Here is a 56,160-nt window from a genome sequence, read left to right as displayed (position 1 = left end):
CGGGTAGATGCTCGGGTCGCTGGTGATGTCTTTGTCCACGAACGGGGTAGCGGCAGCGTTGCCATTCGGGAAGCGCACGGCGTTGGTGATTTCAGCCATGATTTCCGGCTGCATCAGGAAGTCCATGAACTGGTAGGCAGCGTCTTTATGCTCGGCATCTTTCGGGATGGCGACCATGTCGTAGAAGGTGCCGGCACCTTCTTTCGGAATCACGTAGTCCACTTTGACCTTGTCGCCAGCTTCGTGTGCGCGGGCCTTGGACTGCTCCAGGTCACCCGAGTAACCGACGGCCACGCAGATGTTGCCGTTGGCCATGTCGCCGATGTACTTGGACGAGTGGAAGTAGGTGATCGAAGGACGGATCTTGAGGAACAGGTCCTCGGCGGCCTTCAGGTCTTCTTTCTTGGTGCTGTCGGTCGGCAGGCCCAGGTAGTGCAGCGCGGCTGGCAGCATTTCGGTCGGGGCGTCGAGGAAGCTCACGCCGCAGCTCTTGAGCTTGGCGATGTTCTCAGGCTTGAACACCACGTCCCACGAGTCGATCTTGTCCACGCCCAGCGCGGCCTTGACCTTCTCCGGGTTGTAGCCGATGCCGATCGAACCCCACATGTACGGGAAGGCGTGCTTGTTGTCCTTGTCGCTGGCGTCGCCAACGGCTTTGAGCAGGTCGGTGTCGAGGTTCTTCCAGTTCGGCAGCTTGGAGCGGTCCAGTTCTTCGTACACACCGGCCTTGATCTGCTTGGCCAGGAAGTTGTTGGACGGCACCACGATGTCGTAGCCCGACTTGCCGGCCAGCAGCTTGGCTTCGAGGGTTTCGTTGCTGTCGAAGACGTCGTACTTGACCTTGATACCGGTCTGCTTCTCGAACTTGGCGATGGTGTCTGGTGCGATGTAGTCCGACCAGTTGTAGACGTTCAACACCTTGTCTTCAGCCTGAACAGCGGTAGCCATGGCACCCATCAGGGCGGCGGCCAGCAACGTCTTGCCCATTTTATTCATGCGTAATGCTCCAGAATTTTTTATTTAGCCATCTGTTCAGCAGCCAGGACCTACGGTGCAGAGCGCGCGGCGACTGAAACAGCCGCTAGTCTGGCAAGTTACAAGGCTCTGTATCAAGGAAAGCAGGGCCTTGTAACGACTTAATGTCACATCGCTAGCCTAGCAAACTGTCAACGAATCGCTTCGAGCGTCAGGTCCAGGCATTTGCGTGCCTTTTCCACCAGTTCGTCGATCTCTGCATGGCTGATCACCAGCGGCGGCGCAATGATCATGGTGTCACCCACCGCGCGCATGATCAGGCCGTTTTCGAAGCAGAAGGTGCGGCAGATCATGCCCACGCCCTTGCCTTCGTAACGGCTGCGGGTGGCCTTGTCCTTGACCAGCTCAATCGCGCCGAGCAGGCCCAGGCCGCGTACCTCGCCCACCAGAGGGTGGTCCTGCAGTTCACGCAAACGCTTTTGCAAATACGGTGCCGTTTCGCTGCGCGCCTTCTCGACGATTTTCTCGTCACGCAGGATGCGCAGGTTTTCCAGGCCCACGGCGGCCGCTACCGGGTGGCCGGAGTAGGTGAAGCCGTGGTTGAAGTCGCCGCCTTCGCTGAGTACCTGGGCCACGGTGTCACGCACGATCACACCGCCCATTGGGATGTAACCGGAAGTCAGGCCCTTGGCGATTGTCATCAGGTCAGGCTTGAGGTCGTAGTAGTCGGAGCCGAACCACTCGCCGGTACGGCCGAAACCGCAGATCACTTCGTCGGCGACGAACAGGATGTCGTACTTGGCGAGGATCTCCTTCACCTTCGGCCAGTAGGTTTCCGGCGGGATGATCACGCCGCCGGCGCCCTGGATCGGCTCGGCGATGAAGGCGGCGACATTGTCTACGCCGACTTCGAGGATTTTCTGCTCCAGCTGCTCGGCCGCCCACACCCCGAACTCATCCGGGGTCATGTCGCCGCCTTCGCCAAACCAGTAAGGCTGCGGGATATGCACGATGCCCGGGATCGGCAGGCCGCCCTGCTCGTGCATGCCGCTCATGCCGCCCAGGCTGGCACCAGCCACGGTGGAGCCGTGGTAGCCGTTGATGCGGCCGATGATGGTCTGCTTCTGTGGCTTACCTTTCAGCGCCCAGTAATGGCGGACCATGCGCAGCACGGTGTCGTTGCCTTCGGAGCCGGAGCCGGTGAAGAACACATGGGTCATGCCTTGCGGCGCCACGTCGGAGATTGCCTTGGCCAGTTCCAGCGCAGGCGGATGGGCAGTCTGGAAGAACAGGTTGTAGTACGGCAGCTCGCGCATCTGCTTTTCTGCCGCCTGCACCAGTTCTTCACGGCCATAACCCACTGCCACGCACCACAGGCCAGCCATGCCGTCGAGGATCTTGTGCCCCTCGCTATCCCACAAATGCACACCCTGGGCCTTGGTGATGATGCGCGGCCCCTTCTCCTTCAGCTGCTTGTAGTCGCTGAAGGGCGCGAGGTGATGCTCCCCGCTCAGGGTTTGCCATTCACGGGTTTGCGGGTTGTTGACGCTCATGTGCTTCTCCGTTGTTCGACAGCCGCATCCTGCGGCACCAAGTTGATCAGACAGCAAACAGCAGGAACTCACGCTCCCAGGAACTGATGACTCGCTTGAAGTTCTCGTGCTCGGCGCGCTTGGTGGCGACGTAGCCGGTGATGAACTTCTTGCCCAGGTACTGCACCAGCGCGCGGCTGTTTTCCATGCGTTCCAGGGCGTCTTCGATGGTCAGCGGCAGGCGCAGGTTGCGGCGTTCGTAGCCACGGCCCTGTACCGGCGCACTGGCCTCGATGCCTTCGACCATGCCGATGTAGCCACACAGCAGGCTCGCGGCGATGGCCAGGTACGGGTTGGCGTCGGCGCCCGGCAGGCGGTTCTCGACGCGGCGGCTTTGCGGGCCGGCATCCGGTACGCGCAGGCCGACGGTGCGGTTTTCTTCGCCCCACTCCACGTTTACCGGCGCCGAGGTATCAGGCAGGAAGCGGCGGAACGAGTTGACGTTAGGGGCGAACAGCGGCAGCGCCTCGGGGATGAACTTCTGCAGGCCACCAATGTGGTTGAGGAACAGCGCGCTCATGCTGCCATCTTCGTTGCTGAAGATGTTCTTGCCGGTGGCCACGTCGACCACGCTCTGGTGCAGGTGCATGGCACTGCCCGGCTCGCCGGTCATCGGCTTGGCCATGAAAGTAGCGGCCACGTTGTGCTTGAGCGCCGCTTCGCGCATGGTGCGCTTGAACACCAGGATCTGGTCGGCCAGATGCAGCGCGTCGCCGTGACGGAAGTTGATTTCCATCTGCGCCGTGCCGTCTTCGTGAATCAGCGTATCCAGGTCCAGCTGTTGCAGTTCGCACCAGTCGTAGACGTCTTCGAACAGCGGGTCGAATTCGTTGGCGGCTTCGATCGAGAACGACTGACGTCCGGTTTCCGGGCGGCCCGAACGGCCAACCGGTGGCTGCAGCGGGAAGTCCGGGTCTTCGCTGCGCTTGGTCAGGTAGAACTCCATCTCGGGCGCGACGATCGGCTGCCAGCCCTTGTCGGCGTAGAGCTTGAGCACTTTTTTCAGCACGTTGCGCGGCGACAGTTCGACCGGGTTGCCCTTCTTGTCGTAGGTGTCGTGGATCACCTGCGCGGTCGGCTCGATGGCCCACGGCACCAGAAACACGGCCTTCTCGTCAGGGCGGCAGATCATGTCGATATCTGCCGGATCGAGCAGTTCGTAATAGATGTCGTCGTCGACGTAGTCGCCGGTCACGGTCTGCAGCAGCACGCTCTCGGGCAGGCGCATGCCTTTTTCGGCGATGAATTTGTTGGTAGGCGAAATCTTGCCGCGCGTGATGCCGGTCAGGTCACTGATCATGCATTCGACTTCGGTAATCTTGTGCTCTTTCAACCAATCGGTGAGCTGGTCGAGGTTGTTACTCATAAATACCTCAGGAGGTAAGGTGGTCCACGCTCTGATTCTGGATGGAGTACATTGCTAAAGCAAAAACCCCCGCGCAGAGCCACAGTGGATACACTGAAAACAGCTGTGTCCGTAATGAGTTCGAAAGGCAGGAAGACGAAGCGAAGAGCGGCAAGCCGCTACGAGGGCGGGCCCGGGAGCGCCAAACGTCAATTATTGCGGCCAGGGCGGCCACGCCATTGACGAAGCTTGCAAAAACGGCGGATGTACCCGACGGCACTGCGCAGGCAGTGCTTTCAGGTCGCGGCAAGCGGACCATGTGACCCTCGTATTATTGTGTTTTGGGTTGAGACCGAGCTTAGCCTTGTTCATTTTTTTACACAACACCTCCGTAAAAAATAAAACACGGCGTGTCGGAGATAGCCCTTTACGCGGGAAATAGCGGATAATGGCTTGCCCCGATATGCAGCAAATCTGCCGTAGATGTGCCATTTCAGGGCATCATGGGGTTGGCTTGACATCAGTATGGCTTTTCGATTGACTGGTCCTGCAAGCCCCCCTTGATTGATATTTTTAACAACAAAGGTGTTGCATCATGTCGGTACCCCCGCGTGCCGTTCAGCTTAACGAAGCGAACGCGTTCCTTAAGGAACATCCTGAGGTTCTCTACGTTGACCTTCTGATTGCAGATATGAATGGTGTGGTGCGTGGCAAGCGCATAGAGCGCACCAGCCTCCACAAGGTTTACGAGAAAGGCATCAACCTGCCTGCCTCCCTCTTCGCCCTGGACATCAACGGTTCCACCGTCGAAAGCACCGGGCTGGGCCTGGACATCGGCGATGCTGACCGCATCTGCTACCCGATCCCTGGCACCCTCTCCAACGAACCCTGGCAAAAACGCCCGACTGCCCAGCTGCTGATGACCATGCACGAGCTGGAAGGCGAGCCGTTCTTCGCCGACCCGCGTGAAGTGCTGCGCCAGGTGGTGAGCAAGTTCACCGAAATGGGCCTGACCATCTGTGCCGCGTTCGAGCTGGAGTTCTACCTGATCGACCAGGAGAACGTGAACGGCCGCCCGCAGCCGCCGCGCTCGCCAATTTCGGGAAAACGCCCGCAGTCGACCCAGGTGTACCTGATCGACGACCTCGACGAATATGCCGACTGCCTGCAGGACATCCTCGAAGGCGCGAAAGAGCAAGGCATCCCGGCCGACGCCATCGTCAAGGAAAGCGCCCCGGCGCAGTTCGAAGTCAACCTGCACCACGTGGCCGACCCGCTCAAGGCCTGCGACTACGCGGTACTGCTCAAGCGGTTGATCAAGAACATCGCCTACGACCATGAAATGGACACCACCTTCATGGCCAAGCCCTACCCGGGCCAGGCAGGCAACGGCCTGCATGTACACATTTCCGTGCTGGACAAAGATGGCAACAACATCTTCACCAGCGAGGATCCCGAGCAGAACGCCGCGCTACGTCACGCTGTCGGCGGTGTGCTCGAGACCCTGCCCGCGTCCATGGCGTTCCTCTGCCCGAACGTGAACTCGTACCGCCGCTTTGGCGCACAGTTCTACGTACCGAACGCGCCGAGCTGGGGCCTGGACAACCGCACCGTGGCCTTGCGCGTGCCGACCGGCTCGCCGGACGCCGTGCGCATCGAGCACCGCGTGGCCGGTGCCGACGCCAACCCGTACCTGATGATGGCTGCCGTGCTGGCCGGTGTGCACCATGGCCTGACCAACAAGATCGAGCCGGGTGAGCCGATTGAAGGCAACTCGTACGAACAACTGGAGCAGAGCCTGCCGAACAACCTGCGCGATGCCCTGCGCGAGCTGGACGACAGCGAGATCCTGAACAAGTACATCGATCCGAAGTACATCGACATCTTTGTCGCGTGCAAGGAGAGCGAGCTGGAGGAGTTCGAGCACTCCATCTCCGACCTTGAGTACAACTGGTACCTGCACACCGTGTAAACCAAAACGCCGCCCACAAGGGCGGCGTTTTTCATTCCGGACCGCGTCGCCTGCTTCGCGGGTATACCCGCGAAGAGGCCGGCACAGGCTTACAGAGCCTTCTCGAAAATCTTCGAATTACGCTGGTAGTTGTACAACGAAGCCCGCGCCGCCGGCAGCCGCTCAACCCCACTAGGCGCAAACCCGCGCTCACGGAACCAGTGCGCCGTGCGCGTCGTCAGCACGAACAAGGTATTCAACCCCATCTGCCGCGCCCGACTCTCGATACGCTCCAGCAATTCATCCCCACGCCCGCCATGGCGGTACTCCGGGTTCACCGCCAGGCACGCCAGCTCCCCTGCCTCGGAGTCAGCAATCGGGTACAGCGCCGCACAGGCGATAATCATGCCCTCGCGCTCCACCACACTGAACTGCTCGATTTCCCGTTCCAGCACTTCACGCGACCGGCGCACCAGAATGCCCTGCTCTTCCAGCGGGCTGATCAGCTCCAACAAGCCACCCACGTCCTCGATGGTCGCCTCGCGCACCACCTCGAACTGCTCCTGCGACACCAACGTACCGCCACCGCCACGGGTGAACAGCTCGGTCAGCAACGCGCCGTCTTCGGCATAACTGACAATATGGCTACGCGCCACACCGCCCTTGCAGGCCTCGGCGGCGGCATCCAGCAGCTCGCCCTGGTAATCACTGCCCAAACGCTGAAGATGTGGCGCAACCTGCTGTGGGCGCAGCTCGCGCACCAGCTTGCCATCTGCATCCAGCAGCCCCGGCTCTGCGCCGAACAGCAGCAGCTTGTCGGCGCCCAGCTCGATGGCAGCGCGGGTGGCCACGTCTTCGCAGGCCAGGTTGAAGATTTCGCCGGTGGGCGAGTAACCCAGCGGCGACAGCAGCACGATGGAGCGCTCGTCGAGCAGGCGGCTGATGCCCTTGCGGTCGACCCGGCGCACTTCGCCGGTGTGGTGGTAGTCCACGCCTTCGAGCACGCCTATCGGCCGCGCCGTGACCAGGTTGCCGGACGCCACGCGCAAGCGCGAGCCCTGCATGGGCGAAGCGGCGATGTCCATCGACAAGCGTGCCTCGATGGCCAGGCGCAGGGCGCCGACGGCATCGATCACGCAATCCAGGGTGGCGGCATCGGTGATGCGCAGGCCACGGTGGTAGTGCGGGGTCAGGCCGCGATCAGCCAGGCGGCTTTCGATCTGCGGGCGCGAGCCATGCACCAGCACCAGGCGCACGCCAAGACTGTGCAGCAGCACCAGGTCGTGGACGATGTTGCCAAAATTAGGGTGTTCCACCCCATCGCCTGGGAGCATGACCACGAAGGTGCAGTCGCGATGGGCATTGATGTACGGGGAGGCATGACGCAGCCAGTTGACGTAGTCGGGCATGACAGGGCCTGTGGATAAGTGGACGGAGAACGGCGGTACAGGGGCGTTCAGGATCATCGTCGGAACAGGCTTGCGGTCACGCGCGGTCTCCTCTAGGCAGGAACGAATCAGGTCAATGGACGTTTAGTTCAGGCAATAGTGCCGGATCAGGTCACGCAATAGACGCACGGTAGGCTCGATTCGTGACATTTCAAGGTATTCGCCGGGCTGGTGGGCACAGGCGATGTCGCCAGGGCCCAGCACGAGAGTCTGGCAGCCCAGCTGCTGAAGATAAGGCGCTTCGGTGCCGAACGCCACCGCTTCGGCGCGGTGGCCGGTCAGGCGCTCCGCCACTTGCACCAGCTCGGCATCGGCGGCCTGCTCGAACGGCGGTACCTCCGGGAACAGCGGCGCGTAGTCGATGCGCACATCATGGCGCTCGGCCACCGGCACCAGCTTCTCGCGAATGGCGGCGCGCAGTTGCTCCACGTCCATGCCCGGCAACGGCCGCAGGTCGAATTCCAGGGCGCACTGGCCACAGATGCGATTGGGGTTGTCACCCCCGTGGATACAGCCGAAGTTCAGGGTCGGCGTCGGCACGGTGAACTGCGGGTTGCGGTAGGTTTGCTGCCATTGCTGGCGCAGGCCCATCAGTTCGCCCATTACCGCGTGCATGGCCTCCATGGCGCTGCGGCCCAGGCTTGGGTCCGACGAATGGCCGCTGCGTCCGAGGATGTCGATACGGTCCATGAGGATGCCCTTGTGCATGCGGATCGGCCGTAGCCCGGTCGGCTCGCCGATTACCGCCGCGCGGCCCAGCGGCCGGCCGGCCTCGGCCAGGGCGCGGGCACCGGACATGGAGCTTTCTTCGTCGCAAGTGGCCAGAATCAGCAATGGCTGCTTGAAGTCGTGCTCCAGCAGCGGGATGACGGCTTCGATGACCAGGGCAAAGAAGCCCTTCATGTCGCAGCTGCCCAGGCCGACCCAACGGCCATCGACCTCGGTCAGCTTCAGCGGGTCACTGGCCCACAGTTGTTCCTCGTAAGGTACGGTGTCGCTGTGCCCGGCCAGCACCAGGCCGCCCGGGCCGTTGCCACGACTGGCCAGCAGGTTGAACTTGCCGGGGCTGACCTGCTGGATGTCGCACGTGAAACCCAGGTCGCCAAGCCAGCCGGCCAACAGGTCGATGACCTGGCGGTTGGACTGGTCCAGCGCGGGCTGGGTGCAACTGACCGAAGGCGCGGCGATCAAGGCGGCAAACTGGTCTTTCAGCGTCGGCAACGGCATGCGCATACTCCTCGGAAGCGTTACCCATCATAGGACTATCCGCTGTCTGGAATAAACCGTTGGCGGCGGACTGCTGTAGACTCTGCGTCAACCACGCCCCCCTTCGAGTCTGTGATGCACAAAGAAACCGAACTGAAGCTCCGCGCCAGCCGCGAGACCCTTGCCGCCCTGCGCGAGCACCCTCTGCTGAAAAAGCGCAACAAGTCCGGCTGGCAGACCCGCGAACTGCTCAACCAGTACTTCGACACCCCCGAGCGTGAGCTGTCCGCCGCCCGTGTTGCCCTGCGCCTGCGCCGCGACGGCGACGCCGTCATCCAGACCCTCAAGTGCCGCGGCACCAGCGTGGCAGGCCTGTCCGAGCGCAACGAGTACGAGTGGAACCTGGACAAGGTCAAGCTCGACCTGAAAAAGCTGGACGCCACCTGCTGGCCCGAGCAACTGGCCAACCTGGACAAGAAAACCATCAAGCCACTGTTCACCACCGACTTCAGCCGTGAATACGCTGAAATCGCCTGGGGCCGTGGCAAGAGCAAAGTCGTGATCGAGGCTGCGTTGGACCAAGGCTTCGTGATCGCCGGCAAGCGCAAGGAAGAAATCTGCGAGCTGGAGCTGGAACTGCGCGAAGGCGAACCACAAGCCCTGCTGGAGCTGGCCGCCGAGCTGGCCGCCAGCCTGCCCCTGATGCCTTGCGACATCAGCAAGGCCGAGCGTGGCTACCGCCTGCTTGAGCCGGACAGTTACGAGCTGAGCCTGCCGCACACCGAGCTGGACGCCGAAATGGCCGTGGACGATGCCTACGCCGCCCTGGCCTGGCAACTGCTGGGCAGCAGCCAGCGTCTGGCCGAGCAATACCGCCACAACGGCCACTGGCGCCTGCTGCAGGACTGGGTCGAGTGCCTGAGCGAGCTGCGCGCCATCACCGCCAGCCTGGGCCAGGCCGCGCCGCGCGCCACTACCCGCGACCTGCGCAGTAGCCTGGACGCCCTGCTGGAAGACTGGCGCCCGCTGGTGCAGGCCGGCAACGATGACGAAGACATTCGCCGCGCCGCGCCCGAGCAGTTCGCCGAAGAGTTGGAAGACGTGCGCTGGGGCCAGTTCTCGCTGGAAACTTCGCGCTGGCTGCTGGCCCGCGCCTGGACCGCCGAGCGCAAGGGCCGTGGCGAGCGTCAGGGCAAGGCGCAGCTGGCCAGCTGGCTGGGGCACCTGCTGGGCGAAGAAGGCCGCGCGTTGAAGCTGCCGCTGTACACCCAGCGCCCGGAAGACCTGGCCGAGCAATTGCCACGAATCGAACAGCTGCTGGCCTGGCTGCACCATGCCCGCCAGGTGCTCGAAGCGCCGCAGATGGACCGCCTGTATGGCGACCTGAAGAAGCTGCATGAGCTGGCGGTACAACCAATCAGCGATGAACAGGCGGAGCAATCGATCACCGCTGAGTTGCTGGAAGCACGTATCGAGCAAGCTCGGGCGGTGGATCAGAGCCGCGGCTGGAAGCATCTGCTCAAGGCGTGATACCGCGTCGCCTTCTTCGCGGGCTCGCCCGCTCCCACAGGTACAGCGCAGGCCTCAGGCTTGGCGCAATACCTGTGGGAGCGGGCATGCTCGTGAATGCTTCAACGCGACAGTGGCAGGCTGGTGGTGGATTTGATCTCAGACAACGCCACAATCGAATTCACTTCCTGAATACCCGGCACGTTCGACAGTTTTTCGAAGAAGAAGCGCTCGTAAGCCTCGATGTCCGATGTGACGATCCGCAGCAGAAAGTCCACCGACCCCATCAGCACATAACACTCCAGCACCTCCGCAAACCCGCGAATCGCCTCGGTGAATTCGGTGAAGTTGGAGCGCCCGTGCGCATTGAGCTTCACCTCGGCGAAAATCTGCGTGTTCAGGCCGACCTTCTTGCGGTCCAGCAAGGTCACCTGCCCACGAATCACCCCCTCCTCCTTCAACCGCTGAATGCGCCGCCAGCACGGCGATTGCGACAGCCCCACACGCTCGGCGATCTGCGCGCTGGACAGCGAAGCGTCTTCCTGTAGCAACTCAAGAATACGACGGTCGTAGGCATCCAGCTCACTGTGCATCGATGATTCTCCAAATAAGCAATTTTCGAATAGATCTATTCGACTAGTCCCAAAAACAGCCAAATCATAGCGAAAAAATACCGCCCTCAACGTGCAAGAATTTCTCCAACATTCGCGGAGACCAGCATGAACGCACAGCCCCGTACCGACACCTGGGCCGCCAGCAACGCCCACAGCACCGTGCACTACCGCCTGCAAGCGGAAGCCGAGCCCGACAGCCTGTGCCGGGTGCTCAACCTGTTTGCCCTGCAGTTCCTGACGCCGCACAGCGTGCAGGTCAGCCAGCAGGACGACTGGTTGAATATCGAAGTCGGCATTGGCGGGCTGAGCTGGCACCGGGCCGAGGTGATTGCGCAGAAACTGCGTAACCTGGTGTGTGTGGGTGAAGTGAGCCTGACCAACCAGCAACGGGTGGAGCTGGCGGTGGTCTGATAGCCACAGCAAAATCCCGAAACCCTTCAGCTTCGGTGCACCTCCCCCATCCGTCTAGCCTTGGTCAGGACTCCCTCATCAGGCACGGACGCCAACATGCACACTCCCGACAACCCGGCACTCGACCTCAAGCGCGTGCTCGAAGCCCTGCTCGCCGACCAGCACCTGCACGCCAACGACACCCTGCAAGTCCTCGAACACGCCGCCGCCCACCCTGCAAGCCACCCGCTGGAACTGATCGCCGCCTGCGGACGGCAAGACCGCCAACACCCCGGCCAGCTTTTGGACCTGGACCGCCTCTGCCAATGGCTGGCCGGCAAGGTCGGCCAGCCCTACCTGCGCATTGACCCCATGCAGCTCGACCTGCCCCAGGTCGCCGGCCTGATCTCCCCAGCCTTCGCCCAGCGCCACGGCATCCTCATTGTCGCCGCCGACGCGTCCAGCATCACCGTCGCCAGCGCCCAGCCCTACCAGGATGACTGGCAGGCAGACCTGGCCCGCAGCCTAGGCCGGCCAATCCGCCGCGTGCTGGCCAGCCCGGCGCAGATCCGCCAGTCAGGGCAGTCGTTCCAGCGCTTGGCCCAGTCGGTGAAAGGCGCGCAACACCAGCAGTCGGCCAGCCTGGGCGAGCTCGAACAGCTACTGGAGCTGGGCAAGCGTCAATCCGAGGCCAGCGCGGACGACGCGCACATCGTGCATATCGTCGACTGGCTGCTGCAGTACGCCATCGAGCAACGCGCCAGCGATATCCACCTGGAACCTCGCCGCGAACAGGGCCAACTGCGGTACCGCATCGATGGCCTGCTGCATACCGTTTATACCTTTCCCGCCAACGTGACCCTGGCGATGGTCAGCCGCCTGAAACACCTGGGCCGCATGGATGTTGCAGAAAAGCGCCGGCCACAGGACGGTCGCCTGCAAAGCCGGCTGCCGGGTGGCGGCGAGGTGGAGCTGCGGCTGTCTACCCTGCCGACCCCGTTCGGCGAAAAACTGGTACTGCGCCTGTTCGACCCGCACCAGGTGCACGAGGGCTTCGACCGCCTCGGCCTAGAAGGGCCGCAACTGGCCCGCTGGCAAAGCCTGCTGCGCCAGCGCCAGGGCATCATTCTGGTCACCGGCCCCACGGGTTCCGGCAAGACCAGCACGCTGTACGCCAGCCTCAAGCTGCTGGCCACGCCACAAGTCAACCTGTGCACCATCGAAGACCCAATCGAACGCCTGGAACCCGCCTTCAACCAGCTGCAGGTGCAGCCTGCACTGGACCTGGGTTTTGCCAACGGGGTGCGGGCCATGCTGCGCCAGGACCCGGACATCATCATGATCGGCGAAATCCGCGACCGCGAAACCGCGCTGGTGGCAGTGCAGGCAGCGCTGACCGGGCACTTGGTGTTGTCGACCCTGCATACCAACGATGCCTGTTCGGCCATCACCCGCCTGCAAGAGCTGGGTGTAGCCGACTACCTGATCAAGGCGACCCTGGTCGGGGTCATGGCTCAGCGCTTGGTGCGTACGGTGTGCACAGACTGCCAGGCCCATGCATCAGCAACCTGCCGAACTTGCCGTGGCACTGGCTTCCACGGGCGCACAGGGTTGTTCGAACTGCTGCAACCCAGCGAGAAGCTGCGCGCCCTGATTGGACCGAACGCCGACCTGACCCATCTGCGGCGCCAGGCGCTGGCCGATGGACTCATTGACCTGCGCCGTTGCGGGGAGGCCAAAGTGGCTAGCGGGCAAACCCGCCCAGAGGAAGTGCTACTCGTCTGCAACTGACGAAAAGTCCTTTGTATTCAAGGAACTTGCCTCACCGGAAAAGATCCAACGGCGCATCTTCAACCCTCACCCTTCGAGGTGTTTCAACATGCGTCTCAAAACCGCCATCGCCGCCGCTGCCTTGCTTTCTCTGCCTATTGGCTCGGCCATGGCCGATACCTTTTGGCGTAACGTGATGACTTCCGGTGCGACCACGGCATCGAGCTACCTGACCTCGCACGATCACAAGCTGGTAGTAGCGGCACAGGATGATGCCGGCAGCTTCGTGGCCAGCGAAGGCGCCATTCGCGGGCCGTTTCTGGAGGCGGCGTTGAAGCAGGTGCGGGCGGAGAACCCGGGGATGCAGGCTTCTGACATGGAGCTGGCGAATGCCATCCTGGCCAAGAATGCGGTAGCCGAATAACCGCGTCGCTCGCCCCCACAAGGATCGCGCGAGGTTTGAGCCCTGTGCAATTCCTGTGGGAGCGGGCATGCCCGCGAAGAATCCAACACCGAGTTTAGCGATACGCCTCCACCGGCACACACGCACAAAACAGATTCCTGTCCCCATACACGTTGTCGACCCGGTTCACCGCTGGCCAGTACTTGTGCTGGCGCACATGCGCACTGGGCGCCACCGCCTGCGCCAGGGTATAGGGCCGATCCCACACCCCCAACACATCTTCCAATGTATGCGGCGCATGCTTGAGCGGGTTGTTTTCCGCCGGCCAGTTGCCCTCCTGCACCTCGGCAATCTCTGCACGAATCGCCAGCATCGCCTCGACAAACCGGTCCAGCTCGGCCTTCGACTCACTCTCGGTCGGCTCCACCATCAGCGTGCCCGGCACCGGGAATGACATGGTCGGGGCATGGAAGCCATAGTCCATCAGGCGCTTGGCCACATCCTCTTCACTGATGCCGGTCTGCGCTTTCAGCGGCCGCAGGTCGAGGATGCACTCGTGCGCCACGCGCTGGTTGCGCCCGCGATAGAGCACCGGGAAGGCACCGCCCAGCTGGCTGGCCAGGTAATTGGCCGAGAGAATGGCCACCTCGCTGGCATCAGCCAACTGCGGCCCCATCATGGCGATGTACATCCAGCTGATTGGCAGGATGCTCGCGCTGCCCCAAGGGGCGGCGCTGACCGCGCTGTTGTTCGGGTCCAGGCCAGGCACCGGCACCACCGGGTGGCTGGCGACAAACGGCTTGAGGTGCGCGCGAATGCCGATCGGCCCCATGCCCGGGCCACCACCGCCGTGGGGGATGCAGAAGGTTTTGTGCAGGTTCATGTGCGAAACATCGGCCCCAATATCCGCCGGGCGCGCCAAGCCTACCTGGGCATTGAGGTTGGCGCCGTCCATGTACACCTGGCCGCCGTGCTGATGCACCACCTCGCAGATTTCCCGAATGCCTTCTTCGTACACGCCGTGAGTCGATGGGTAAGTGATCATCAGGCACGACAAGCGCTCGCCAGCTGCGTGGGCCTTGGCTTTGAGGTCGGCCAGGTCGACGTTGCCATGGTCGTCGCAATCGACGATCACCACCTCCATGCCGGCCATCTGCGCCGAAGCCGGGTTGGTGCCGTGGGCTGACGAGGGAATCAGGCACAGTGTGCGCTGTGGCTGATGGCGGCTGCGGTGATAGCGGGTAATGGCCATCAGCCCGGCGTATTCACCCTGGGCTCCGGAGTTAGGCTGCATGCAGATGGCATCGAAACCGGTAATCGCGCACAACCAGCTTTCCAGCTCGTCGATCATCGCCTTGTAGCCCGTGGCCTGCCCTGCCGGGGCAAACGGGTGCAACTGCGCAAAACCGGGCCAGGTGATAGGGATCATCTCGCTGGTGGCATTGAGCTTCATGGTGCAGGAACCCAGCGGGATCATCGACTGGTTCAGCGCAAGGTCCTTGTTCTCCAGCTGTTTGAGGTAGCGCAGCATTTCGGTTTCGCTGTGGTGCTGATTGAACACCGGGTGCGCGAGGAAAGGTGTGCGTCGCACCAGGTTGGCAGGGATGCCTTCAGGCAGGGCCAACTGGTCGAGGGCGGCAATTTCCAGGCCGTGATCCACCCCCGCGAAAATGTCGAGCAAGCGCAGCACCGTCTGTTCGTTGCAGGTTTCGTCCAGGCTCACGCCCAAGTGCCCACGGCCGAGGATCCGCAGGTTGATCTGCGCAGCTTCGGCGCTTTCGATGATGGCCGCCTGGGCCCCGCCAACATCCAGGGTAAGGGTATCGAAAAAGTGCTGGTTGAGGCGCTTGATGCCTTTGACCTCAAGCCCTGCCGCCAGGATAAAGGTCAGCCGATGCACACGCTGGGCGATGCGTTGAAGACCTTCCGGGCCGTGGTACACCGCATAGAAGCTGGCAATGTTGGCCAGCAGCACCTGGGCAGTGCAAATGTTGGAATTGGCCTTCTCGCGGCGGATATGTTGCTCGCGGGTTTGCAGGGCCATGCGTAGCGCGGTGTTGCCACGGGCATCGCGCGACACGCCAATGATGCGCCCCGGCATGGCCCGCTTGTAGTCGTCGCGGCAGGCGAAGTAGGCCGCGTGGGGGCCGCCGTAGCCCATCGGCACGCCAAAGCGCTGGGTCGAGCCCAACACCACATCGGCACCCAGCTCGCCGGGCGGTGCCAGCACTACCAGGCTGAGCAGGTCGGCGGCCACGCAGGCCAAGGCCTGCTGGCTGTGCAACTGGTCGATCAACGGGCGCAGGTCGCGCACTTCGCCGTGGGTGTCGGGGTACTGCAACAAAGCACCGAACACCGCGTGTTTGCCAAGGTTATCCACAGCGTCGACGATCAGCTCGAAGCCAAAGCCTTCGGCGCGGGTCTTCAACACTGACAAGGTTTGCGGGTGGCAGTGCTCGTCGGCAAAGAAGGCGTTGCTCTTGTTGCGCGCCACCCGCTTGGCCAGGGCCATGGCTTCGGCGGCGGCGGTCGCTTCGTCAAGCAGCGAGGCATTGGCCAACGCCAACCCGGTGAGGTCGATGACCATTTGCTGGAAGTTCAGCAGCGCCTCCAGGCGGCCTTGGGCGATTTCGGGTTGGTACGGCGTGTAGGCGGTGTACCAGCCGGGGTTTTCCAGCACGTTGCGCAGGATGACCGTAGGGGTGATGGTGCCGTGGTAGCCCATGCCGATCAGGCTGGTCCACACCTGGTTCTGTTCGGCGTAGGCGGCGAGCTTGGCCAAAGCGGCCTGTTCGTCCAACGCTGGCGGCAGGTCGAGGGGGCGGTTGAGGCGGATGTCGGGGGGGACGGTCTGCTCGATCAGCTCACTGCGGGTGGCAATACCCAGGGCGTTGAGCATGGCCTGCTGCTCTGCGGCATCGGGGCCCAAGTGGCGACGCAGGAAAGGGTTGAGCTCTTGCAGTTGATGCAGGGATGGCGACTGTGACATGACGACGCTCTCTTCCTAGACCGGGTCTCATGGAGACTTATAAGTCTAGGAAGGGATCGGGGATGCTGCGGGAAAACTTGTTTGCAGGCCCGGCCTCTTCGCGGCTAAAGCCGCTCCTACAGGGATCGCACCGGCCTTGGCTGCGGCGCAGTTCCTGGGAGCGGCTTTAGCCGCGAAGCAGGCGACGTGGTCCTACTCGCCGATAGCAGCGGCGTAACCAGCAGCATCCAGTAGCTTGTCCAGCTCGGCCGGGTTGCTTGGCTTCAGCTTGAAGATCCACGCACCGTAAGGCTCTTCGTTGAGCAGCTCCGGGCTGTCGGCCAGTTCTTCGTTGACCGCAATCACTTCGCCACCGATCGGGGCGTAGATGTCCGAAGCGGCTTTTACCGACTCGACCACACCAGCAGCGTCGCCTGCAGCGAACACCTTGCCAACTTCGGCCAGCTCGACGAACACCACGTCACCCAGGGCTTGCTGGGCGTGGTCGCTGATGCCCACGGTCACAGTGCCGTCGGCTTCCAGGCGAGCCCACTCGTGGCTTTCGGCAAAACGCAGGTCAGCGGGGATATTGCTCATGTCTTGAATTCCTCGATTGGCTCAGCGGTACGCCCGCCGGTTAAAAATGGTTCAGATCAGGATCTTGCCGTGGCGCACGAAGGTCGGTTTGACGACCCGCACCGGGTACCACTTGCCGCGAATTTCCACCTCGGCCCGGTCGCCGGTGGCCATGGGCACGCGCGCCAAGGCAATGGACTTGCTCAGCGTAGGCGAGAAACTACCACTGGTGATCTCCCCTTCGCCAATCCCGGCTACGCGCACCACCTGGTGGGCACGCAGCACGCCACGCTCTTCCAGCACGAGGCCGACCAGTTTTTCCTGCACGCCGTGCTCGATTTCCGCCAGCAGGCCGCTGCGGCCGATGAAGTCGCGCTCGGCCGGCTCCCAGGCGATGCTCCAACCCAGGTTGGACGTCAGCGGTGTGTGGGTTTCATCGATATCCTGGCCGTACAGGTTCATGCCGGCCTCCAGGCGCAGGGTGTCGCGGGCGCCAAGGCCACTGGGCGCGATGCCAGCGCCGACCAGGTCGTTGAAGAAGGCTACGGCCTGCTCACCCGGGAAGATGATCTCCAGGCCGTCCTCACCGGTATAGCCGGTGCGGGCAATGAACCAGTCGCCTTCGCTGACGCCCTCGAACGGACGCAACTCGCGGATGAGTGCAGCGCGCGCAGGGCTGAGCAGCGCTGCGACTTTTTCGCGGGCATGTGGCCCCTGAATGGCGAGGATGGCCAAGTCGGGCCGGGCCTGGAAGTCCACGGCAAAACCGGCCCGCTGCTGCTGCAACCAGTCGAGCACCTTGGCACGGGTGGCGGCATTGGTGACCAGACGGTAGCCGTTTTCCGTGCGGTAGACGAGCAAGTCGTCGATTACCCCACCCTGCGCGTTCAGCAGCGGGCTGTACAGTGCCTTGCCGACGTCGTCGAGGCGGGCCACGTCGTTGGCCAGCAAGCGCTGCAACCAGGCGGTGGCGTCGCTGCCGTCGACATCGATCACAGTCATGTGGGAAACATCGAAAACGCCGCAGTCACTGCGCACCTGGTGGTGCTCCTCGACCTGCGAGCCATAGTGCAGGGGCATGTCCCAGCCACCGAAATCGACCGTTTTGGCGCCTAGCGCCAGGTGCAGGTCATACAAAAGCGTGCGCTGTCCCATGGGTTTCTCCTTCCGGGCGTGGCGAAGCGGCGGCGGTCGATGACGTTGGTCGTCAGCTCTTGTTGTAAGGACCCGCCGCGCGAATGCCGCGCATTGTAGCCGCAAGGTCGCAAGCTGGCACCCTCAGTGACTGTGACCGGGTCGACGCGCCGAACGGCGGATCAGGCCGATGACCGGCAGCAGACCCACCAGCACCAGCGTCAATGCTGGCAGCGAGGCACGCGCCCACTCGCCCTCGCTGGTCATCTCGAACACCCGAACGGCAAGGGTGTCCCAGCCGAACGGTCGCATCAGCAAGGTGGCCGGCATTTCCTTGAGCACATCGACGAACACCAGCAGCGCGGCACTGAGCGCGCCCGGTACCAGCAACGGTAGATAAACCCTGAAAAACAATCTCGCGCCACCGACGCCCAGGCTGCGGGAGGCCTCGGGCAGCGACGGGCGAATACGTTCCAGGCTGCTCTCCAGCGGCCCGTAGGCCACCGCGATGAAACGCACCAGGTAGGCCAGCAGCAGCGCCGAGAGGCTGCCCAGCAACAGCGGCTTACCGGCCCCGCCCAACCAACTGGACAGCGGGATCACCAGGTGGTTATCGAGGTAACTGAAGGCCAGCATGATCGACACGGCCAGCACCGAGCCTGGCAAGGCATAGCCCAGGTTGGCCAGGCCGACCCCGGCGCGAATGCCACCGGTCGGTGCCTGACGGCGGGCAAAGGCCAGCAGCAGCGCCACGCACACCGTGACCAGCGCCGCCATGCCACCCAGGTACAGGGTGTGCAGCACCAGGCCGACATAACGCTCGTCCAGATCGTGTCGGCCACGCTGCCAGAACCACGCCAGCAGCTGCAGCAGCGGGATGACGAAGGCGCAGGCGAACACCAGCAGGCACCAGCCGCTGGCCAGCAGCGCCTTGACCCCGCGCAGGTGGTACAACGCCTGCCCCCGTGGCCGTTCGTTGCCGCTGCGGCTGGCCCCCCGGGCACGCCGCTCGCCGTACAGCACCAGCATAACGGCCAGCAACAGCAGGCTCGCCAACTGGGCAGCGCTGGACAGGCTGAAGAAGCCGTACCAGGTCTTATAGATGGCGGTGGTGAAGGTGTCGAAGTTGAACACCGCCACCGCGCCGAAGTCGGCCAACGTTTCCATCAGGGCCAGGGCGATGCCGGCACCGATGGCTGGCCGCGCCATGGGCAGGGCCACGCGCCAGAACGCTTGCACCGGTGACAGCCCCAATACCCGTGCCGCTTCCATCAGGCCCTTGCCCTGGGCCAGGAAGGCCGTGCGCGCCAGCAGGTAGACGTAGGGGTAGAACACCAGCACCAGGACGATGATCACCCCGCCAGTGGAGCGCACCCGTGGCAGGCGCATGGGCCCGAATACCTCGCGCAGGGCGCTTTGCACCGGGCCGGCGAAATCCAGCAGGCCGACGAAGACGAACGCCAGCACATAGGCAGGGATGGCGAATGGCAGCATCAACGCCCAGTCCAGCCAGCGCCGGCCGGGGAACTCGCAGAGGCTGGTGAGCCAGGCCAGGCTGACGCCCAGCACGGTGACGCCGATGCCGACGCCCACCACCAGCGTCAGCGTGTTGCTGAGCAGGCGGGCCATCTGGGTGTCGAGCAGGTGCGACCAGATTTGCGTATCGATCGACTGCCAGGACAGCAGCAGCACGCTCAGGGGCAACAGCACCAGGGCGGCGATCAGGGAGACCGGGAGGTACCAGCGGCGTTGGGGGGTGTGGGGCAAGGCTGAAATCTCGGTTGCGATGGCGACCGCTGCGCGGTCGTTCGCGGGACAAGCCCGCTCCCACAGGAGCCGCACAAGGTATCGATCCTGTGAAGTTCCTGTGGGAGCGGGCTTGTCCCGCGAAAGGGCCTCTGAAGGCCCCGGAAGCATAAGGCCTGGCGCTTAGTTGTAGCCAGCGCGATCCATCAAACGAATGGCTTCAGCCTGGCGCTTGCCGGCGATTTCCACCGGAATGGTATCGGCCTTGAAGCTGCCCCAGGCGGCCACTTCCTCCGATGGCTTCACCTTCGGGTTGGCCGGGAATTCCTGGTTGATGTCGGCGAACAGTTTCTGCGCCTCTTCGCCGGTCATCCATTCCACCAGCTTTTTCGCGGCCTCCGGGTGCGGCGCGTGCTTGGTCAGGCCGATACCCGACAGGTTCACATGCACGCCACGGTCTCCCTGGTTGGGCCAGAAGATCTTCACCGGCAGCTTCGGGTTCTGCTTGTGCAGGCGGCCGTAGTAGTAGGTGTTGACCACCCCCACGTCGCACTGGCCGGCCTCGATGGCCTGGATCACCGCGTTGTCGTCGGAGAACACGTCGGTGGACAGGTTGTTGACCCAGCCTTTGACGATTTGCTCGGTCTTAGCCTCGCCATGGGTTTCGATCAGGGTGGCGGTGAGCGACTGGTTGTACACCTTCTTCGCCGTGCGCAGGCACAGACGGCCTTCCCACTGTTTGTCGGCCAGGGCTTCGTAGGTGCTCAGCTCTTCGGGTTTGACCCGCTCGGTGGAGTAGATGATGGTGCGCGCGCGCAGGCTCAGGCCGGTCCAGTCATGAGACGAGGCGCGGTACTGCGACGGGATGTTCTGGTCGATGATGTCGGATTTGATCGGCTGCAGGATGCCCATCTGCTCGGCCTGCCACAGGTTGCCGGCGTCGACGGTCAGCAGCAGGTCGGCCACGCCGTTGTCGCCCTCGGCCTTGATGCGCTGCATCAGCGGGGCTTCCTTGTCGGTGATGAACTTGATCTTGACCCCGGTCTTGGCGGTGTAGGCATCGAACACCGGCTTGATCAGCTCGTCGATGCGCGAGGAGTACACCACCACTTCGTCCGCCGCTTGGGCGGTGCCGCCGAACAGGGTCAGGGCCAGGGCGGCCAGTAGGGGCTTGCGTGGCAACATGTGAAGCACTCCTCGGATCGTTTGAGAGGTGCAAATGGTAGTGAATCCCATTTTCTGGCTCATCTACCTAGCCGTTACCGGATGTTGCAGAGGGGCCGCTTTGCGGCCCCAACAATCTCAAGCCTTGGCCAAATCCGGCAGGTCTCCACTCAAACCCAACGCCTGGCGCACAAACACCGCCTTGGCCTCCGGCATCTTCTCCACCAGCTTCAATCCACTGTTACGCAACCAACGCAACGGCAGCGGATCAGCCTGGAACAACCGCTCGAACCCTTCCATGGCCGCCATCAACGCCAGGTTGTGCGGCATGCGCCGCCGCTCGTAGCGGCTCAACACCTTCACATCTGCCAGCCGTTCACCACGCTCGCAGGCATTGACCAGCACCTCGGCCAGCACCGCAGCATCCAGGAAGCCTAGGTTCACACCCTGCCCGGCCAGCGGGTGAATGGTGTGCGCGGCATCGCCGATCAATGCCAGGCCTTCATCCACATAGCGCTTGGCGTGGCGCTGGCGCAGCGGCACGCACACCCGAGGGTCGGCCTGCAGTACATCACCCAGGCGCCCCTCGAAGGCCCGCTCAAGGGCCTGCAAGAAGGCCGCTTCATCCAGCGCCATCAACTGCTCGGCATGCTCTGGCGTGGTCGACCACACAATCGAGCACCAGTCCTGCTGGCTGTCGCGGGTCAACGGCAGGAACGCCAATGGCCCTTCATCAGTGAAGCGCTGCCAGGCCGTGGCCTGGTGCCCGGCGCTGCAACGCACGCTTGTCACGATGGCATGGTGCAGGTAATCCCACTCGCGGGTTTCGCAGCCGGCCAGGCGCCGCACGGCCGAATTGGCGCCGTCGGCCGCGATCACCAGCGGCGCACGCAGCTGACGGCCATCAGCCAGGGTCAGCAGCCATTCGTCACCCGAGCGTCGAAGTTGCTCCAGACGCGCGTTGGGCAACAGGCCTATGTCACTGTCGTGCAGGCGCTCCAGCAGGCCGTCCTGCACCACCCGGTTCTCGACGATATGGCCGAGCACCTGTGCATGCACACTGGCGGCCGAGAAGTGGATCTGCCCAGTGCCACTGCCGTCCCACACATGCATGTCGGAATACGGTGTGGCACGCCGTTGGGCAATGCCGTCCCAGGCGCCAAGGCGTTCGAGAATACGCTGGCTGGCCGCCGAAAGCGCACTGACACGCGGCTCGAACGGGGCTTGCGCATCGAATGGCTTGACCGTGAGCGGCCCGCCATCGAGCAAGAGAATTTGCAGGCCACTGTGGCGCAATGCCAGGGCCAGGGCGCTGCCGACCATACCGGCACCGACAATCAACAGATCTGCGCGCATTTCCATGCCTTACGCCAGCCTCGCTTGCGGCTTGAGCCGCACGTATAGGGTTTTATCGACCCGCGCCACCAGTTCACCGGCACCATCGCGGATATCGACCTGCAAACGCGGCAGGCACTTCTTGCCAGTGGCGGTCTGCTGGCGAATGTCGTCCAGCAGCGCGTCATCGACGTTGAATTCGGCATACACCGGGCCTTTGCCCGGCGAGATGAAATCGATGCTGGCGGCTTTGTCCCAGACGATGTAGTCGCGGCCCAGCTGCTCGATCAGCAGCAACATGTAGAACGGGTCGACCATCGAATACAGGCTGCCACCGAACTGCGTACCGACATAATTGCGGTTCCAGCGGGTCAGCTTCATCGCCACCTTGACGCTGCGCATGTCCGGGCTGATGTGCTGCACACGGATCCCGGCGCCCAGGTAAGGTGGGTAGAGGTTCAGCAGCCAGCGCAGCATGCGCGCCCGGCGCGCCAGTTTACGCGGGTTGCTCATGCCTGGCCCCGCGGGTCGGGGCGGGTACCCAGGCCCATGGCCTGGCGGGCGAACCAGCTTTTGGCCGGCGGCAGCAGGTCGAGCCCAAGCAGGCCGAGGTTACGCCCGGCGGCCAGCAACGGCTGGTTGCTGCCGAACAGGCGCGTGACCTGGTCGGAAAAGCCGATGGTCATGGCCTGGTCCAGACGCTGGCGCTGGTGATAGGCCTGCAGCGTGGTCAGGTCGCCAGGCTGCTGCGGCCCGGCCAGCAGCGCGTCGGCCAGCGATTGCACATCGCGCAGCGACAGGTTGAAACCCTGGCCGGCAATGGGGTGCAGGCTGTGCGCGGCATTGCCCAGTACCACCAAGTGCGGCCGCACCTGCTCCTGGGCCTCGATCAGCGACAGCGGGTACAGGTGGCGCGCGCCAACCTGGCGCAACGCGCCCAGGCGATAGCCAAACACGCCCTGCAGCTCACGCAGGAAGCTGCGTTCGTCGATGTCGGCCAGGCGCCGTGCATCCATGCCTTGGCGTGTCCACACCAGCGCGCAGCGGTTTTCCGGCAGCGGCAGCAGCGCCATGGGGCCTTCTTCTGTGAAACGCTCGAACGCCTGGCCGCCGTGGGCTTCACCCGGGGTGATGTTGGCGATCAAGGCACTCTGTTGGTAAGGCGTGTGGCGTACGTGAATTCCCAGTTGCTCGCGCAGGCCGGAACGGCCGCCGTCGGCCAGTACCGCCAGGTCGCATTCAAGCTGGGTATCGTCATTCAAGCGCAGGCGGTAACCACCTTCGATCGCCTGCATGGAGGTGACTTCCGCCGGGCAGCGCCAGCTCACCACCTCACTGTCCAGCCCCTGCCACAGGCATTGGCCCAGCCAGGCGTTTTCCACCACGTAGCCCAACGCTGGTACGCCCTCTTCCAGGGCATCCAGGCGAGTGGCGCCAAAGCGGCCACGGTCGGACACGTGAATCTGACGGATCGGCTCTGCACGGTGACCAATGGCCTGCCACAGGCCCAACTGCTGGTAGATCTGCTGGGTGCCGAACGACAACGCCGAAGAACGCGCATCGTAGCTGGGCTGGAAGCTGTCGCCGGGGGCGAACGGTTCGATCAGCAAGATCTTCCAGCCACGCGCCTTGGCCCCGGCTTGCAGGGCCAGAGCCAGGCTTGCACCAACCAGACCACCACCGATGATCGCCAGGTTCACCCGGTTCATGCCGCGTCCTTGCGGGCGGCCTGCATCAGCGCCTCGATCTCGGCAACCGTGCGCGGCACGCCCGAAGTCAGGATTTCACAACCTTGCCTGGTCACCACCACGTCGTCCTCGATCCTTACACCAATGCCGCGCCATTTCCTGGCCACGGCCTGATTGTCGGCGCCAATGTAGATGCCCGGTTCGACGGTCAGCGCCATGCCGGGCTCCAGCACTCGCCACTCGCCCCCCACCTTGTACTCGCCCACATCGTGCACATCCATGCCCAGCCAGTGCCCGGCACGGTGCATGTAGAAGGCGCGGTAGGCCTCACTGTCGATCAGCGCCTGTACCTCACCGGTGAGCAGGCCCAATTCCACCAGGCCTTCGGTAATCACCCGCACGGTCGCCTCATGCGCGTGGTTCCAGTGCTTGCCGGGGGCAATTTCGGCAAAGGCCGCCGCCTGGGCCTTGAGCACCAGCTCGTAGATGGCCTTCTGCTCGGGCGAAAAACGCCCGCTAACCGGGAAGGTACGGGTGATGTCGCTGGCGTAGCAGTCGATTTCGCAGCCAGCATCGATCAGCACCAGGTCGCCATCCTTGAGCGGGGCGTCGTTCTGCTGATAGTGCAGGATGCAGCCATTGCGCCCGGCTGCGACGATCGAGCCATAGGCCGGCATCTTCGCCCCGCCCTTGCGGAATTCGTAATCCAGTTCGGCTTCCAGGCTGTATTCGTGCAGCCCGGCCCGGCAGGCCTGCATGGCCCGCACATGGGCCCGTGCAGAAATGTCTGCCGCCGCGCGCATCACCTTTACTTCCGCCGCCGATTTATACAGACGCATGTCGTGCAGCAGATGATCCAGCGCAACGAACTCGTTCGGCGGCTGCGCGCCCAGGCGGGCCTTGGAGCGGATCACGTTAATCCAGTCCATCAGCCGGCGGTCGAACTCGGCATTGCTGCCCATGGCGCTGTACACCCGCTCGCGGCCTTCGATCAGGCCCGGCAGAATCTCGTCGATGTCGGTGATGGGGAAGGCATCGTCGGCGCCAAAATCGCGCACAGCGCCTTCCTGGCCGGCCCGCAGGCCGTCCCATAGTTCGCGCTCGGGGTTGCGTTCACGGCAAAACAGCACGTACTCGCCGTGCTCACGCCCGGGGATCAACGCAATCACTGCCTCCGGCTCCGGGAAGCCGCTGAGGTACTGGAAATCGCTGTCCTGGCGGTACACGTGCTCGACGTCGCGGTTGCGGATGGCAACTGCGGCGGCGGGCAGGATGGCGATGCTGTTGGGGACCATCTGCGCCATCAGCGCCTTGCGCCGACGGGCATACTCGGCCTTGGGAATGTGGCTCATGGGCAGACTACCCCCGGTTGATCAGTGCAGCGATGGCTTGGGCGCGGGTGCGGCCGGCTTGGCCAGCTCGGAGAACAGCAACAGCGGTGCCACGCGCAGGTATTCCATGACTTCCATGTAGTCGCTCTCGCCGTCTTCGGACTCTTCGAGCGCTTCCTGCACCTGGGAAATAGCCACCAGGTCCTGCAGCACGTCCTTGGCTTCGTCGGACAGGTCCTTGCCACCGGCATTCAGGCCAAAACCGGTGATGAAGCCCTGGCACCACTGGCCCAGCGCGGTGGCGCGGTCGCTCAGTGCGGCGTCGTCGGAAGGCAACAGCAGGACAATGGCCATGTCGTCGCTGGTGAGCTCGCCCTTGACCATTTCCTGCAGGCCGACCAGGGCATTGCGCACGGTATCACCGGGCTCGGTTTCCAGCAGCTGGGCGGCATCTGCCAGCCAGCCGTCGGCGTCAAAGCCGGCACCGGCGCAGCTACGGCCGATCAGCAGGCCGTGCAGCTCGGCCGGGGTAACAGGGTGGCCATTGCTCGAAAGCAGCATGGCGAAGGCGATGTAGGGCGATTGGGTATTGGGCATGGGCAGCTAGGCGCCAGACGGCGCAATGACTAGAATGGAGACCTTGTATCCTAGCACCGGCAGGCGCGCCAAGACCATCGGCACTGGCCGTCGCCGCCCAGGGAGAGGCATCATCGCCAGGTGACTCAACGACGGAGCGAATCGAGTGCAACCCACGCAAGAGAACGACCTGCAGGCACTGATGAGCCGATTCGAGTTGCTGATCGAACGCGTCGAGCAACTAAAACGGCAAAATGCACTCCTAGTAGCGCAGGAAAAATCCTGGCGCGAAGAGCGCGCCCACCTCATCGAAAAGAACGAGATCGCCAAGCGCAAAGTCGAGTCGATGATTTTACGCCTCAAGGCTCTGGAGCAAGACTCATGAGTTCAAGCAATAGCGTCACCGTGCAGATCCTCGACAAAGAATACTCGATCATCTGCCCACCGGAAGAGCGCAACAACCTGGTCAGCGCCGCGCGCTACCTGGACGGCAAAATGCGCGAGATCCGCAGCAGCGGCAAGGTGATTGGCGCCGACCGTATCGCGGTGATGGCAGCCTTGAACATTACCCACGAGATGCTTCACCGCCAGGAAGACCGTAATGAAGCGCCGGCCAGCGGCACCACCCGTGAACAGGTGCGCGACCTGCTGGAGCGGGTCGATCAGGCGCTGTCCGACGACACGGGTACCAAAATCGGCTGACATTGGTATACTGGCGCCACTCCCTGGGGGATGCGCCAGTCGGTTATGTCCCTGAGCCGATACGCACAACCACGGGGGTTGCACGCTGGGGCCGGTGTGCATGTCCGCCCGACGGAAAGCCTTAACGCCCCCTGCAATCTCCACCTTGAACTTTCGGGTTCAAGGGCTACACCGATAGCGGTCTTATCGGGGAGCCTGAATTTTCTTGCCCGCCCCTTCTGGCGGGCAATTCGTTTTGGCCGACAATGTAGGCCATCACTTCTGGGATCGCCCGTGCCATGACCGACACCGCGCCGCTCACCCGCCCCCAGCTCCGTCGCCTGCTTCGCAACGCCCGCCGCGCCCTTACCCCTGCCCAGCAACGCCAGGCCACCCTCGGCCTGTACCGCCAACTGGCGCAACACCCGCTGTTCCGCCGCGCCCGGCACATTGCCTTGTATTTGCCGAACGACGGCGAAATCGACCCCGGCCTGCTGCTGCGCGAAGCTCAGCGCCGCGGCAAGCGCACCTACCTGCCGGTGCTGCATGCCTGGCCACGTACGCGCATGGTGTTCCAGCGTTTCGAGCAGGGCGAAAAGCTCAAGCCCAACCGCTTTCGTATTCCCGAACCCGTCACCGACCGCAAGCGCCAACGGCCGATCTGGGCGCTGGACCTGATCCTGCTGCCGCTGGTCGGTTTCGATGAGGTGGGCGGGCGCTTGGGCATGGGCGGCGGCTTTTATGATCGCAGCCTGGCCTACCAAGGGCGTCGCAAAACCTGGAAGAAGCCTTTGCTGCTGGGGCTGGCGCATGAATGCCAGAAGGTCGAGCGGCTGGCGCAGGCCAGTTGGGATGTACCGCTGCAGGGGACGGTCTCGGACCGTGGCTGGTACCTGGCGCCGCGTTGAGCGGCGCCAGCAAGGGCATCAACGTTGTTGTGGCTGGATGGCGTCGACCGGCATCTGGTAGGCGTTGTCCAGCTTGCGCTCCCAGAACCCTTGCGCATAACCGGTAGTGACCACACCCAGGCCAAAAATGAACACCAGGATCCACAGCAGATCCGGCTTTTTACGTTGATTCATCGAAGAATGCCCCCCAGGCAAACTGTTCAGTGCGCGGCGATTTTCTGGGAATCGCCAGCGCATAGCGCTTTAAACGGGGCGCATTTTCCGACAACCTGCGTCCGCACGCAAACCTTGACGCCAACCGGCTGTCGGTTTCGTGCAACAGGTTATTTCAAACCTTTTCAGGAGCGACATCCATGGCCTATTGGCTGATGAAATCCGAGCCCGACGAGCTCTCCATCGAAGCCCTCGGCCGCTTGGGCGAAGCGCGCTGGGACGGCGTGCGCAACTATCAGGCGCGTAATTTCCTGCGGGCCATGAGCGTGGGTGACGAATTTTTCTTCTACCACTCCAGCTGCCCGCAACCGGGCATCGCCGGCATTGCCAGGATCGTTCGCGCAGCCTACCCCGACCCGACCGCGCTGGACCCGCAAAGCCACTATTACGATGCCAAGGCCACGCCCGAGAAAAACCCGTGGAGCGCGGTGGATGTGGCCCATGTGCAAACCCTGCCTCGGGTGCTGGAGTTGGGCTGGCTGAAACAACAAGCCGGCCTGGCCGAGTTGCCGCTGGTGCAAAAAGGCAGCCGCCTGTCGGTGATGCCGGTAACACCCGAACAATGGGCGGTGATTGTCGCGTTGCGTTGAATGTGCAGCTAAGGTCAAGGGTTTGACCGATATCAACACGCCATACAGGGCCGCGCGCCATGATGTGCTGTGCATGACCGCAAGGATGCAGAACGATGAACCGATATGCCCCCAGAATCTTCGCCACCGCACTGATCGCCCTGCTGGCAACAGCCGGTGGTCTGGGGTACTGGAAATCGCTCCACGACCAGTTGCCCGAAGGCCTGAGCATGGGAAATGGCCGCCTGGAGGCCACAGAAGTGCAAATCGCCAGCAAAATCCCCGGTCGCCTGGCCGAAGTGCTGGTCGACGAAGGCGACAAGGTCACCCGCGGCCAGTTGCTGGCACGTATCGACACCCGCACCATGGAAGCCCAGCGCAGCCAGGCCGAAGCCGAAGTGCTGCGCGCCCGGGAAAACTACGCAGCGGCCCAAGCGTCCGTACAGTTGCGCCAGAGCGAATTGCTGCTGGCCAGCCAGGAACTCAAGCGCGTGCGCGAAATTTTCCAGCGCAAGTACGCCAGCCAGCAGTTGCTCGACCAACAGCAGGCGCGCTTCGACACGGCCAACTCGGCCGTGGTCGCGGCCCGCGCCCAGCTGGCAGCAATCAAGGCCGCCATCGGCGCCGCCGAAGCCCAGGTGGCCCAGCTCACCAGTGAAATCGACGACAGCAGCCTGCGTGCGCCCATCGACGGCATTATCCAGTTGCGCCTGGCCGAACCCGGTGAAGTGCTGGGTGCTGGCGGCCGCGTGCTGATGCTGATCGACCCCAGCGACCAGTACATGAACCTGTACCTCCCAGCTTCCACCAGCGGCCGGCTGACGGTAGGCGACCAGGCGCGGATCGTGCTCGACGCCCTGCCCGAACGCGCCCTTGCGGCGAAAGTGGCTTTCGTTGCGGCCAAGGCCCAGTTCACCCCCAAACAGGTGGAAACCCGCGACGAGCGGCAGAAGCTGGTGTTCCGGGTAAAACTGCGCCTGACCGATCCGGGCACCGTGCCGCAGGCCAAACCGGGCATGCCTGGCGCCGGCTACGTGCGCACGGCTGAGGTGGACTGGCCGGCCAACCTGCAATGAACGCCCCGGCACTGCTGGCCGAGGGTATCAGCCACCGCTATGGCGACCTGACGGCGCTGCATACACTGGGTTTCAGCCTGCCTGCCGGTACCCGCTGCGCACTGATCGGCCCTGACGGCGCGGGCAAATCGACCCTCCTTGGGCTGATCGCCGGCGTGAAGCGCCTGCAACAGGGCGAGTTGCAGGTGCTGGGCGGCTCGATCCGCCAGCGCCGTCATCGGGCGGCGCTGTACCCGAAGGTGGCGTTCATGCCGCAGGGGCTGGGCAACAACCTGTACCCGGAACTGTCGATCAGCGAGAACATCCGCTTTTTCGCCACCCTGTTCGGGCTGGGCCGGCGCGAGTGCGAGCAGCGTATGGCCAACCTGCTGCAAGCCACCGACCTGCAGCGCTTTGCCGAGCGGCCGGCCGGCAAGCTGTCAGGCGGCATGAAGCAGAAGCTGGGCCTGTGCTGCGCGTTGATCCACGAGCCGGACCTGCTGATCCTCGACGAGCCGACCACTGGCGTAGACCCGTTGTCGCGGCGGCGCTTCTGGGAGCTGGTCGAACAGGTACGCGCACAACGCCCCCAATTGACCCTGTTGGTGGCCACCGCCTACATGGAAGAAGCCGAACAATTCGAGCATTGCCTGATGCTCGATGGCGGCCGCCTGCTGGCCGCAGGCCCTAGTCATGAGCTGGCCGCAGCCACCCCCAGTGGCAAGCTGGACGACGCCTTTACCCACTACCAGGGCGCAGGCAAGGCGCAGCATCAACCCCTGACCATCCCGCCGCGTGAGGCCAAGGACGGCCAGATCGCCATTGAGGCCCACGACCTGACCCTGCGCTTTGGCGACTTTACAGCCGTGAACAAGGTCAGCTTCGCCATCGGTCGTGGGGAGATCTTCGGCTTCCTCGGCTCCAACGGCTGCGGCAAGACAACCACCATGAAAGTGCTCACCGGCCTGATGCCGGCCAGCGAGGGCAGCGCCAGCCTGCTGGGGCGCCCGGTGGACGCCAGCGACCTGGCCACGCGCAAGCGGGTCGGTTTCATGTCGCAGAGCTTCTCGCTGTATGGTGAGCTCAGCACCCGGCAAAACCTGGCCTTGCATGCCCGCCTGTTCGACCTGCCCAAAGCCGAAAGCGCCCAGCGCATCGACGAATTGATAGGGCGCTTCGACCTCGCCGCTATCGCCGACCAGCCGTCCGGCGCCCTGCCCCTTGGCCTGCGTCAGCGCCTGTCGTTGGCGGTGGCGGTGCTGCACCGCCCGGAAGTGTTGATCCTCGACGAACCGACCTCTGGCGTCGACCCGGCCGCCCGCGACGACTTCTGGCGCCTGCTGGTAGAACTATCCCGCGAGCAAGGCGTGACCATTTTCCTTTCCACTCACTTCATGAACGAAGCCCAGCGCTGCGACCGCATCTCGCTGATGCATGCCGGGCGGGTACTGGCCTGCGACACACCGGAGGCGTTGCAGCGCCAGTACCACGGCCACACCCTGGAGGACGCATTCGTGCGCTGCCTGGAGCAAGCCCAGGCGCTGGCACCACAAGCCACGGACAACGCTGTGCTGGAGCAGGCCGCCACGGCCGCGCCGCCGCTGCGCCGGGGCTTCAGCCTGCGCCGCCTGCTGGCGGTGGCCAGCCGCGAGGGCAAGGAGCTGCTGCGCGACAAGGTACGCCTGGCCTTCGCCCTGCTGGGTGCGCTGTTCATGATGGTGATCTTCGGCTACGGCATTTCGCTGGATGTGGAAAACCTTGCCTTTGCTGTACACGACCAGGACCAGAGCCCGCAAAGCCGGGCCTACCTTGAGGCCTTCCGTGGCTCACGGTATTTCGCCGAGCAGGCGCCGATCCGCGACAGCCGCGAAATGCACCAGCGCCTGCAACGCTCGGAAATCAAACTGGCGCTGGAGATTCCTCCCGGTTTTGGGCGTGACCTGTATGCCGGACGCCAGCCGGTGGTGGCAGCCTGGCTCGACGGCGGCATGCCGTTCCGTGCAGAAACCAGCCGCAACTACGTGGAAGCCGTGCACCAGGCCAACCTGGAGCAATTGGCAAGGGCCAGCCCACAGCCGCAGGCGCGGCAGGACCTGGTGCGCCTGGAAACGCGTTTTCGCTACAACCAGGACGTGGTCAGCGTGAATGCCATCGGCCCGGGCGTGATGGCACTGATCCTGGCCTTCATCCCGGCCATGCTTACTGCGCTGGGCATCGTCCGCGAGAAAGAGCTGGGCTCCATCACCAACTTCTATGCCACCCCCCTCACGCGCCTGGAGTTCCTGCTGGGCAAGCAGATGCCCTACCTTGCCGTGAGCCTGGTCAACCTGGCGCTGCTGGTGGCGATGAACCGCTGGCTGTTCGCCGTGCCGCTAAAGGGCAGCGTGCTGGCCCTGGCCTGCGGGGGTGTGGCCTACCTGCTGGCCACCACCAGCCTGGGCCTGCTGATCTCGGCGTTCACCCGCACCCAGATCGCGGCCATCCTGGGCACCATGATCATCACCAGCCTGCCAACCATCCAGTTTTCCGGGCTGATCGTGCCACGCTCGTCGCTGGACGGCGCAGCGGCGGTGATGGGCCAGCTGTTCCCGGCGGGCTATTTCCTCGATATCGCGGTCGGCACCTTCACCAAGGCACTGGGCCTGCGCGAACTGTGGCCGCAGTGCCTGATCCTGCTGGGCTTCTTTGCCGCGTTCACCGGCCTGAGCCTGGCCATGCTGAAGAAGCAGGAGGCCTGACATGTCGCGCCTGAACCACACCCTGCGCCTGGGCCTGAAAGAACTGACCAGCCTGCGCCACGACAGCGTCCTGCTGCTGTTCCTGCTGTATGCCTTCAGCGTGGCGATCTACATGCCGGCAGCCGGCTCGGTGATTGGCGTGCACAACGCCAGCGTCGCGGTGGTGGACGAAGACCACAGCCTGCTCTCACGCAAGCTTAGCGAAGCCTTGCAACCGCCCGAGTTCCAGCCCGCCGTGCCGCTGGCACCGGAGCACCTGGACCAGGCCATGGACAGCGGCCAGTACACCTTCGTGATCAATGTGCCGGTGAATTTCCAGAGCGACCTGTTGGCCGGGCGCTCGCCGGAATTGCAGATCAATGTCGATGCCACGGCCATGAGCCAGGCGTTCATGGGCGCGGGCTATATCGGCCGCATCTTCGAGCGTGAACTGCTCGACTACAGCCAACGCGCCAATGTGCAAAGCCCAGTGCTGATCAACCCCAAAGCGCTGTTCAACCCCAACCTGGAGGGCGGTTGGTTTCTGGCGGTGATCCAGATCGTCAACAACATCACCATTCTGGCGATCATCCTGACCGGCACCGCGCTGCTGCGTGAGCGTGAGCACGGCACCCTCGACCACCTGCTGGTGCTGCCGCTGACGGCACTGGAAATCATGCTGGCGAAGATTGGCAGCAACGCGCTGGTAGTGGTGATCTGCACGTGGATTTCGCTGGTGGTGGTGGTGAAAGGTGCGCTGGGCGTGCCGTTGTCCGGCTCGATGGGGCTGTTCCTGGCCGTGACGGCGCTGTACCTGTTCGCCAGTACCGCGCTGGGCATCTTCCTCGCCACCCTGGCGCGCTCGACACCGCAGTTCGGCCTGCTGGCGATCCCGGTGATCATCCCGATGCTGTTGCTGTCAGGCGGCAGCACACCGCTGGACAGCATGCCGCAGTGGTTACAGTGGGTGATGCAGGGCTCGCCGTCGACGCACTTCGTCAGCCTGGGGGCTGCGATCCTGTTCCGGGATGCAGGCTGGGCGGTGGTATGGCCGGATATCCTGGCGCTGGGCCTGATCGGCCTGGTGTTCTTCAGCGTGGCGCTGGCGCGGTTTCGTCGGAGCCTGGCGTCCTGATAACGCAGGCACCGTGGAGGCATCTGTGGGAGCGGACACGCCCGCTCCCACAATTGATCACTGCACGATCAGGTTGTTGAACAGCAAGTCTTCAACAATCGGCTTGCCCTCTTCTGCTTCCAGCACCTGCTGCACCTGCTTCAGCGCCTCCTGACGCAGGTGTTCCTTGGCTTCGACGTTGCTCATGCTGTCCACCGTCTGCTGGGTGAACAGTGCCACCAGCTGGTTGCGGATCAGCGGTTCATGGTGCTGCACCGCCTTGGCGGCTTCATCGCCCGTCACGCGTAGGGCCACATCGGCCTTGTACACACGCAGCCGTGGGCCGCCGTCGAGGGCATAGTTGCCAACAAAGGGCGGGCTCAGGCTGATGTAGGCGACCTTGGGCGCCCCTTCCTTGGCTTCTTCGGCCATGGCCGCAGCCGGCAGCAGCAGCGCCAATACCATCAAGATCCACGCTTTCACGAATTCGCTCCTCAATACAGTTGGCGCCAGCTTACCCAGCACACCGCTCAAACCCAAGCCCGGGCTTATGCCGGCACTTATGCCTGCACATCAGGGCGGGCCATGCTCGTTGACCCGGCAGGTGGCCCTCCTACACTTATCGGCCACTACCCGCAAAGGAATAGCCCCGATGAAAGCTGTGTTGTGCAAAACCCTGGGCCCGGCGCGCAACCTGGTGCTGGAAGACGTGGCCAGCCCGCTGCCGAAGAAGAACGAGATCCTGCTGGATGTGCAGGCCGCCGGGGTCAACTTCCCCGACACCCTGATCATCGAAGGCAAGTACCAGTTCCAGCCGCCGCTGCCATTCTCGCCGGGTGGCGAAGCAGCGGGCGTGGTGGCTGCGGTCGGAGAAAAGGCCGGTGCGTTCAAGGTGGGTGACCGGGTCATGGCGCTGACCGGCTGGGGCGCGTTCGCCGAACAGGTGGCGGTGCCGTTCTACAACGTACTGCCGATCCCGGCGAGCATGGACTTCACCACCGCTGCGGCATTCGGCATGACCTACGGCACCTCCATGCACGCCCTGCGCCAGCGTGGCCAACTGCAAGCAGGTGAAACCCTGCTGGTGTTGGGCGCTTCCGGCGGTGTTGGGCTGGCGGCAGTGGAAATCGGCAAGGCCATGGGTGCACGGGTGATCGCGGCGGCCAGCAGTGCCGAGAAACTGGCCGTGGCCAAGGCGGCCGGGGCGGATGAGCTGATCGACTATAGCCAGGCCAGCCTGCGCGACGAGATCAAGCGGCTGACCGGTGGCCAGGGTGTGGATGTCATCTACGACCCGGTCGGTGGTGAGCTGTTCGAGCAGGCCGTGCGCGGGCTAGCCTGGAATGGCCGGCTGCTGGTGGTGGGCTTTGCCAGCGGGACCATCCCGCAGTTGGCGGCCAACCTGGTGTTGCTCAAGGGCGCGGCAGTGCTGGGGGTGTTCTGGGGGGCGTTTGCACAGCGCCAGCCGGAAGACAATACGGCTAACTTCAAGCAGCTGTTTGCCTGGCATGCCGAGGGCAAGTTGAAACCGCTGGTGTCGCAGACTTATCCACTGGCTGAGGCTGGGGCTGCCATCGAGAAGTTGGGGCAGCGGCAGGCAGTGGGTAAGTTGGTGGTGCAGATGCACTGATTATTCTGGGGCCGCACAGCGGCCCCAAAAGCTCAGACTTCCCGCAGGTTATGACAGCGTCGAAACCGCGCCTCCAGGTTACGATCGGGCATCTGGTGGCTGCGCAAGGCATTCAACGTCTGCTCCACGTAGTCCCGCGTGGTGCCATAACGCCCCTTGGCACTGGCCAGAATCTGGCTGAGCAAGGTATCTGGCAAGTTCCCCGCATAGCACGGCAAATGCCGCTCCAGCACAAAGCCTAAAGCCTGCACCTTGCTACCATCGCCCAGCCGGCAGGTGAGCCAGTGCGGTCGGTATGCCGGGTACGGCATCTCGCGCTGCCACAGGGCCATCAGCGAGTCGTCCAGGTTGCTTTCATCCAGCCGGTAGGCAAAGCCGCTGCAGGAACCGCCACGGTCCAGGCCAAACACCAGCCCGGGAGTTTCCGGGGTACCACGATGTTCGTGCGACCACAGGTACAAGCCCCGGTGATAGCCATGCACCCGCGCGCGCTGGCGTTCTACCGAATTGCATTCCGGCCGCCAGATCAATGAACCATAGGCAAACAACCACACTGGCCCACCCTGATGGCGCGACATGGTCGTCTTCATCGAGTTGAACAACTGGTCGTGAGTATGTTGCTGACCAAAGTCGAGTGCCGGAGGATATGAAACTTCCCAGGACATACTTTCAAGTGCCGACATAAGCTGCCGCCATTATCCCCGTGAACTACGGATGTAGCGAGATTCGATTACGCAGCGGCCCAAGGCCTCTATACCAAGGGCGCTTGCAGTAACCATAGGCCAGAACGGCAGGAATACTCAAGCCCTCGCGTCAGTGTTTCATGCGCGGTTCCGACGACTGGGGAGTACTGTTTCAACAGCGGTGAAAGTTATTAGCCAAGGCGGTAACAATTACCGCCTTATACCCACACTTTCAAACTTCGGTTATTAACCGCGCGGTGCGTAGGCAAACACATCCGCACGCATGCGGTGTGCATCCATGCCGGCTTCGACCAGGGCATCGAGGGTGGCGTAGATCATGTTTGGGGAACCACTGGCATACACATACACGGTGTTGAGGTCGGCAATGTCCTCGCAAACCGCCTCGTGCAACATGCCGCAACGGCCTTCCCAGCCGCACAGGTCGCTGACAACCTGATGCAGGAACAGGTTGGGCAGACGCTGCCATTCATCCCAGTGCTCGATCTGGTAGAAGTCTTCGGGCCTGCGCACGCCCCAGTAAAGGTGCACTGGGTGCTTGAAGCCCTTGGCCCGGCAATGCTCGACCAGGCTGTGCATCTGGCCCATGCCGGTACCCGCGGCGATCAGCACCAGCGGCCCATCCGGCAGCTCGGCCAGATGAGTGTCGCCGAACGGCATTTCGATGCGCGCCAAACCGTCACGCTTGAGTTGCTCGATCAGTTGCAGCGCACTGGGCTCACGCGCCAGCACATGCAGCTCCAGCTCACGACCAGCGTGAGGCGCGGAGGCCAGCGAGAAGGCCGCCTGCTTGCCGCCCTCGCGCTCGATCATCAGGTACTGCCCGGCGTGGTAACGCGGCGGCTTGCCGGCTGGCGCGCGCAAACGCACCCGCCACACGTCGCCACCGACGTCGACGCACTCACTGACGCTGCACGCCAGTTTGCGCACTGGCAGCTCGCCCAGGGCGAGCACACCGTCCCAGAGCAACACACAGTCCTCCAGCGGTTCGGCAATGCAGGTGAACAACTCGCCATGGTCGCGGACTTCGCCGTCCTGCCGTACCCGGCCTTCGACCAACAACGCGGCGCAGACATGGCAATTGCCATTGCGGCAGCTGTTCGGGCAGTCATAGCCCAGCCGCCGCGCTCCATCCAGGATCCGTTCCCCGGGTTCGAGCGCCAGCACCGCCCCGGACGGCTGCAACGTTACCTGCATCAATCTATTCCCAACTGATCCCACAGCTCATCGATACGGCGGGTGACGGCTTCGTCCTTGACGATGACCCGTCCCCATTCGCGTGTAGTCTCGCCCGGCCACTTGTGCGTGGCGTCCAGGCCCATCTTCGACCCCAGCCCCGATACCGGCGACGCGAAGTCCAGGTAGTCGATCGGCGTGTTGTCGATCATCACCGTATCACGCTTGGGGTCCATGCGCGTGGTAATGGCCCAGATCACATCGTTCCAGTCACGGGCGTTGATATCGTCATCGGTCACAATAACGAACTTGGTGTACATGAACTGTCGCAGGAACGACCACACACCCAGCATCACGCGCTTGGCGTGGCCTGGGTACTGCTTCTTCATGGTCACCACCGCCATACGGTACGAGCAGCCTTCCGGCGGCAGGTAGAAGTCGGTGATTTCCGGGAACTGCTTCTGCAGGATCGGCACGAACACTTCGTTCAACGCCACACCGAGGATTGCCGGCTCATCTGGCGGCCGGCCGGTGTAGGTGCTGTGGTAGATCGGTTTCTGCCGGTGAGTGATGCGCTCGACGGTGAACACCGGGAAGCTGTCCACTTCGTTGTAGTAGCCGGTGTGGTCGCCGTACGGGCCTTCCGGGGCCATTTCGCCCGGGTGAATCACACCTTCCAGGATGATTTCGGCGGTGGCCGGCACCTGAAGGTTGCTGCCACGGCATTTGACCAGCTCGGTGCGGTTACCGCGCAGCAGGCCAGCGAAGGCGTACTCGGAGAGGGTGTCCGGTACCGGGGTCACGGCACCAAGGATGGTCGCCGGGTCAGCGCCCAGCGCCACGGCAACCGGGAACGGCTGGCCGGGGTTTTTCTCGCACCACTCGCGGTAGTCCAGGGCGCCACCACGGTGGCTGAGCCAGCGCATGATGACCTTGTTGCGGCCGATGACCTGCTGGCGGTAGATGCCTAGGTTCTGGCGGTCCTTGTTCGGGCCACGGGTAACGGTAAGGCCCCAGGTGATCAGCGGCGCCACGTCGCCGGGCCAGCAGTGCTGGATCGGCAGCGCGCCGAGGTCGACATCGTCACCTTCGACCACCACTTCCTGGCACACCGCGTCCTTGACCACCTTCGGCGCCATGGAGACGACCTTCTTGAAGATCGGCAGCTTGGACCAGGCATCCTTCAGGCCCTTCGGCGGCTCGGGTTCCTTGAGGAACGCCAGCAGCTTGCCGATCTCGCGCAGTTCGTCGACCGACTCGGCGCCCATGCCCATGGCCACGCGCTCTGGCGTACCGAACAGGTTACCGAGTACCGGGATGTCGAAGCCGGTGGGCTTTTCGAACAGCAACGCCGGGCCCTTGGCACGCAAGGTGCGGTCGCAGACCTCGGTCATTTCCAGAACGGGGGAAATCGGAACCTGGATGCGCTTGAGTTCGCCGCGCTGCTCCAGGCCACGGATGAAGTCGCGCAAGTCGCGATACTGCATGCATGAGCCTCGTGTTGGCCGTATCGGTCGGGGGTGCAGAGTGTAGCGCCGATAGGGCCGCAATAGCCAAAGTACAGATAGCAAAAAGCCGGGTTTCCCCGGCTTTTGCGTGGTACGACGATGTTACTTGCGCTTCATCGACAAGAAGAACTCGTCGTTGGTCTTGGTCTGCTTGAGCTTGTCGACCAGGAACTCGATGGCGGCGATTTCGTCCATCGGATGCAGCAGCTTGCGCAGAATCCACATGCGCTGCAGTTCGTCGTCGGCGGTCAGCAACTCTTCGCGGCGGGTACCGGAACGGTTGATGTTGATGGCCGGGAACACGCGCTTCTCGGCGATGCGGCGGTCCAGTGGCAGCTCCATGTTACCGGTGCCCTTGAACTCTTCGTAGATCACTTCGTCCATCTTCGAGCCGGTTTCGACCAGCGCGGTGGCGATAATGGTCAGCGAGCCGCCTTCCTCGATGTTACGCGCAGCACCAAAGAAGCGCTTCGGCTTCTCCAGGGCGTGGGCGTCGACACCACCGGTCAGCACCTTGCCGGAGCTCGGGATCACGGTGTTGTAGGCACGCGCCAGACGGGTGATGGAGTCCAGCAGGATGACCACGTCCTTCTTGTGCTCGACCAGGCGCTTGGCCTTTTCGATCACCATTTCGGCAACCTGCACGTGGCGGGTTGGCGGCTCGTCGAAGGTGGAGGCAACCACTTCGCCGCGCACGGTGCGCTGCATTTCGGTCACTTCTTCCGGGCGCTCGTCGATCAGCAGGACGATCAGGTGGCACTCGGGGTTGTTACGGGTGATGTTGGCCGCGATGTTCTGCAGCATGATCGTCTTGCCCGCTTTTGGCGGAGCAACGATCAGGCCACGCTGGCCTTTGCCGATCGGGGCGCACAGGTCGATGACGCGACCGGTCAGGTCTTCGGTGGAGCCGTTACCGGCCTCCATCTTCAGGCGCTTGTTCGGGAACAGCGGCGTCAGGTTTTCGAACAGGATCTTGTTCTTCGCGTTTTCCGGGCGGTCGAAGTTGATGGTGTCGACCTTCAGCAGGGCGAAGTAACGCTCCCCTTCCTTAGGTGGGCGGATCTTGCCGACGATGGTGTCGCCGGTACGCAGGTTGAAACGGCGGATCTGGCTAGGCGAGACGTAGATATCGTCTGGGCCGGCCAGGTAGGACGCATCAGCCGAACGCAGGAAACCGAAACCATCCTGGAGAATCTCCAGCACGCCGTCACCCGAGATCTCTTCGCCGCTTTTCGCGTGCTTCTTCAGCAGGGCGAAAATCACGTCCTGTTTGCGCGAACGGGCCATGTTTTCGATGCCCATCTGTTCGGCCATTTCCAAAAGATCGGTAATCGGCTTTTGCTTGAGTTCAGTCAGGTTCATAAGGGGAGTGACGTAATCATGTAAGAAGGGAGAATTAAGCTTCTGGCTTAATGAGGCCGCGCCGCTAGATGGCGACAGGATCGCGTACTGATTCGAATTAGGGATGCTTCGGCGACGGCGTGTAGAGGGCACTGGAAAAGCAGTGCGAGGCCGAATGTAACACTTGCTTTTTTCTGCGTCTAGTGCTCTGAAAAAGAAAAGCCCCGCATTTGCGGGGCCTTTTCACATCACAGGTGGGCGTCAAGGAACGCCGCCAGCTGCGATTTGGACAGAGCGCCAACCTTGGTGGCTTCGACGTTGCCGTTCTTGAACAGCATCAGCGTCGGGATACCACGCACGCCGTGCTTGGCCGGGGTTTCCTGGTTCTCGTCGATGTTCAGCTTGGCGACGGTCAGTTTGCCCTCGTAGGTGGCAGCGATGTCGTCCAGAACCGGAGCGATCATCTTGCATGGGCCGCACCATTCAGCCCAGTAGTCGACCAGCACCGGGCCTTGAGCCTGCAGTACGTCGGCGTCGAAGCTGGCGTCGGTGACGTGTTTGATTTTGTCGCTCATGGAAATCTCCAAGGTCGTAAGCAATAAAAAACGTTGCCCATCATAGCCGCCCCTGCCGTCTACAGGAAGCTGCGGACGATTGAGTGTAACTATAGTTGTGCAAGACGCCGCGAATCGAAACTGTCATACAGCCGTCATAGAATCGAATGGCACATTGCCTTGCATCAAGGCCAGCACACCGGCTGCGTGTCACGCGTTGGCGACAGCCTGCTATCGTGGCACGATTGCCGGGTTAACGACCGAGAACAACCAGATCATGCCGCATACCATCGCGAAGAACCTGTCCCTGATCGCTGCCATCGACCTTGGCTCCAACAGTTTCCATATGGTCGTGGCCAAGGCCCACCATACCGAAATCCGCATTCTCGAGCGGCTGGGCGAGAAGGTTCAGCTGGCCGCCGGCATCGGCGAGGACCGCCTGCTTAGCGAAGAAGCCATGGAACGGGGCCTCGAATGCCTCAAGCGCTTCGCACAGCTGATCAACGGCATGCCGGCCGGCGCCGTGCGTATCGTCGGTACCAACGCCCTGCGCGAAGCGCGCAACCGTAATGCATTCATCCAGCGCGCCGAGGCCATTCTCGGCCACCCGGTGGAGGTCATCTCCGGCCGTGAAGAGGCGCGCCTGATCTACCTGGGCGTATCGCACACCCTGGCCGACACCCCTGGCAAACGCCTGGTGGCCGACATTGGCGGCGGCAGTACCGAATTCATCATCGGCCAGCGCTTCGAACCGCTGCTGCGCGAAAGCCTGCAGATGGGCTGCGTCAGCTTCACCCAGCGCTACTTCCGCGACGGCAAGATCACCCCGGCGCGTTATGCACAGGCCTACACCGCTGCACGCCTGGAGCTGATGAGCATCGAACACGCCCTGCACCGCCTGACCTGGGACGAGGCCATCGGCTCGTCCGGCACCATCCGTGCCATCGGCGCCGCCATCAAGGCCGGCGGCCTGGGCAATGGCGAGGTCAACGCTGAAGGCCTGGCCTGGGTCAAACGCAAGCTGTTCAAACTGGGCGAGGTCGACAAGATCGACTTCGACGGCGTCAAACCGGACCGCCGCACCATCTTCCCGGCGGGCCTGGCGATTCTGGAGGCGATCTTCGACGCCCTGGAGCTGCAGCGCATGGACCACTGCGACGGCGCACTGCGCGAAGGTGTGCTGTTCGACCTGCTCGGCCGCCACCACCATGAAGACGTGCGCGAACGTACGTTGAACTCGCTGATGGAGCGCTACCATGTGGACCAAGGCCAGGCCGCGCGCGTCGAGCGCAAGGCGTTGCACGCCTTCGACCAAGTGGCCGACGCCTGGGACCTGAAAGACGGAAACTGGCGCGATCTGCTTGGCTGGGCGGCGAAAGTGCATGAAATAGGCCTGGATATCGCCCACTACCACTACCACAAGCACGGCGCCTACCTGATCGAGCACTCCGACCTGTCGGGCTTTTCCCGCGAGGACCAGCAGATGATGGCCCTGCTGGTGCGCGGCCACCGCCGCAACATCCCCAAGGACAAATTCGCCGAACTGGGTGAAGAAGGCGTCAAGCTGCTACGCCTGTGCGTGCTGCTGCGCTTCGCCATCCTGTTCCACCACATCCGTGGCAACCAGCAGATGCCGAAAGTTCAGCTCAAGGCTGCCGATGACAGCCTCGATGTCGCCTTCCCGGAAGGCTGGCTGGAACAGAACCAGCTGACCCAGGCCGACTTCGCCAACGAGGCAGAGTGGCTGACCCGGGTCGGCTTCGTCCTCAGCGTACGTTGAGGACCGGGTTGCTCAGGCGCTCCAGCAGGGTCGCCTGGGCACTGCGCGGGTTCTGATTGCCGGTTGGCGTGCTGCGCACGTAGCGCCCGTCTGGCTGCAAGGTCCAGGCGTGGGTGTTGTCGGTCAGGTAGCCTTCCAGCTCCTTCTTCACCCGCAGCAACAGCTTCTTGCCTTCCACCGGGAAGCAGGTCTCCACACGCTTGTCGAGGTTGCGCTCCATCCAGTCGGCGCTGGACAGGTAGATCTGCTCTTCGCCGCCATTGAGGAAGTAGAACACCCGTGTGTGCTCCAGGAAGCGGCCGATGATCGAGCGCACCTGGATGTTGTGCGAAACCCCCGGAATGCCTGGGCGCAAGCAGCACATGCCACGCACCACCAGGTCGATCTTCACGCCCGACTGGCTGGCCTTGTACAGTGCCTTGATGACCTTGGCATCGGTCAGCGAGTTGAACTTGGCAATGATGTGCGCCGGCTTGCCTTCGAGGGCAAACTGGGTTTCCCGCGCGATCATGTCGAGCATGCCCTTCTTCAGGGTGAACGGCGCGTGCAGCAGCTTTTTCATGCGCAGGGTCTTGCCCATACCGATCAACTGGCTGAACAGCTTGCCGACGTCTTCGGTGAGGGCGTCGTCAGAGGTCAGCAGGCTGTAGTCGGTGTACAGGCGGGCGTTGCCGGCGTGGTAGTTGCCGGTACCGAGGTGCGCATAACGCACGATCTCGCCCTGCTCGCGGCGCAGGATCAGCATCATCTTGGCGTGGGTCTTGAAGCCGACCACGCCGTAGATCACCACCGCACCGGCCGCTTGCAGGCGGCTGGCCATCTGCAGGTTGGACTCTTCGTCGAAGCGCGCGCGCAATTCGATCACTGCGGTGACCTCCTTGCCGTTACGCGCCGCGTCCACCAGCGCATCGACGATTTCCGAGTTGGCCCCGGAGCGGTACAGGGTCTGGCGCACGGCAAGCACATGCGGGTCCTTGGCGGCTTGGCGCAGCAGGTCGATCACCGGGGTGAAGGACTCGAACGGGTGCATCAGCAGGATGTCCTGCTTGCCGATCACGCTGAAGATGTTGTCGGCGTTCTGCAGCAGTTTGGGAATCGCCGGGGTGAACGGCGTGTATTGCAGCTCCGGGTGGCTGTCCAGACCGGTGATGCTGAACAGGCGGGTGAGGTTGACCGGGCCATTGACCTGGTACAGCTCGCTTTCGCTGAGGCTGAACTGCTTGAGCAGGTAGTCCGACAGGTGTTTCGGGCAGGTGTCTGCCACCTCCAGGCGCACGGCGTCGCCGTAACGGCGCGAGAACAGCTCGCCGCGCAGGGCGCGGGCCAGGTCGTCGACTTCTTCGGAGTCCAGCGCCAGGTCGGCGTTACGGGTCAGGCGGAACTGGTAGCAGCCCTTCACCTTCATGCCCTGGAACAGGTCGTCGGCATGCGCATGGATCATCGACGACAGGAACACGTAGTTGGCGCCTGGGCCACCCACCTCCTCCGGCACGCGGATCACCCGCGGCAGCAGGCGTGGGGCCGGGATGATCGCCAGGCCTGAATCGCGACCGAAGGCGTCAACACCTTCGAGCTCGACGATGAAGTTGAGGCTCTTGTTCACCAGCAGCGGGAACGGGTGAGTCGGATCGAGGCCGATCGGGGTGATGATCGGGGCGATTTCGTCGCGGAAGTAGCGGCGCACCCAGGTCTTGAGCTTGGGCGTCCAGTAACGGCGGCGAATGAAGCGGATCTGGTGTTTTTCCAGCTCTGGCAACAGCACGTCGTTGAGGATCGCGTACTGGCGCTCTACCTCGATATGCACCAGCTCGCTGATGCGCGCCAGCGCCTGGTGCGGCTGCAGGCCGTCGGCGCCAGCCTGCTCACGGGCGAAGTTGATCTGCTTCTTCAGGCCGGCGACGCGGATCTCGAAGAACTCGTCGAGGTTACTGGAGAAGATCAACAGGAACTTGAGGCGTTCGAGCAGCGGGTAGCTCTCGTCCAGCGCCTGTTCCAGCACGCGGATGTTGAACTGCAGCTGCGAGAGTTCGCGATGAATGTACAGGCTGCTGTCGTCCAGGCCAGGGACGGCGATCGCCGGGGCGGGCGCGGGGGCAGGCACCGGGGCCACAGGCTCGGCCACCTGCTCCGCTACCGGCTCGGGCGCAGGCGGCAGGTCTGGCGGGGTCTGCACCATCTCTTCTGGGAGCTCCTGGGCATCCTTGATCGCGACAGGGGTGAGCACTTCGTTATTCATCTGGCGTTCCTGAGGACGTTAACGCCCTATCATCAATTGAGCGGCAAGATAAGCGCCCATTATGACGCCTGTGTTACACACCAGGGCAAGCCATGGCGCGTGGCTTCTGGCATTGTCTGAGTAGGAATTGTTCATGTCGAGACACATTTGGACACTTTCACGAACGCGCGCGAAGGGGTAGGCTGCGCGTTCATTTCGCCAGCACCTCAGAAAATGCTTCAACAATTCCTGCAGGATTTCGGCTACTTCGCCCTTTTTCTAGGCACCTTCTTCGAAGGCGAGACCATCCTGGTGCTTGCGGGATTCCTTGCGTTCCGCGGTTACATGGACATCAACCTGGTGTGCCTGGTGGCCTTCTTCGGCAGCTACGCCGGCGACCAGCTGTGGTATTTCATGGGCCGCCGCCACGGGCGCAGGATCCTGGCGCGCAAGCCGCGTTGGCAGGCCATGGGTGACCGGGCGCTGGACCACATTCGCCGACACCCCGATATCTGGGTGCTGAGCTTCCGCTTCGTTTATGGCCTGCGCACCGTCATGCCGGTGGCCATTGGCCTGTCGGGCTACCCGCCGCGCCGCTACTTGCTGCTGAACGGCATTGGTGCGGCCATCTGGGCAATAGCCTTGGGCGCCGCTGCCTACCACTTCGGCGCCATTCTCGAAGGCCTGCTGGGCAACGTGAAGCGTTACGAGCTATGGGTGCTCGGTGGCCTCCTGGCGCTGGGTGGCCTGCTGTGGCTGCGTCGGCGCTTCCGCACCCTGCGTGCGGAGCGCAAGGCGGCGGGCCAGGCCCAGGCCCAAGAGGCTGAGCAGGCTGTAAACCACGAGCAGGAACCAGGCCAGCGGCGCGACCACCGTTAAGCCCAAAGCGCCGGCCAGGTACAATGCCGGCGCATTCAACAGCAGCCGCGCCAGCTCCAGGCGCGCAGCCCAGCGCCGGTTTTCCAGCAACGCTCCCAATACGAACAGACCAAACGCCATCAGCGACCAGCCGAGCACCAGCGCGGCGGCCGGCACGCGTTCGGCCACGTCCATCAAGTAGCTGCCCAAGGCCACATAAACCACAAACTGCGCCGCCACGTAGGCTTGTTGCGCACGGCCCAAGGCAATCTCGAACTTGCGAAACAACGCCAGGTCCTGCTTGGCCTGCGGGTAGCGCACGGCCACATCGGCCGGGCGCCAGCCGGTGGGCATGAACCAGATGCGCAGCTTGTCCCACAGGCTTGTGGTGCGCCTGGCGTCATGCCAGAGCTGGGCATAGAACTGCAGGTTGGCCCACAGCGGGTTCCAGCTGGCCAGCGGCGTGGTCACCCCGAATACCACCGGCTCAGCCGGGTCTTCCTCCTTGAAGGTGCCGAACAGACGATCCCAGAGAATGAACACGCCGCCGTAGTTGCGATCCAAGTAAACAGGGTTTTGCGCATGGTGGACACGATGGTTGGATGGCGTGATCAGCACCCACTCGAGCCAACCGAGCTTGGGAATGTGCCGGGTATGTACCCAGAACTGGTACAGCAGGTTAAGCGAGGCCACAGTGACGAACACCAGCGGTGGCACACCCAGCAGCGCCAGCGGCAGGTAGAAGATCCACGAGAAAATGAACCCGCTACTGGTCTGGCGCAGTGCGGTGGTCAGGTTGTACTCCTCGCTCTGATGATGCACCGAGTGCGCCGCCCACAGCACATTGCGTTCGTGACCCAGGCGATGCAGCCAGTAGTAGCAGAAGTCGTACAGGACGAAGGCCAGCAACCACACCCACCAGGCATCGGGCGGCAAGCGCAGCAGTGCCAAGTGTTCGAAGGCCAGGGCATAGGTCACCAACCCCACGCCCTTGGTCAGCAACCCGGTGCTGGTCGACAGCGCGCCGGTGCTCAGGCTGTTGATCGAATCGGCCAGGGTGAAGTTGCGCTGGCCGCGCACACGGTCGGCCACCAGCTCCACGGCGATCAGCACGAAGAAGAACGGCACGGCCAGCAGTATCAGGTCCATGGGCGCGGTCTCAAGCGTTATCCCACAAGATTAGGCCGCGCCCGCAGGAAACCCTATGGCGACATCTGCCAAACTAGAGGACATTTAGCGCCTCGACTCAGGAGTAGTGAACATGACAAAAAAAGTAGCGGTGATTCTTTCCGGCTGTGGCGTGTATGACGGCGCCGAGATCCACGAAAGCGTGATCACCCTGCTGCGCCTCGACCAGCGCGGCGCTCAGGTGCAGTGCTTCGCGCCGAACATTGCGCAGATGCATGTGATCAACCACCTGACCGGCGAAGAAATGCCAGAATCACGCAATGTGCTGGTGGAATCGGCGCGCATTGCCCGCGGAGAGGTCAAGGACATCCGGGAAGCCAAGGCCGAAGACTTCGATGCGCTGATCGTGCCTGGCGGTTTTGGTGCAGCGAAAAACCTGTCCAACTTTGCCGTGGAAGGCGCCAACTGCAGCGTCAACCCGGACGTACTGGCCTTGGCCGAAGCCTTTGCCGACGCCTGCAAACCGGTCGGCCTGATCTGCATCTCGCCGGCACTGGCGGCGAAAATCTACGGGCCGGGTGTGGTCTGCACCATCGGTACCGACGCAGGCACGGCGGCGGCCGTGACGAAAATGGGCGGCACTCACGAAGAGTGCGATGTGCACGATATTGTCGAAGATACCCAGCGCAAGCTGGTGACGACACCGGCGTACATGGAGGCCAAATCGATCAGCGAAGCGGCTGGCGGGATCTACAAGCTGGTGGACCGGGTGCTGGAGCTGACGCACGAGGGTGACCAGTAAACCCTTGGGGCTGCAAAGCAGCCCCGCATCAAGTTTTACTCAGCCGGGCAATGATCCGGTCCAGCGCATTGGCAAACGCCTGCTTGTCGCGCTCGCCATAGGCCGCCTGCCCTCCCCCCACCTGGCCTTGCTCACGCAGCTCGGTAAACAGGTTGCGCGCCGCCAGGCGGTCGCCCATGTTGCGCTCGTCGAATTCGCGCCCGCGCGGGTCCAGCGCCGCTACGCCCTTTTTCACCAGACGGTCAGCCAAGGGCACATCACTGCAGATCACCAGCTCGCCCGGCACAGCGTGCTCGACCAGGTAATCGTCGGCTGCGTCCATGCCGCTTGGCACCACGATCAACCGCACGATCGAGAACGCCGGCTTGGCGACGGCCTGGCCCGCCACCATCACCACTTCGAACTTGCGCTTGAGGGCGAACTTGACGATCAGATCCTTGGCCGCCTTGGGACAGGCGTCGGCATCGATCCATACACGCATCGGACTACTCTTCATGAATTCAAGGCCCCCATCATGCCTCAAGCTCAGTGAAAACTGCAGCCGCCCGGCAAGCGCTGTAAAAATGGCGCCAATATTTCAATTGACGCTTATCCGACCCCGCCACTCAGGCTAAACTCGCCACAGCTCCACTGGCCTGCCCGAGTGCGCAATGAACCACCCTCACGAAATCCGCCCAGACCTGGACGAAGGCATCGACCGCAAGGTCCTGGCGACGTTGCGTACGCGCTTCCTGCGGCTGAACCAAGGGCGGCTGCAGCGGGCCATGGAAGGCCTGTCGACGCGCCAGCAACAGGTACTGACGCTGCTGCCGCTGCTGTTCCATGTGAACCACCCGCTGTTGCCGGGTTACGTCTCGGGCAGCACTCCAGCCGGCGTATCGGGCTACGAGCCAGGCGCCGACCTGGTGGTCGAGGCCCAGCGCCTGGCCCGCTCGTTCACCTACAAGGCCCGCCATGGCAACCCGCCACGCCCGATCCACGGCCTGTTCCTGATGGGCAGCCTGGGCTCGCTGGCCCAGGCCGAGCAAAGCGACATGGACCTGTGGGTGTGCCACGCGCCCGGTTTACCCGAGCCGTTGCTGGAAGAGCTGCGCCGCAAATGCCAATTGCTGGAGGACTGGGCCGCAAGCCTGGGCGCCGAGGCGCACTTCTTCCTGATCGACACGCAAGGCTTTGCCCAGGGCCAGCGCGAGGGCCAGCTAGGCTCCGACGACTGCGGCACCACCCAGCACTACCTGCTGCTGGACGAGTTCTACCGCACCACCCTCTGGCTGGCCGGGCGCACACCGCTGTGGTGGCTGGTACCCGTCTACCAGGAACACAACTACCACGCCTACACCCAAACCCTGCTGACCAAGCGTTTCATCCGCAGCCAGGACGCACTCGACCTCGGCAACCTGGCACACATACCGCCAGGCGAGTTCGTCGGCGCCGGCCTGTGGCAGTTGTTCAAGGGTATCGACTCACCCTACAAGTCGCTGCTCAAGCTGCTGCTGACCGAAACCTACGCCAGCGAACACCCCGCTGTGCGCTGCCTGAGCCTGGACTACAAACAAGCCGTATTCGCCAACCAGCTCGACCTCGACGAGCTGGACCCATATGTGATGGTCTACCGCCGCATCGAGCGCTACCTGCTGCAACGTGGCGAGCCTGCGCGCCTGGAACTGGTACGGCGCAGCCTGTATCTGAAGGTGAACAAGAAACTCAGCGACCAAGGCCGCAATCAGGGCTGGCAGCGCCGCCTGTTACAGCGCCTGGCCGACGAGTGGGGCTGGGACGAACATCAGTTGGCCCTGCTGGACAGCCGCAGCCAATGGAAAGTGCAGCAGGTGGCAGCCGAACGCCGCGAACTGGTGGCCGAGCTGAACCATAGCTATCGCTTCCTCAGCGAGTTTGCGCGCACCCAGAACGCAAGCAGCCGCGCCGATCAGCGCGACCTCAATGTGCTGGGCCGGCGTTTGTATGCGGCCTTCGAGCGCCGTGCGGGCAAGGTCGAAGTGATCAACCCCGGTATTGCACCGGACCTTGCCGAAGGCACCCTGACCCTGGTCCAGGCACCCAACCGCAGGGAGCCCGGCAGCTACCACTGGGAGCTGTACACCGGCAACCTGAATACCCATGAAGTTGAACACTTCAACCCGATCAAACGCTGCCGCGAGCTGCTTGAACTGCTGGCCTGGGCACACCGCAACGGCGTGATCGACAGCAGCACGCGCCTGGCACTGCACCCGGGCGTCAGCGACCTCACCGAGTACGAGCTGTTCAACCTGGTGGGCTGCCTGCAGCAGAGTATCCCTCTGCCCTTATCGATCGTCAGCGAAGTGCGCCTGCTGCAACCCAGCGTTGCCGACGAGGTGCTATTGCTGGTCAACGTCGCCGTCGACCCGCTGCGCCACCACCGCGACCTGAACATCCTGATGACCACCGAGCGTACCGACGCCTTGAGCTATGCCGGCGTGCGCGAGAACCTGGTTCTGACCCTGGACCAGGTCACCCTGAACAGCTGGAACGAAGTGCTGGTGCAGCGCTACGAAGGCGAACACGCGCTGGTACGCTGCCTGCGCGACTTCCTCAACAGCCCGGTGCTGCGCGGCCACCGGCCACGGGTGCGGGTGCGTTGCTTCTGTCAGAGCCGCGCCCAGGCCATCGGCCACCGCGTGGAGGAAATATTCGACACCGTGCAGCTATTGCTGGACCAAGGCCTGAACCACCGCTATCTGCTTCAGGTTGCCCAGCACACCCATGTACTGGAGCTGTTACCCGGGCATATCAGCCTGACCACCCTGGCCGAGCACGATGCACTGCTCGGCCACCTGGGCGAAGAGCGCAGTGCCTACAGCCCGCTGTACCTGGATGCCAACGCCCTGCTGGACCATGATCTGCGCCTGGTGCTGGAGCAAGGCCGGCCGGCGTGCATCCAGGTGTTCTACCGCCTGCAAGATGGCTGGGCCGATCTGTACGTGCTGGATGAATACAATGCCCTGTGGCAGCAACGCCTGCCCTTGCACGACGAAGCGCACCTGCTGCTGCCGCTGCAGCGCTTCCTGCGTTCGGTGGTGATGCGCCGCGATGCCCGCTTGCCGCTGGACAGCCAGCGCGCGGCCTCGCTGGACATCCACTACGCACAACTGCTGCCTGCCGGCCCTGGCAAGGCGCGCAGCATCGAGCCATGCCCGGCCCCGGTCGAGGGTAGCGCTCAGCCTTACTACGAGGTGCAGGCCATCATCCAGGCCGGTGTGGCGGGTACGGCACATGTGACGCTGTACTGCGACCAGCAAGAGTTTTCCGAGCTGGAGCATGGCGACCAGCTGTATGCGGTGGTGGCCCGGCAGATCATCGGGCAGCGGCGTGGCGCGGGGCGGTACCGGTGCTACATCACCGACCTGGATTTGTCCGAGCTGCTGGATGACCGGCTGGGGGCGACGCAGGTGTACCTGAGCTACAAGCGGGTGCTGGAGCAGGCGTTGAATGAGGGTTTGGAGCAGGTGTTGGCGGAAGGCGCCTGAAATGCCGGGGCCGCTTTGCGGCCCCTTGACCCTTACAGGTCGAAATCGCCCGCCGCTTCCGGCTGGTATTCCACTTCCAGCAGCTTCAGCTTGAGGGTTTTGCCGCCCGGTGCCGGCCAGTCGATCTGCTCGCCCACCGACAGCCCCAGCAGCGCGCAACCGATCGGCGCCAGGATCGAAACCTTGCCTTCCGGCCCTGCATCCTTCGGGTACACCAGGGTCAGGTGGTAGTCCTTGCCACTGGCTTCCTCACGGCAGTGCACGCGGGAATTCATGGTCACCACGCCTGCCGGCACTTCCTCGTGACCGACCACCTGCTCGGCGCGGTCCAGCTCGTCCTGCAGGGCGAGCACACCCGGCGTACTCTCGTCGAGGCTGTCGATCAGACGCTCCAGACGCTGTACGTCCAATCGGGTGAGGATGAGGGAAGGTTTGGTGCTCATGATCCAGTCAGACTCCTTTGAACAGGCAGTTTTCAATGTGCAGATAAAGCAAAACCCCGCCCAAGGGCGGGGTTTGAGAAGGCTTTGGCGTCACCGACGCAGAACCCGACACTACCACAGCCGGGTAAATACTCAAGCCCCTGCGTTCAGTGTGCCTTAGCCTGCTCGCGCAAGACCTGGGCTTCGCGGCAGATCTGCCGGCGCCGTTCATCATCGGCCGAGCGCCATTCGCGGATGTGCTCGACATGCCGGTGGCAACCGGTGCACACCCGTTGTTCATCCAGCCGACATACGCTGATGCACGGCGATGGCACCGCCGGGCTGACGTTACTATAGAGCGGCTTGGGCGGCCGGGCCTGGGCACCGCTCATGTCAGATCTCGTCGAAGTCCAGCTTCTCGCCGGCCCGCTCCCAGACAATGCGCTCGAGCATTTCGCCCAGCAGTTCTTCGCTCTTCTCGCACACCCACTTCTTGCTCTCTTCGTCGTAGTCGAAGTGGAAGCCACCGGAACGGTCGGCCAGCCACAGCTGACGCAGTGGCTCCTGGCGGCTGAAGATCAGCTGGGCGCCGCCTTCGAACTTGACGGTGAGGACACCGGCGGAGTTCTCCATGTCCAGGTCCAGGCCGCTCTCGTCGAACAGGTCTTCCAGGGCCTGTTGGGTCGCGTCGACCAGATCATGGAAACGCGCTTCACTCAAACTCATTGCAGGAACCTCGAAATTGGCTGCGTTACAGGCAAGCCGGGCAAGATACGGGCGCTTGGCGCCGAATGCAAAGTTTAGCCATTGAAGGCGCCAAGAATAGCCCGCCCGGCGGACCGGCCCTTGCATAGGCAAGCCGCCGGTCGCTCGGTATACTCGGGCGCAATACTGCATTTTTCTAAGGATTTCACCCATGAAGCGCCTGATTTCCTCCTTCGCGGCGCTGGTCGCTGTTGCCTGCCTCGTTTCTGCCTGCGGCCAGAAGGGCCCGCTGTATCTGCCTGAAGACGGCGATAACGGCAAAGCGCACAAAGCACATCAGCACCAGCCAAAAGCCAAGCCGGCCCCGGTACAAGAACAGCAGCCCGAGCTGCAGTCCGAGCCCGAGCAGTCGCCTGCGCAGTAAGGAAACCAGATGAACGCTTTCAACTACCGCGACGGTGAGCTGTTCGCGGAGGGGGTGGCCCTGTCGGCCATCGCCGAACAGTTCGGCACCCCGACCTACGTGTACTCGCGCGCCCACATCGAGGCCCAGTACCGCAGCTACACCGACGCCCTGCAAGGCGCTGAGCACCTGGTGTGCTTCGCGGTCAAGGCCAACTCCAACCTGGGCGTGCTGAACGTACTGGCGCGCCTGGGCGCAGGCTTCGACATCGTCTCCGGCGGTGAGCTGGAGCGCGTGCTGGCCGCTGGCGGGCGCGCTGACCGCGTGGTGTTCTCCGGCGTTGGCAAAACCCGAGAAGACATGCGCCGCGCCCTGGAAGTGGGCGTGCACTGCTTCAACGTCGAATCCACCGACGAGCTGGAGCGCCTGCAAGTGGTGGCCGCCGAGATGGGCAAGGTGGCCCCGGTGTCGCTGCGGGTCAACCCGGACGTCGACGCCGGCACCCACCCGTACATTTCCACCGGCCTTAAAGAAAACAAGTTCGGCATCGCCATTGCCGACGCCGAGGCCATCTATGTGCGCGCCGCGCAGTTGCCGAACCTGGAAGTGGTCGGTGTCGACTGCCACATCGGCTCGCAGCTGACCACCGTAGAGCCGTTCATCGACGCCCTCGACCGCCTGCTGGTGCTGGTCGACCGCCTGGCCGAATGCGGCATCCACCTGCGCCACCTGGACCTGGGCGGCGGTGTGGGCGTGCGCTACCGCGATGAACAACCGCCGCTGGTGGCCGACTACATCAAGGCCATCCGCGAACGCGTAGGCACGCGCGACCTGGCCCTGGTGTTCGAGCCGGGCCGCTACATCGTGGCCAATGCTGGCGTGCTGCTGACCCGCGTGGAATACCTCAAGCACACCGAGCACAAAGATTTCGCCATCATCGATGCAGCCATGAACGACCTGATCCGCCCGGCCCTTTACCAGGCCTGGATGGGTGTCAGCGCGGTCAAGCCACGCGCCGGTGAAGGCCGTGCCTACGACCTGGTCGGCCCGATCTGCGAGACCGGCGACTTCCTGGGCAAGGACCGAGTACTGAACCTGGCCGAAGGTGACCTGCTGGCCGTACAGTCCGCGGGCGCCTATGGTTTTGTCATGAGCTCCAACTACAACACCCGTGGCCGTTGCGCTGAAATCCTGGTCGACGGCGACCAGGCGTTCGAAGTACGCCGCCGCGAGACCATCGCCGAACTGTACGCTGGCGAAAGCCTGCTGCCGGAGTAAGCCCATGCTGCTGCGTTTTACCAAGATGCATGGTCTGGGCAACGACTTCATGGTCCTCGACCTGGTCAGCCAGCACGCGCACATCCAGCCCAAGCACGCCAAGCAATGGGGTGACCGCCACACCGGCATCGGCTTCGATCAGTTGCTGATCGTCGAGGCGCCGAACAACCCGGAAGTGGACTTCCGCTACCGCATCTTCAACGCCGACGGCTCCGAGGTCGAGCAGTGCGGCAATGGTGCCCGTTGCTTCGCCCGCTTCGTGCTGGACAAGCGCCTGACCGCGAAAAAGCGCATTCGGGTGGAAACCAAGAGCGGCATTATCGTGCTGGACGTGCAGAACGACGGCCAGGTGAGTGTCGACATGGGCCCACCGCGCTTCGTCCCTGCCGAAATCCCCTTCATCGCTGACGAGCAGGCGCTGAACTACCCACTGGAAGTCGACGGCCAGCTGCATTCGATTGCTGCCGTGTCCATGGGTAACCCGCATGCGGTGCTGCGCGTCGACGACGTGCATACTGCCCCCGTGCATGAGCTGGGCCCGAAGATCGAAAACCACCCACGCTTCCCGCAGCGGGTGAATGCCGGCTTCATCCAGGTCATCGACCGCCACCGCGCCAACCTGCGCGTGTGGGAGCGCGGCGCGGGCGAAACCCAGGCCTGCGGCACCGGCGCCTGCGCCGCAGCCGTGGCGGCGATCAGCCAAGGCTGGATGGACTCCCCGGTGTCCCTCGACCTGCCCGGCGGCCGCCTGCACATCGAATGGGCCGGCCCCGGCAAGCCCGTGCTGATGACCGGCCCGGCCGTACGCGTCTACGAAGGACAGGTTCGTCTCTAAGCGAGTAAACGCCATGACCGATCAGCCCAAGGTTGTACCCACGCAGTCCGTCGAGCTCGATGCCGAGGCGGTGGTCGCCTACCTGCGCGCCCACCCCACCTTCTTCGCCGAGCACGACGAGCTGCTGATCGAGCAGCGCATCCCGCACCAGCGTGGCGACAGCGTTTCGCTGGTGGAGCGCCAGCTGAAGCTGCTGCGTGACCGCAACATCGAGATGCGCCATCGCCTGTCACAACTGATGGACGTGGCCCGCGACAACGACCGGCTGTTCGACAAGACCCGCCGGCTGATCCTTGACCTGCTCGATGCTGGCAGCCTGGAAGAAGTGGTGATGGCCGTCGAGGACAGCCTGCGCCAGGAGTTCCAGGTGCCCTTCGTCAGCCTGATCCTGTTCGGCGACAACGTCGCGCCGGTCGGGCGCTGGGTCAGCAACACCGAGGCGCAACAAGCCATCGGTGCCCTGCTGGGCGGTGGCAAGACGGTCAGTGGCAACCTGCGCGAGCACGAGCTGGCCTTTCTTTTCGGTGAGGAACAGCGCCGAGAAGTGGGCTCCAGCGCCGTCGCTACCCTTGAGTACCAAGGGCTGCATGGGGTGCTGGCAATCGGCAGCCGCGACCCGCAACACTACAAGAGCAGTGTCGGCACCCTGTTCCTCGGCTACATTGCCGAGGTGCTGGGCCGCGTTGTGCCACGGGTAACCCAAACCCTGCGCCCGGTACGCTGATGAAGCGCCAACTGGAGGCTTATTGCGCACACCTGCGCAACGAGCGCCAGGTGTCGGAGCACACCCTGCTGGGGTACCGTCGCGACCTGAACAAGGTCATGGCCTACTGCGAGGAGCACGGCATTACCGAGTGGCAAACGCTGCAAATCCAGCCGTTGCGCCAGCTGATCGCCCGCCTGCACCACCACGGCCAGTCTTCGCGCAGCCTGGCACGGCTACTTTCGGCAGTACGCGGCCTTTACCGCTACCTCATCCGCGAAGGCCTGTGCCAGCACGATCCGGCTTCCGGCCTGAGCGCGCCCAAAGGTGAGCGACGGCTGCCCAAGGTGCTGGACACCGACCGTGCCCAGCAGCTGCTTGATGGCGGCGTCGACGACGACTTCTTCGCCCGCCGTGACCACGCCATCCTGGAACTGCTCTACTCGTCGGGCCTGCGCCTGTCCGAGCTGACCAACCTCGACCTCGATCACCTCGACATGGCCGCCGGCCTGGTACAGGTGCTGGGAAAAGGCGGCAAGGCACGCGTGCTGCCGGTGGGCCGCAAGGCCCGTGAGGCGTTGCAGGCCTGGTATCGCCTGCGCGGCATCGGTAACCCGCGCGATCGCGCGGTGTTCATCACCCGCCAGGGCAACCGCATCAGCCCCCGTGACGTTCGGCGAAGGGTGAAGGCAGCCGGCGAACGCGAGCTGGGCCAGCACCTGCACCCTCACATGCTTCGCCATTCCTTCGCCAGCCATATACTGGAGTCGTCTCAGGACCTGCGCGCGGTGCAAGAGCTGCTCGGCCATGCCGACATCAGCACCACCCAGATCTACACCCACCTGGACTTCCAGCACTTGGCCGCGGTGTACGACAGCGCCCACCCTCGGGCCAAACGCAGCAAAGGCACAGACTCATGAGCATCAAGCTGATCACCTTCGACCTTGACGACACCCTGTGGGACACCGCGCCGGTCATCGCCAGTGCAGAAGTCATGCTGCGCGACTGGCTGGAAGCCAACGCCCCGATCCTGGGTGGTGTGCCGGTAGAGCACCTGTTTGCCATCCGCGAGCGCCTGGTGCAGGCCGAGCCCGGCCTCAAGCACCGCATCAGCGCCCTACGCCGGCGCGTGCTGTTCCATGCCCTGGAAGAAGTCGGCTACAGCGAAAAACACGCGCAGGAGCTGGCCAATGAAGGTTTTGAAGTGTTCCTGCATGCCCGCCACCAGGTAGAGATCTTCCCCGAGGTGCAGCCGGTGCTGGAGATGCTGCGCCATCAGTACACCCTGGGTGTGGTTACCAACGGCAACGCCGACGTAAGCCGGCTGGGGCTGGCGGACTACTTCCGCTTTGCCCTGTGCGCCGAGGACCTTGGCATCGGCAAGCCAGACCCGGCCCCGTTCCTGGAAGCCCTTCGCCGTGGCGAAGTGGACGCCAGCGCGGCTGTGCACATCGGCGACCACCCTGGCGATGACATTGCCGGCGCCCAACGCGCCGGGCTGCGGGCGGTGTGGTTCAACCCACAGGGCAAGGCCTGGGCGGGCGAGCAGGCGCCGGATGCCGAGATCCAGCGGCTGTCGCAGCTGCCCGACGTGCTTGCGCGCTGGCGCTGACAGGGGCCGCTACGCGGCCCATTCG

The 56,160-nt window shown here is 63.5% G+C and carries 51 protein-coding genes, 1 other RNA gene and 1 pseudogene (1 of these 53 cut by a window edge); 24 read left to right on the top strand and 29 right to left on the bottom strand.

Translation table 11 applies throughout. The features are described 5' to 3' along the window. The 3 genes from D8767_RS01865 to D8767_RS01855 form a co-directional block, all read right to left on the bottom strand. Positions 1-996, bottom strand: partial view of a polyamine ABC transporter substrate-binding protein gene (locus D8767_RS01865; protein WP_016712590.1) — the 5' portion only. Its footprint begins 102 nt before the window's first position; the window shows 996 of its 1,098 coding nt (coding positions 1-996); its start codon is at positions 994-996; the stop codon falls past the left edge of the window. 170 nt (positions 997-1,166) lie between these two features. Next, positions 1,167-2,528, bottom strand: a complete 1,362-nt coding sequence (locus tag D8767_RS01860; protein ID WP_016712591.1) for an aspartate aminotransferase family protein — start codon at positions 2,526-2,528, stop codon at positions 1,167-1,169. A 46-nt stretch (positions 2,529-2,574) separates the two neighbouring features. Then, positions 2,575-3,933, bottom strand: a complete 1,359-nt coding sequence (locus D8767_RS01855; protein ID WP_016712592.1) for a glutamine synthetase family protein — start codon at positions 3,931-3,933, stop codon at positions 2,575-2,577. Positions 3,934-4,507: 574 nt separating this feature from the next. On the opposite strand from D8767_RS01855, the gene D8767_RS01845 reads away from it, so the two are divergent. Next, the gene (locus tag D8767_RS01845; RefSeq protein ID WP_016712594.1) at positions 4,508-5,884 is read left to right on the top strand and encodes a glutamine synthetase family protein; all 1,377 of its coding nucleotides are present in this window, start codon (positions 4,508-4,510) and stop codon (positions 5,882-5,884) included. Positions 5,885-5,973: 89 nt separating this feature from the next. Here the strand turns inward: D8767_RS01845 and argA are convergent, their stop codons facing one another. Both argA and argE read right to left on the bottom strand, forming a co-directional pair. Then, a complete protein-coding gene (gene argA / locus D8767_RS01840; RefSeq protein WP_016712595.1) occupies positions 5,974-7,272 on the bottom strand; it encodes an amino-acid N-acetyltransferase in 1,299 nt (432 codons plus the stop codon). Positions 7,273-7,395: 123 nt separating this feature from the next. Further along, the gene (gene argE, locus D8767_RS01835; protein ID WP_122048273.1) at positions 7,396-8,538 is read right to left on the bottom strand and encodes an acetylornithine deacetylase; all 1,143 of its coding nucleotides are present in this window, start codon (positions 8,536-8,538) and stop codon (positions 7,396-7,398) included. A gap of 114 nt (positions 8,539-8,652) precedes the next feature. Here argE and D8767_RS01830 point away from each other — a divergent pair, with 114 nt between their 5' ends. Continuing rightward, positions 8,653-10,047: an inorganic triphosphatase gene (locus D8767_RS01830; RefSeq protein WP_016712597.1), complete on the top strand. Its 1,395-nt coding sequence runs from the start codon at positions 8,653-8,655 to the stop codon at positions 10,045-10,047. 101 nt (positions 10,048-10,148) lie between these two features. Here D8767_RS01830 and D8767_RS01825 read toward each other — a convergent pair whose 3' ends face one another. Then, on the bottom strand, positions 10,149-10,619 hold the full coding sequence (locus D8767_RS01825) for an Lrp/AsnC family transcriptional regulator (RefSeq protein ID WP_016712598.1): 471 nt from the start codon (positions 10,617-10,619) through the stop codon (positions 10,149-10,151). A gap of 126 nt (positions 10,620-10,745) precedes the next feature. Here D8767_RS01825 and D8767_RS01820 point away from each other — a divergent pair, with 126 nt between their 5' ends. The 3 genes from D8767_RS01820 (at position 10,746) to D8767_RS01810 (ending at position 13,224) form a co-directional block, all read left to right on the top strand. Then, entirely contained in the window at positions 10,746-11,051 is a 306-nt protein-coding gene (locus tag D8767_RS01820) for a hypothetical protein (protein WP_016712599.1), read from the top strand. 96 nt (positions 11,052-11,147) lie between these two features. Continuing rightward, positions 11,148-12,821, top strand: coding sequence for a GspE/PulE family protein (locus D8767_RS01815; RefSeq protein ID WP_016712600.1), 1,674 nt, complete (start codon positions 11,148-11,150; stop codon positions 12,819-12,821). A gap of 88 nt (positions 12,822-12,909) precedes the next feature. Then, positions 12,910-13,224 carry a DUF2388 domain-containing protein gene (locus D8767_RS01810; RefSeq protein WP_019098663.1) on the top strand — a complete coding sequence of 105 codons (315 nt, stop codon included), beginning with the start codon at positions 12,910-12,912 and terminating at the stop codon, positions 13,222-13,224. Between the two features lie 94 nt (positions 13,225-13,318). On the opposite strand, the gene gcvP is transcribed toward D8767_RS01810, so the two are convergent. The 10 genes from gcvP to D8767_RS01760 all read right to left on the bottom strand — a co-directional run bounded on the left by gcvP (position 13,319) and on the right by D8767_RS01760 (position 25,742). Beyond that, entirely contained in the window at positions 13,319-16,192 is a 2,874-nt protein-coding gene (gene gcvP, locus D8767_RS01805) for an aminomethyl-transferring glycine dehydrogenase (protein WP_016712602.1), read from the bottom strand. 192 nt (positions 16,193-16,384) lie between these two features. Beyond that, positions 16,385-16,768, bottom strand: a complete 384-nt coding sequence (gcvH, locus tag D8767_RS01800; RefSeq protein WP_016712603.1) for a glycine cleavage system protein GcvH — start codon at positions 16,766-16,768, stop codon at positions 16,385-16,387. A 51-nt stretch (positions 16,769-16,819) separates the two neighbouring features. Beyond that, entirely contained in the window at positions 16,820-17,902 is a 1,083-nt protein-coding gene (gene gcvT, locus D8767_RS01795; RefSeq protein WP_016712604.1) for a glycine cleavage system aminomethyltransferase GcvT, read from the bottom strand. A 123-nt stretch (positions 17,903-18,025) separates the two neighbouring features. Next, a complete protein-coding gene (locus tag D8767_RS01790) occupies positions 18,026-19,648 on the bottom strand; it encodes an iron ABC transporter permease (RefSeq protein WP_029380250.1) in 1,623 nt (540 codons plus the stop codon). Between the two features lie 162 nt (positions 19,649-19,810). Beyond that, positions 19,811-20,812 carry an extracellular solute-binding protein gene (locus tag D8767_RS01785; RefSeq protein ID WP_016712606.1) on the bottom strand — a complete coding sequence of 334 codons (1,002 nt, stop codon included), beginning with the start codon at positions 20,810-20,812 and terminating at the stop codon, positions 19,811-19,813. Between the two features lie 117 nt (positions 20,813-20,929). Further along, complete coding sequence (locus tag D8767_RS01780) at positions 20,930-22,147, bottom strand: 2-octaprenyl-3-methyl-6-methoxy-1,4-benzoquinol hydroxylase (protein WP_162998297.1); 1,218 nt, start codon at positions 22,145-22,147, stop codon at positions 20,930-20,932. A 9-nt stretch (positions 22,148-22,156) separates the two neighbouring features. Then, entirely contained in the window at positions 22,157-22,639 is a 483-nt protein-coding gene (locus D8767_RS01775) for a DUF4442 domain-containing protein (protein WP_016712608.1), read from the bottom strand. Further along, positions 22,636-23,835, bottom strand: coding sequence for a 2-octaprenyl-6-methoxyphenyl hydroxylase (gene ubiH / locus D8767_RS01770; RefSeq protein ID WP_016712609.1), 1,200 nt, complete (start codon positions 23,833-23,835; stop codon positions 22,636-22,638). The genes D8767_RS01775 and ubiH overlap by 4 nt, the downstream gene beginning before the upstream one ends. Beyond that, on the bottom strand, positions 23,832-25,166 hold the full coding sequence (gene pepP, locus D8767_RS01765) for a Xaa-Pro aminopeptidase (protein ID WP_016712610.1): 1,335 nt from the start codon (positions 25,164-25,166) through the stop codon (positions 23,832-23,834). Before pepP ends, ubiH begins: the two co-directional genes overlap by 4 nt. 21 nt (positions 25,167-25,187) lie before the next feature. Continuing rightward, entirely contained in the window at positions 25,188-25,742 is a 555-nt protein-coding gene (locus tag D8767_RS01760) for a YecA family protein (RefSeq protein WP_016712611.1), read from the bottom strand. A gap of 181 nt (positions 25,743-25,923) precedes the next feature. Between D8767_RS01760 and D8767_RS01755 the strand changes: the two genes are divergently transcribed. From D8767_RS01755 to D8767_RS01740, 4 genes are all read left to right on the top strand, one after another. Further along, entirely contained in the window at positions 25,924-26,106 is a 183-nt protein-coding gene (locus D8767_RS01755) for a TIGR02449 family protein (protein WP_029886233.1), read from the top strand. After that, positions 26,103-26,423, top strand: coding sequence for a cell division protein ZapA (locus D8767_RS01750; protein ID WP_028698408.1), 321 nt, complete (start codon positions 26,103-26,105; stop codon positions 26,421-26,423). Before D8767_RS01755 ends, D8767_RS01750 begins: the two co-directional genes overlap by 4 nt. Positions 26,424-26,440: 17 nt before the next feature. Next, a non-coding RNA gene (gene ssrS / locus D8767_RS01745) (6S RNA) lies at positions 26,441-26,620 on the top strand. A gap of 81 nt (positions 26,621-26,701) precedes the next feature. Further along, complete coding sequence (locus D8767_RS01740; RefSeq protein ID WP_016712613.1) at positions 26,702-27,310, top strand: 5-formyltetrahydrofolate cyclo-ligase; 609 nt, start codon at positions 26,702-26,704, stop codon at positions 27,308-27,310. 18 nt (positions 27,311-27,328) lie between these two features. Here D8767_RS01740 and D8767_RS28605 read toward each other — a convergent pair whose 3' ends face one another. Then, positions 27,329-27,484: a hypothetical protein gene (locus D8767_RS28605; RefSeq protein ID WP_016712614.1), complete on the bottom strand. Its 156-nt coding sequence runs from the start codon at positions 27,482-27,484 to the stop codon at positions 27,329-27,331. Positions 27,485-27,663: 179 nt separating this feature from the next. On the opposite strand from D8767_RS28605, the gene D8767_RS01735 reads away from it, so the two are divergent. The 4 genes from D8767_RS01735 to D8767_RS01720 all read left to right on the top strand — a co-directional run bounded on the left by D8767_RS01735 (position 27,664) and on the right by D8767_RS01720 (position 32,999). Then, positions 27,664-28,113, top strand: coding sequence for an EVE domain-containing protein (locus D8767_RS01735; protein ID WP_028698407.1), 450 nt, complete (start codon positions 27,664-27,666; stop codon positions 28,111-28,113). A 95-nt stretch (positions 28,114-28,208) separates the two neighbouring features. Beyond that, positions 28,209-29,168, top strand: coding sequence for an HlyD family secretion protein (locus D8767_RS01730; protein WP_016712615.1), 960 nt, complete (start codon positions 28,209-28,211; stop codon positions 29,166-29,168). Next, on the top strand, positions 29,165-31,885 hold the full coding sequence (rbbA, locus tag D8767_RS01725) for a ribosome-associated ATPase/putative transporter RbbA (RefSeq protein WP_016712616.1): 2,721 nt from the start codon (positions 29,165-29,167) through the stop codon (positions 31,883-31,885). The genes D8767_RS01730 and rbbA overlap by 4 nt, the downstream gene beginning before the upstream one ends. Position 31,886: 1 nt before the next feature. Then, on the top strand, positions 31,887-32,999 hold the full coding sequence (locus D8767_RS01720) for an ABC transporter permease (RefSeq protein WP_016712617.1): 1,113 nt from the start codon (positions 31,887-31,889) through the stop codon (positions 32,997-32,999). 57 nt (positions 33,000-33,056) lie between these two features. On the opposite strand, the gene D8767_RS01715 is transcribed toward D8767_RS01720, so the two are convergent. Next, positions 33,057-33,461, bottom strand: a complete 405-nt coding sequence (locus tag D8767_RS01715) for a flagellar basal body-associated protein FliL (RefSeq protein WP_016712618.1) — start codon at positions 33,459-33,461, stop codon at positions 33,057-33,059. Between the two features lie 169 nt (positions 33,462-33,630). Here D8767_RS01715 and D8767_RS01710 point away from each other — a divergent pair, with 169 nt between their 5' ends. Beyond that, entirely contained in the window at positions 33,631-34,608 is a 978-nt protein-coding gene (locus tag D8767_RS01710; RefSeq protein ID WP_016712619.1) for an NADPH:quinone oxidoreductase family protein, read from the top strand. Between the two features lie 32 nt (positions 34,609-34,640). On the opposite strand, the gene D8767_RS01705 is transcribed toward D8767_RS01710, so the two are convergent. From D8767_RS01705 to trxA, 5 genes are all read right to left on the bottom strand, one after another. Continuing rightward, positions 34,641-35,291 carry a gamma-glutamylcyclotransferase gene (locus D8767_RS01705; RefSeq protein ID WP_016712620.1) on the bottom strand — a complete coding sequence of 217 codons (651 nt, stop codon included), beginning with the start codon at positions 35,289-35,291 and terminating at the stop codon, positions 34,641-34,643. Positions 35,292-35,537: 246 nt separating this feature from the next. Beyond that, positions 35,538-36,506 carry a CDP-6-deoxy-delta-3,4-glucoseen reductase gene (locus D8767_RS01700; RefSeq protein WP_016712621.1) on the bottom strand — a complete coding sequence of 323 codons (969 nt, stop codon included), beginning with the start codon at positions 36,504-36,506 and terminating at the stop codon, positions 35,538-35,540. Beyond that, positions 36,506-37,972 carry a 4-hydroxy-3-polyprenylbenzoate decarboxylase gene (gene ubiD / locus D8767_RS01695; protein ID WP_016489755.1) on the bottom strand — a complete coding sequence of 489 codons (1,467 nt, stop codon included), beginning with the start codon at positions 37,970-37,972 and terminating at the stop codon, positions 36,506-36,508. Before ubiD ends, D8767_RS01700 begins: the two co-directional genes overlap by 1 nt. 123 nt (positions 37,973-38,095) lie before the next feature. Further along, positions 38,096-39,355 carry a transcription termination factor Rho gene (rho, locus tag D8767_RS01690; protein WP_003253661.1) on the bottom strand — a complete coding sequence of 420 codons (1,260 nt, stop codon included), beginning with the start codon at positions 39,353-39,355 and terminating at the stop codon, positions 38,096-38,098. Positions 39,356-39,582: 227 nt separating this feature from the next. Next, complete coding sequence (gene trxA / locus D8767_RS01685; protein ID WP_016712622.1) at positions 39,583-39,909, bottom strand: thioredoxin TrxA; 327 nt, start codon at positions 39,907-39,909, stop codon at positions 39,583-39,585. Between the two features lie 256 nt (positions 39,910-40,165). On the opposite strand from trxA, the gene ppx reads away from it, so the two are divergent. After that, the gene (ppx, locus tag D8767_RS01680) at positions 40,166-41,668 is read left to right on the top strand and encodes an exopolyphosphatase (RefSeq protein ID WP_016712623.1); all 1,503 of its coding nucleotides are present in this window, start codon (positions 40,166-40,168) and stop codon (positions 41,666-41,668) included. Here the strand turns inward: ppx and ppk1 are convergent. After that, positions 41,655-43,904, bottom strand: a complete 2,250-nt coding sequence (gene ppk1, locus D8767_RS01675; protein ID WP_016712624.1) for a polyphosphate kinase 1 — start codon at positions 43,902-43,904, stop codon at positions 41,655-41,657. The genes ppx and ppk1 overlap by 14 nt on opposite strands. Before the next feature lie 213 nt (positions 43,905-44,117). Here ppk1 and D8767_RS01670 point away from each other — a divergent pair, with 213 nt between their 5' ends. Further along, entirely contained in the window at positions 44,118-44,762 is a 645-nt protein-coding gene (locus D8767_RS01670; RefSeq protein WP_020371266.1) for a DedA family protein, read from the top strand. 501 nt (positions 44,763-45,263) lie between these two features. Here D8767_RS01670 and D8767_RS29065 read toward each other — a convergent pair. Further along, positions 45,264-45,890: pseudogene (locus tag D8767_RS29065) on the bottom strand (sterol desaturase family protein); the annotation flags it as partial. A 112-nt stretch (positions 45,891-46,002) separates the two neighbouring features. Between D8767_RS29065 and elbB the strand changes: the two are divergent. Beyond that, a complete protein-coding gene (gene elbB / locus D8767_RS01660; protein WP_016712627.1) occupies positions 46,003-46,671 on the top strand; it encodes an isoprenoid biosynthesis glyoxalase ElbB in 669 nt (222 codons plus the stop codon). A 28-nt stretch (positions 46,672-46,699) separates the two neighbouring features. On the opposite strand, the gene D8767_RS01655 is transcribed toward elbB, so the two are convergent. Next, positions 46,700-47,152, bottom strand: coding sequence for a YaiI/YqxD family protein (locus D8767_RS01655; protein WP_016712628.1), 453 nt, complete (start codon positions 47,150-47,152; stop codon positions 46,700-46,702). A 169-nt stretch (positions 47,153-47,321) separates the two neighbouring features. On the opposite strand from D8767_RS01655, the gene D8767_RS01650 reads away from it, so the two are divergent. Continuing rightward, positions 47,322-50,177, top strand: coding sequence for a class I adenylate cyclase (locus D8767_RS01650; protein ID WP_016712629.1), 2,856 nt, complete (start codon positions 47,322-47,324; stop codon positions 50,175-50,177). Positions 50,178-50,209: 32 nt separating this feature from the next. Here D8767_RS01650 and rnk read toward each other — a convergent pair whose 3' ends face one another. The 3 genes from rnk to cyaY all read right to left on the bottom strand — a co-directional run bounded on the left by rnk (position 50,210) and on the right by cyaY (position 51,325). Further along, complete coding sequence (gene rnk / locus D8767_RS01645) at positions 50,210-50,620, bottom strand: nucleoside diphosphate kinase regulator (protein ID WP_016712630.1); 411 nt, start codon at positions 50,618-50,620, stop codon at positions 50,210-50,212. 146 nt (positions 50,621-50,766) lie between these two features. Continuing rightward, positions 50,767-50,991, bottom strand: coding sequence for a DUF1289 domain-containing protein (locus D8767_RS01640; RefSeq protein WP_016712631.1), 225 nt, complete (start codon positions 50,989-50,991; stop codon positions 50,767-50,769). Between the two features lies 1 nt (position 50,992). After that, the gene (cyaY, locus tag D8767_RS01635) at positions 50,993-51,325 is read right to left on the bottom strand and encodes an iron donor protein CyaY (protein ID WP_016712632.1); all 333 of its coding nucleotides are present in this window, start codon (positions 51,323-51,325) and stop codon (positions 50,993-50,995) included. Between the two features lie 190 nt (positions 51,326-51,515). On the opposite strand from cyaY, the gene D8767_RS01625 reads away from it, so the two are divergent. The 6 genes from D8767_RS01625 to D8767_RS01600 are packed head-to-tail and all read left to right on the top strand — an operon-like array spanning position 51,516 to position 56,135. Then, positions 51,516-51,728 (top strand): lipoprotein, encoded by a 213-nt coding sequence (locus D8767_RS01625; RefSeq protein WP_016712633.1) that lies wholly within the window; start codon positions 51,516-51,518, stop codon positions 51,726-51,728. Positions 51,729-51,737: 9 nt separating this feature from the next. Then, positions 51,738-52,985, top strand: coding sequence for a diaminopimelate decarboxylase (gene lysA / locus D8767_RS01620; RefSeq protein ID WP_016712634.1), 1,248 nt, complete (start codon positions 51,738-51,740; stop codon positions 52,983-52,985). Positions 52,986-52,989: 4 nt separating this feature from the next. Continuing rightward, positions 52,990-53,820, top strand: coding sequence for a diaminopimelate epimerase (gene dapF, locus D8767_RS01615; RefSeq protein ID WP_016712635.1), 831 nt, complete (start codon positions 52,990-52,992; stop codon positions 53,818-53,820). A gap of 13 nt (positions 53,821-53,833) precedes the next feature. Further along, positions 53,834-54,544, top strand: coding sequence for a DUF484 family protein (locus D8767_RS01610; protein WP_016712636.1), 711 nt, complete (start codon positions 53,834-53,836; stop codon positions 54,542-54,544). Continuing rightward, positions 54,544-55,443: a tyrosine recombinase XerC gene (gene xerC / locus D8767_RS01605; protein ID WP_016712637.1), complete on the top strand. Its 900-nt coding sequence runs from the start codon at positions 54,544-54,546 to the stop codon at positions 55,441-55,443. The genes D8767_RS01610 and xerC overlap by 1 nt, the downstream gene beginning before the upstream one ends. Further along, positions 55,440-56,135 (top strand): HAD family hydrolase, encoded by a 696-nt coding sequence (locus D8767_RS01600; protein ID WP_016712638.1) that lies wholly within the window; start codon positions 55,440-55,442, stop codon positions 56,133-56,135. Before xerC ends, D8767_RS01600 begins: the two co-directional genes overlap by 4 nt. Positions 56,136-56,160: the final 25 nt, after the last annotated feature.

The sequence above is a fragment of the Pseudomonas sp. LTGT-11-2Z genome, from assembly GCF_003691445.1.
Lineage (GTDB): Bacteria > Pseudomonadota > Gammaproteobacteria > Pseudomonadales > Pseudomonadaceae > Aquipseudomonas > Aquipseudomonas monteilii.
Note: the sequence above shows the minus strand (reverse complement) of the source record. Positions and strands in the feature narration are given on the sequence as shown.

What these genes read in the sequence shown, in the direction of transcription:
- D8767_RS01860 (WP_016712591.1), bottom strand. Translation starts at nt 2,528, where the DNA reads ATGAGCGTCAACAACCCGCAAACCCGTGAATGGCAAACCCTGAGCGGG.
- D8767_RS01855 (WP_016712592.1), bottom strand. Translation starts at nt 3,933, where the DNA reads ATGAGTAACAACCTCGACCAGCTCACCGATTGGTTGAAAGAGCACAAG.
- D8767_RS01845 (WP_016712594.1), top strand. Translation starts at nt 4,508, where the DNA reads ATGTCGGTACCCCCGCGTGCCGTTCAGCTTAACGAAGCGAACGCGTTC.
- argA (WP_016712595.1), bottom strand. Translation starts at nt 7,272, where the DNA reads ATGCCCGACTACGTCAACTGGCTGCGTCATGCCTCCCCGTACATCAAT.
- argE (WP_122048273.1), bottom strand. Translation starts at nt 8,538, where the DNA reads ATGCCGTTGCCGACGCTGAAAGACCAGTTTGCCGCCTTGATCGCCGCG.
- D8767_RS01830 (WP_016712597.1), top strand. Translation starts at nt 8,653, where the DNA reads ATGCACAAAGAAACCGAACTGAAGCTCCGCGCCAGCCGCGAGACCCTT.
- D8767_RS01825 (WP_016712598.1), bottom strand. Translation starts at nt 10,619, where the DNA reads ATGCACAGTGAGCTGGATGCCTACGACCGTCGTATTCTTGAGTTGCTA.
- D8767_RS01820 (WP_016712599.1), top strand. Translation starts at nt 10,746, where the DNA reads ATGAACGCACAGCCCCGTACCGACACCTGGGCCGCCAGCAACGCCCAC.
- D8767_RS01815 (WP_016712600.1), top strand. Translation starts at nt 11,148, where the DNA reads ATGCACACTCCCGACAACCCGGCACTCGACCTCAAGCGCGTGCTCGAA.
- D8767_RS01810 (WP_019098663.1), top strand. Translation starts at nt 12,910, where the DNA reads ATGCGTCTCAAAACCGCCATCGCCGCCGCTGCCTTGCTTTCTCTGCCT.
- gcvP (WP_016712602.1), bottom strand. Translation starts at nt 16,192, where the DNA reads ATGTCACAGTCGCCATCCCTGCATCAACTGCAAGAGCTCAACCCTTTC.
- gcvH (WP_016712603.1), bottom strand. Translation starts at nt 16,768, where the DNA reads ATGAGCAATATCCCCGCTGACCTGCGTTTTGCCGAAAGCCACGAGTGG.
- gcvT (WP_016712604.1), bottom strand. Translation starts at nt 17,902, where the DNA reads ATGGGACAGCGCACGCTTTTGTATGACCTGCACCTGGCGCTAGGCGCC.
- D8767_RS01785 (WP_016712606.1), bottom strand. Translation starts at nt 20,812, where the DNA reads ATGTTGCCACGCAAGCCCCTACTGGCCGCCCTGGCCCTGACCCTGTTC.
- D8767_RS01780 (WP_162998297.1), bottom strand. Translation starts at nt 22,147, where the DNA reads ATGCGCGCAGATCTGTTGATTGTCGGTGCCGGTATGGTCGGCAGCGCC.
- D8767_RS01775 (WP_016712608.1), bottom strand. Translation starts at nt 22,639, where the DNA reads ATGAGCAACCCGCGTAAACTGGCGCGCCGGGCGCGCATGCTGCGCTGG.
- ubiH (WP_016712609.1), bottom strand. Translation starts at nt 23,835, where the DNA reads ATGAACCGGGTGAACCTGGCGATCATCGGTGGTGGTCTGGTTGGTGCA.
- pepP (WP_016712610.1), bottom strand. Translation starts at nt 25,166, where the DNA reads ATGAGCCACATTCCCAAGGCCGAGTATGCCCGTCGGCGCAAGGCGCTG.
- D8767_RS01760 (WP_016712611.1), bottom strand. Translation starts at nt 25,742, where the DNA reads ATGCCCAATACCCAATCGCCCTACATCGCCTTCGCCATGCTGCTTTCG.
- D8767_RS01755 (WP_029886233.1), top strand. Translation starts at nt 25,924, where the DNA reads ATGAGCCGATTCGAGTTGCTGATCGAACGCGTCGAGCAACTAAAACGG.
- D8767_RS01750 (WP_028698408.1), top strand. Translation starts at nt 26,103, where the DNA reads ATGAGTTCAAGCAATAGCGTCACCGTGCAGATCCTCGACAAAGAATAC.
- D8767_RS01740 (WP_016712613.1), top strand. Translation starts at nt 26,702, where the DNA reads ATGACCGACACCGCGCCGCTCACCCGCCCCCAGCTCCGTCGCCTGCTT.
- D8767_RS28605 (WP_016712614.1), bottom strand. Translation starts at nt 27,484, where the DNA reads ATGAATCAACGTAAAAAGCCGGATCTGCTGTGGATCCTGGTGTTCATT.
- D8767_RS01735 (WP_028698407.1), top strand. Translation starts at nt 27,664, where the DNA reads ATGGCCTATTGGCTGATGAAATCCGAGCCCGACGAGCTCTCCATCGAA.
- D8767_RS01730 (WP_016712615.1), top strand. Translation starts at nt 28,209, where the DNA reads ATGAACCGATATGCCCCCAGAATCTTCGCCACCGCACTGATCGCCCTG.
- rbbA (WP_016712616.1), top strand. Translation starts at nt 29,165, where the DNA reads ATGAACGCCCCGGCACTGCTGGCCGAGGGTATCAGCCACCGCTATGGC.
- D8767_RS01720 (WP_016712617.1), top strand. Translation starts at nt 31,887, where the DNA reads ATGTCGCGCCTGAACCACACCCTGCGCCTGGGCCTGAAAGAACTGACC.
- D8767_RS01710 (WP_016712619.1), top strand. Translation starts at nt 33,631, where the DNA reads ATGAAAGCTGTGTTGTGCAAAACCCTGGGCCCGGCGCGCAACCTGGTG.
- D8767_RS01705 (WP_016712620.1), bottom strand. Translation starts at nt 35,291, where the DNA reads ATGTCGGCACTTGAAAGTATGTCCTGGGAAGTTTCATATCCTCCGGCA.
- D8767_RS01700 (WP_016712621.1), bottom strand. Translation starts at nt 36,506, where the DNA reads ATGCAGGTAACGTTGCAGCCGTCCGGGGCGGTGCTGGCGCTCGAACCC.
- ubiD (WP_016489755.1), bottom strand. Translation starts at nt 37,972, where the DNA reads ATGCAGTATCGCGACTTGCGCGACTTCATCCGTGGCCTGGAGCAGCGC.
- rho (WP_003253661.1), bottom strand. Translation starts at nt 39,355, where the DNA reads ATGAACCTGACTGAACTCAAGCAAAAGCCGATTACCGATCTTTTGGAA.
- trxA (WP_016712622.1), bottom strand. Translation starts at nt 39,909, where the DNA reads ATGAGCGACAAAATCAAACACGTCACCGACGCCAGCTTCGACGCCGAC.
- ppx (WP_016712623.1), top strand. Translation starts at nt 40,166, where the DNA reads ATGCCGCATACCATCGCGAAGAACCTGTCCCTGATCGCTGCCATCGAC.
- ppk1 (WP_016712624.1), bottom strand. Translation starts at nt 43,904, where the DNA reads ATGAATAACGAAGTGCTCACCCCTGTCGCGATCAAGGATGCCCAGGAG.
- D8767_RS01670 (WP_020371266.1), top strand. Translation starts at nt 44,118, where the DNA reads ATGCTTCAACAATTCCTGCAGGATTTCGGCTACTTCGCCCTTTTTCTA.
- elbB (WP_016712627.1), top strand. Translation starts at nt 46,003, where the DNA reads ATGACAAAAAAAGTAGCGGTGATTCTTTCCGGCTGTGGCGTGTATGAC.
- D8767_RS01655 (WP_016712628.1), bottom strand. Translation starts at nt 47,152, where the DNA reads ATGCGTGTATGGATCGATGCCGACGCCTGTCCCAAGGCGGCCAAGGAT.
- D8767_RS01650 (WP_016712629.1), top strand. Translation starts at nt 47,322, where the DNA reads ATGAACCACCCTCACGAAATCCGCCCAGACCTGGACGAAGGCATCGAC.
- rnk (WP_016712630.1), bottom strand. Translation starts at nt 50,620, where the DNA reads ATGAGCACCAAACCTTCCCTCATCCTCACCCGATTGGACGTACAGCGT.
- D8767_RS01640 (WP_016712631.1), bottom strand. Translation starts at nt 50,991, where the DNA reads ATGAGCGGTGCCCAGGCCCGGCCGCCCAAGCCGCTCTATAGTAACGTC.
- cyaY (WP_016712632.1), bottom strand. Translation starts at nt 51,325, where the DNA reads ATGAGTTTGAGTGAAGCGCGTTTCCATGATCTGGTCGACGCGACCCAA.
- D8767_RS01625 (WP_016712633.1), top strand. Translation starts at nt 51,516, where the DNA reads ATGAAGCGCCTGATTTCCTCCTTCGCGGCGCTGGTCGCTGTTGCCTGC.
- lysA (WP_016712634.1), top strand. Translation starts at nt 51,738, where the DNA reads ATGAACGCTTTCAACTACCGCGACGGTGAGCTGTTCGCGGAGGGGGTG.
- dapF (WP_016712635.1), top strand. Translation starts at nt 52,990, where the DNA reads ATGCTGCTGCGTTTTACCAAGATGCATGGTCTGGGCAACGACTTCATG.
- D8767_RS01610 (WP_016712636.1), top strand. Translation starts at nt 53,834, where the DNA reads ATGACCGATCAGCCCAAGGTTGTACCCACGCAGTCCGTCGAGCTCGAT.
- xerC (WP_016712637.1), top strand. Translation starts at nt 54,544, where the DNA reads ATGAAGCGCCAACTGGAGGCTTATTGCGCACACCTGCGCAACGAGCGC.
- D8767_RS01600 (WP_016712638.1), top strand. Translation starts at nt 55,440, where the DNA reads ATGAGCATCAAGCTGATCACCTTCGACCTTGACGACACCCTGTGGGAC.